Genomic DNA, 57,671 nt, shown 5'->3' on the forward strand with positions numbered 1-57,671 from the left:
GAAGATACATCTTTATCCGAATAACTCCACATGAAAATCCCGAAAAATCAGTTTACATTCAGCCAGGCATTCATATCTTCGGCCACAAAGAGCCAGTATAATAACAATAGTACAGCAATAACCACGCCTATGGCAACTAAATGTTTTCTATTCATAGTCTGTTCCTTTCTTTTTTTGAATGAATATTCGTTTTTACTACACCTATAAGAACAATATTTCAAGAAAAATGTTTTAATCCGGGAAAAAAGTCATATTTATTTTGGCAGTTAAAACAAAGTGCTTATATTTGTCGCGAAAACGAAGACAGGCTGCACCTCAGCATAAAAAATGAACAAGTTCATTTTATTATACATTCGGTTTGCACTGTCTTTGCCGCTGATAAAACAAAAAAAGTCAATGAAAACAATGTTCGTAAATACATATTGGTGGTGGCACCCGTTACAACTCCGACAGTCGTAAGGGAGCAGCGCTCGTATGTATATATGTAATATATAGTAAAAAACAAAAAGAGCCCTGTCGCACCAAGCGACGGGGCTTTTTTCGTTTAAGCAATAATGCGTTTTGATTTCTGAAATAGTAAATAGTAAATCGTCAAATAGTAAATAACATGATGAATTTCTTAGTTGACAAAGAAGGTTATTACGGAGAGTTCGGCGGGGCATACGTTCCCGAAATCCTCCACAAATGTGTAGAAGAGTTGCAGAACACCTACCTCAAGGTGCTGCAAAGTGAGGACTTCAAGCGTGAATACGACCAGTTGCTGCGCGACTATGTGGGACGCCCTTCCCCACTCTACCTGGCGCACCGCTTGTCCGAGAAGTACGGCTGCCGGATTTACCTCAAGCGTGAAGACCTGAACCACACCGGTGCCCACAAAATCAACAACAGCATCGGGCAGGTATTGCTGGCACGCCGCATGGGCAAGCGCCGCATCATCGCCGAAACCGGAGCCGGACAGCACGGCGTTGCCACAGCCACCGTCTGCGCCCTGATGAATATGGAATGCATCGTCTACATGGGTAAGACCGACGTAGAGCGCCAGCGCGTCAATGTGGAGAAGATGAAGATGCTCGGCGCCACCGTCGTTCCCGTCACCAGCGGCAATATGACGTTGAAGGACGCCACCAACGAAGCCATCCGCGACTGGTGCTGCCATCCGTCGGACACCTACTACGTGATAGGTTCCACCGTCGGCCCGCATCCCTACCCCGACATGGTGGCACGCCTGCAGTCTGTCATCAGCAAAGAAATAAGGAAGCAGCTCCTTGAACACGAGGGACGCGAATGCCCCGATTACCTCATCGCCTGCGTAGGTGGAGGAAGCAATGCAGCCGGCACCATCTATCACTACGTCAACGACCCGCACGTGCAAATCGTCCTCGCCGAAGCCGGCGGAAAAGGCATTGAAACGGGAATGACAGCCGCCACCATTGCCCTCGGCAAGATGGGCATCATCCACGGCTCGCGCACCTACGTCATCCAGAACGAGGACGGACAGATAGAAGAGCCCTATTCCATCTCTGCCGGACTGGACTATCCGGGCATCGGCCCCATGCACGCCAACCTTGCCAAGCAGAAACGTGCCATCGTCCTCGCCGTCAACGACGATGAAGCCATCCGCGCCGCCTACGAACTGACCCGGCTCGAAGGCATCATCCCCGCCCTGGAAAGCGCCCACGCACTGGGTGCGCTGGAGAAGATGAGGTTCAAGCCGACGGACGTGGTGGTGCTGACGGTGTCGGGACGGGGGGATAAGGATATAGAAACGTATTTGAGTGATGAGTTATAAGTGATGAGCTATTTGAAAATACGAGATACAATGAAATAAAATACAAGATACAATGAAACAATATGATTATAAAACAGTCAGCCGCACCATGCTCGGTGACTTGCATACGCCGGTGAGCACGTATCTGAAGGTGCGCGACATCTTTCCGCAGAGCGCACTTATGGAGAGTTCCGACTATCATGGTAGCGAGAACAACCGCTCATTCATCGCTCTGTGTCCGCTGGCAAGTGTCAGCATAGACCACGGCACGGCTATCTTCCGCCTGCCCGACGACAGCCGCGAAGAGCATCCCATAACCGAAGAATACCGGGTGGAAAATGCACTGAACGACTTCCTCGGCCGCTTCCGCGTGGAGGACGAATACAGCAATTACTGCGGACTCTACGGATACACCTCCTTCAATGCTGTCCGCTACTTCGAAAATATCCCCGTGAAGGACAGCCGCGAAGCTACCAACGATGCGCCGGACATGCTGTACATATTATATAAGTACCTCATCGTCTTCAACGACTTCAAGAATGAGATGCTGCTCCTCGAGATGCTGGCGCCCGGCGAGACCAGCGAACTGGACCAGGTACAGAAGGCCATCCATAACCGTAACTACACCGCCTACGATTTCCGCGCCATCGGCCCCACCACCTCTCCGCTTACGGACGAGGAGCACAAGGCGAATATCCGCCGCGGCATCGCCCACTGTCTGCGCGGCGACGTTTTCCAGATAGTCCTCTCCCGCCGGTTCGAGCAGCGTTTCACAGGCGATGACTTCAAGCTCTACCGTGCCCTGCGCAGCATCAACCCTTCTCCCTATCTGTTCTATTTCGACTTCGGGGGCTTCCGCATTTTCGGCTCGTCTCCCGAAACCCATTGCCGCATCGAAGGCCGCCATGCCTATATCGACCCCATTGCCGGAACCACGAAGCGCACCGGCGATGCAGAGCAGGACGCCCTCAATGCCCGGTACCTGCACGACGACCCCAAAGAGAACGCCGAACACGTGATGCTTGTGGACCTTGCCCGCAACGACCTCTCCCGCAACTGCCACGATGTAAAGGTGGACTTCTATAAGGAGATGCAGTATTACAGCCATGTTATCCACCTCGTCAGCCGTGTCAGCGGAACGCTCCGCGAAGAGGCCGCCCCCGTCAAGGCCTTCATCGACACCTTCCCTGCCGGTACCCTGAGCGGCGCCCCGAAAGTACGCGCCATGCAGCTCATCAGCCAGCTGGAACCGCACAACCGTGGAGCCTACGGAGGCTGCATCGGTTTCATCGGACTGAACGGCTCGCTGAACCAGGCGATTACGATTCGTACTTTTGTCAGCCGCAATGGTGTCCTCTGGTTCCAGGCAGGCGGCGGCATCGTAGCCAAGAGCAACGACGAGTACGAACTGCAAGAGGTGAACAACAAGCTCGGCGCACTGAAAAAGGCGATTGAGATGGCGGAAAAAATGTGAGTTCATGTACGATTTGACGATTTACGATGTACGATTTGCCATGCGGCGTACATTGCGCAGCCAAATCGTACATCGTAAATCGTCAAATAGTAAATAAAATAGATTGTAAATACAAAAGATGAAAACAGTTATCATAGACAATTACGACTCCTTCACCTACAACCTTGCCCATCTGGTGAAAGAGCTTGGCGCAGAAGTGGATGTGCTGCGCAACGATAAATTCCGGCTCGAAGAATTGGAGCCATACGATAAAATCATCCTCTCACCCGGCCCCGGTGTCCCCGAGGAAGCCGGACTGTTGCTGGATGTCATCCGCACCTATGCCGGACGGAAACCCATACTCGGTGTCTGTCTGGGCGAACAAGCCATCGGACAAGCGTTCGGTGGAAAGCTGGTCAATCTGGAAGAGGTGTTCCATGGGGTACAGACGGAGATAAGGAGGAAGGAGGAAAGACTAGGGACAAGGGATGAAGGATTAGGGGGAAAGGATTATAAAGGTATTTCTCTCGAAGAAGACTATATCTTCTGCGGTTTACCCAATAGGATTCCCGTCGGACGATACCACTCCTGGGTAGTGGATACGAAGGAGCTTCCCGACGAACTTGCCATTACCGCCATCAGCCCCGAAGGACAAATCATGGCGCTGAAACATCGGGAGTATGACATACACGGCATCCAGTTCCATCCTGAATCGGTACTGACACCCGACGGAAAAACAATCGTAAAAAACTGGCTTTTCAAATGAGGCACTTCAGAAAAAGAGTAAATTCAATCGTCAAATCGTAAATAAATAGATGAAAGCAATACTCACCCGTCTCTTCAATCACGAAGAGCTCACGTCGGAGGAGACCAAACAAATCCTCCTCAACATCACCAAGGAAATGTATCCTGAGGCGCAGATAGCAGCCTTGCTCACTGCCTTCCAGATGCGGAGCATCACTGTGGACGAGCTTATCGGTTTCCGCGAAGCACTGATGGAGACACGCCTTCCCATCGACTTCGCCCCCTATCGCCCCATCGACATTGTAGGTACGGGCGGCGACGGAAAGAACACCTTCAACATCTCCACCTGCGCTTGCTTCGTAGTGGCGGGAGCCGGCTACAAGGTTGCCAAGCACGGCAACTACGGAGCCACTTCCGTGAGCGGAGCCAGCAATGTCATCGAGCAACACGGCGTACGCTTCACCAACAACCCCGACACGCTGAAACGCAGCATGGAGGAGTGCAACATCGCCTACCTTCATGCCCAACTTTTCAACCCGGCGATGAAGTTTGTCGGTCCCGTACGCAAGACGCTGGGAGTACGCACCTTGTTCAATCTGCTCGGCCCACTGGTGAATCCATGCTGCCCGGCATACCAGCTGCTCGGTGTGGCAGACCTCTCGCAGATGCGCCTATACACCAACGTATTCTATAAGCTCGGCATTGACTTTGCCGTAGTCAACAGCCTCGACAGCTACGACGAAATCTCCCTGACGGACGAGTTCAAGGTGATGACCCGCAACTACGAGCGCATCTACCGTCCGCAGGCCCTCGGCTTCAAAGATGCCCGTCCCGAAGAACTCTTCGGTGGCGCATGCAAGGAAGATGCCGCCCGCATCTTCGACAATATCCTTACGGGGCATGCCACACCTGCACAAACGCAATGCGTCATTGTCAACGCCGCCTTTGCCATCCAGGTGATGGAGCCGCAGAAAGAGATTGAAGAGTGCATCGCCATCGCACGCGAATCACTGGATAGCGGACGGGCGCTGGCTACACTGAAAAAATTTATCGAGATTAATAAATGAAGCAATGAAAGATATACTGTCCGAAATCATCGCCCATAAGCAAACAGAGATTGAACTGCAGAAGCAAACCGTCTCTCCGAAGCAGTTGCAGGAGCAAGCCGAAGTCATCATCCGGGAGAATGCGGTCCACCGCCGCAGCATGAAGCAGGCCCTTGCCGCTTCTTCTACAGGAATCATCTCCGAGTTCAAACGCTGTTCACCCTCCAAAGGCTGGATAAACGAGGCTGCCCAAGCAGAGGAAATACCCGCCTCCTACGAAGCCGCCGGCGCCGCCGCCCTCTCCATCCTGACGGATGAGAAGTTCTTCGGCGGTACGCTGCGCGACATCCGCACGGTCCGTCCGCTCGTCCGCATCCCCATTCTGCGCAAGGACTTCATCATCGACGAGTACCAGCTTCTGCAAGCCTGCATCGTAGGTGCCGACGCCGTACTGCTCATTGCCGCCTGCCTCAGTCCGGAGCAGTGCAGCACCCTCACCTCCCAAGCCCACGAACTCGGGCTGGAGGTATTGCTCGAAATCCACAGCCCTTCGGAACTCTCCTATATAAATAAGGAGGTCGACATGGTGGGTGTCAACAACCGCAACCTCGGCTCTTTCGTCACCGATGTGGAAAACTCCTTCCGGATAGCCCGGCAACTGCGCGAAGCCACCCACGGACCGGCATCCCCGCTCCTTGTCTCCGAAAGCGGCATCTCCGACCCCGAAACCATCTGCCGCCTGCGTGCCGCCGGCTTCCGCGGTTTCCTCATCGGCGAAACCTTCATGAAAACAGCCAACCCGGGCGAAACCCTGAAAAAGTTCATCCAAGACAGTCTCTTAATTAATAATTGAAAGTTGAAAGTTGATAATTGTAAATACAAAAGTCTCTCATACAGCGTTACATCGCGCAGCCAAATAGTAAATAGTAAATAGTAAATAAAATGTCTCCTCTCATCAAAGTATGCGGAATGACCGAAGCAGAAAACATCCGCAATGTAGAACTGCAAGGTGCAGATATGATTGGTTTTATCTTCTACCCCAAATCTCCCCGTTGTCTGTGCCAGATGCCCGGGTATCTGCCAGCCTGCGCCAAGCGCGTCGGCGTCTTTGTCAACGAAAGTAAGGAAAACATCCTGATGTATACCGACCGTTTCGGCCTTGACTACATCCAGCTGCATGGCAATGAAGCTCCCGAGTACTGCCGTTCCCTGCGCAATGCAGGCCTGCACCTCATCAAGGCTTTCTCTATCTTGCTGCCCAAGGACCTGCTTTCCGTATCTGCCTACAATGGTCTGTGCGACTATTACCTCTTCGACACCAAGACCCCGCAGTACGGCGGTTCCGGCAACCAGTTCGACTGGAACCTCCTGCACCGCTACAACGGTCCCACCCCGTTCCTGCTCAGCGGCGGCATCAACCCCTACAGCGTAAAAGCCCTCCGGGAGTTCCGCCACCCCTATTTCGCAGGTATCGATATCAACAGCCGTTTCGAAACGGCACCGGGAATAAAGGATGTGGAACGCATCTCAAACTTCCTGAAAGAACTCGATGGGTTTACTATTTGACGATTTACGATTTACCATGTACAATGTACAATTTGCCATGCGGCGTACATTGCGCAGCCAAATAGTAAATAGTAAATTGTAAAATTGTAAATCGTAACATGCAGCATATATTGCGCAGCCAAATAGTAAATAGTAAATTGTAAAATTGTAAATAGTATGTTGAACCGCATTAACCAACTTTTCCAGGACAGCCCCAAGAATCTGCTGTCCATTTACTTTTGTGCAGGCTGTCCCAACCTCGACGGTACTGCCGACGTTATCCGTGCCCTCGAAAGAAACGGAGTCAGCATGATTGAAATCGGAATTCCGTTCAGTGACCCCATGGCCGACGGCATTGTCATCCAGAATGCCGCCACCCGCGCCCTGCACAACGGCATGTCCCTCCGTCTGCTTTTCGAACAATTGCGCGACATCCGTCGCGATGTCCGCATCCCGCTTGTCCTTATGGGATACCTCAATCCCATCATGCAGTTCGGCTTCGAAGCCTTCTGCCAGAAGTGCGTGGAATGCGGCATCGACGGCGTCATTATTCCCGACCTCCCCTTCCGCGATTACGAAGAGAGTTACAAAGCCATCGCTTTGAAGTATGATATCCGTGTCATCATGCTCATTACCCCCGAAACCAGCGAAGCCCGCGTCCGCGAAATAGACGCCCACACCGACGGATTCATCTATCTGGTGTCCAGTGCCGCCACCACCGGTGCCCAAAAAGACTTCGACACCCGGAAGCAAGCCTACTTCAAGAAGATAGAGGATATGAACCTGCGCAATCCACGCATGGTAGGCTTCGGCATCAGCAACAAGCAGACATTCGATGCCGCCTGCGCCCACTCATCCGGTGCCATCATCGGCAGCCGCTTCGTCACGTTGCTCAACGAGAAGGAAGGAGATGCGGAAAAAGCTATCAGGCAGTTGAAAGAAGAGGTAAGAAAGTTATGAGTGATATCACTCATAACTTTTTTCGCTATCTTTGTACCCCAAAAAGAACCCAAATACGAAATTTATGAAAGTCGATTGCCCTTCCGTACTATTGATTTACACTGGTGGAACTATCGGAATGATAGAAAATCCCGAGACCGGTGCGCTTGAGAACTTCAACTTCGACCAACTGCTGCAACATGTTCCCGAACTGAAGCGCTTCAACTACCGCATCTCTTCCTATCAGTTCGACCCGCCTATCGACTCTTCCGATATGGAACCTTCCCTCTGGGCAAAGATTGTAAAAATCATCAACTACAACTACGACAATTTCGACGGCTTCGTCATCCTGCACGGTACCGATACGATGGCCTATACAGCCTCCGCACTCAGCTTCATGCTCGAGAACCTTTCCAAGCCGGTCATCCTCACCGGTTCCCAGCTTCCCATCGGCACCCTGCGCACCGACGGGAAAGAGAACCTCATCACCGCCATTGAAATAGCCGCCGCCAAGCATCCGGACGGTACTCCTATCGTCCCCGAAGTGTGCATCTTCTTCGAGAACGAGCTGATGCGGGGCAACCGTACCACCAAAATCAATGCCGAGAATTTCAATGCTTTCCGCTCCTTCAACTATCCCGCACTGGCAAAGGCAGGCATCCATATCCGTTATAACGAGCACCTCATCCACCGTCCCGACCCGTCACGCCCCATGAAGCCGCACTACCTTTTCGACACCAATGTCGTAGTGCTCACCCTCTTTCCCGGCATCCAGGAAAGCATCATCAACTCCGTGCTTCATGTTCCCGGCCTGAAAGCTGTTGTCCTCAAGACCTTCGGTTCCGGCAATGCCCCCCAGAAAGAATGGTTCATCCGCCAGCTGAAAGAAGCCAGCGAACGTGGCATTGTCATCGTCAACATCACCCAATGCCAAAGTGGCGCCGTCGAGATGGGACGTTACGAAACCGGTCTGCAACTTCTCCAGGCAGGTGTCATCAGCGGCTATGACAGTACCCCCGAATGTGCCGTCACCAAACTCATGTTCCTCCTGGGACACGGACTGGACCAAGCCGAAATCCGCCACCGCATGAATTCCGACCTGGCAGGAGAAATCACCAAGATTCAGTAAAGCAGCAACACAGAGGGTATATAGTTATATTGACAATTTTCAAAATAAACTTGTTTTATCTATTCGCACAAAAGCGTTAAAAAGGGTTAATCACCATGCTTTTATCCCCCATTAATAAAGCTTATTAGTTTAAATAAACGTACTTTTGCTTACAATCAAGCAAAACAAATGTAAAATATGGGAGAAAATACCCTATACAAACGCTTTCTGCCGCTTGTTATTCTTACAGTAGGCATACTGCTGCAGGGTTGTAAAGACGATGTTTTTAACCCCGAAAAAGTGAAAGCAGCCTATCAAGACAGGTTTCCGGTCAAGAACATAGACCCGGCTATGGATTGGAAAATGACTCAGCAGGTCCGGGTCAATGTTTCTGTATCCGAAGATACCGGCATCGACTATACCATACGTATTTACGACAAGAACCCCTTAATCAGCCGGTCATCTGCCAAACTGCTGGCAGAAGGCACCGCCAATAATACAACAGTATTTACTACCGTCATGGACTGCCCTTCTGTACTGACGAGCGCTTTTGTGTGCCGCACCGATACACACAGCCGCAACATAGTAAAATATGTATCCATCCAAAACGGTCAGCTCCATGCCGCTTTCGGCAATTCCCTTGCAACTACACGTACCGCATGGACGCGCAGTGTCAGCATCGAGACCTATTCACCGGAAAAGTCTGAGGCGGAAATCACCGCAATGCTATCAAGCGCCGAAGAAATAAGGCCGAATACCGATTTTCAAAACGGAAAAGCCTACAAAATCTCCAAAGACAATATATATAGGAATAAAATCAGCAAGGACGGCATGGGAAGTGACAATCCGGCCATCATCATCATTGAAGGCAGCTGGGAACCCAATGGAAACAACATGACCGTTGAACGAGGCTTCGAATTCTATGTGATTGACGGAGGGGAAATCGTGATACCGGACGAGCACACCTTCACTTTAGTGCAATCCAGCCGGTTTATCGTCTACGCGGGTGGAACCATCAAAGGGAACGACATCGAATTGACCAATGCCTCCGGAGGCAGCTACAACTACAATGCCGGCACCATAGAAATAGATGATTTCCATGTCAGCCAGGGAGGAGTATTCTATAATTGCGGTACCGTACGTGTCGATGAAATGAATTTCGACAGCGGATGCAAATTCATCAACCAGGGCAAAGCCTACATCGGGAAAACCCACAGCAACATCACTATAGACAACGGATGCTATCTATATACGGAAGAATTTGTAGGCACACTGAACATGGGAGACACCTCTTCTGCAGAGATAGAGGATTTCGGGGACCATAGCAACAATTACAACACCAGAATCACAATGGGTGACAACTCCATGATAACCGTACTTGATGAAGCAGAATTGTCACAAGCACAATTTATGGGCTCAAACAATGAATATGCACTGGTAAAAATCAATAAAATTGAAGATATAGGGAATTTTTCCAGCCAGGGAAACATTCATTATGAAGTGAAAGAAATTGACGATGATATCACTGAGGACATCTGGTGGGAAGCCAAATTCCTTGATGCCATCAAGAACACCGAAGGAACCATATCCAAATGGGGAGAATCCCCCATCACCATTCCCGCCGGAGACTGCACGGGCGAAGGCAATACTCCGAACGAGTCCGGCTCAGAGACCCCTACAGACCCAGTCTCCTATACGTACGTATTCGAAGACAACTTCCCGTTGGTAGGCGACTATGACTTCAACGACGTGGTCTTGGACGTGGAGACCTACTATCACCGCGAGAAAAAGACGAACCACATCAAGCGCATACAGCTCGACGTGACCCTTGCTGCGGCAGGAGCAAGCAAGCCGTTGGGCGTAGGGCTCCGGATTACCGGAATCAATAAATCCGATATCCGGGAAATCAAGACCGGAGGCGACGATTCGCGTTTCCAGGAGTCATTCAACAGCTCGTACAACAAATTCAGGTACAATAACGCTACTTATATGGAAGATTCCGATCCGAATGTCATAATCCCCATCGCAGGCGAAGTACACAATGTATTTGGAGTTGAATCGGGTGAGATGGTAAATACCGGCATTGGAGTGACCGCCAAAGAGTATACTTATAAAGTCATTATTGAACTGGCAGACCAAAACCGGACAGAACCCCTATTCTCAAAAGACAATCTGGACTTCTTCATCTGTTATCAATATAAAAGCATGGAACAACGCATGGAAGTCCATCTTTACGAATTTTGGGGATATGGCGCCACTGCCGCCGGAACCATACAGCAAGAGAATCTTGACTTAGCAGGCAACAACACATGGGCAATCTGCGTGCCGTATGGCTTCCGCTATCCCAAGGAAACCATCAATATTTCACGCACTGATATCCCCGAAGCAAGCGCATATCCGGAATTCATCTATTGGGCCCAAGACAGAACCCAGTATACGGAATGGTACGAACACCCGGTAGAAGAAAATGTATATAGATAAATATAGCAAACAATTATCATAAGCAATGAAACAAATATTATTTGTAGATGACAAACCTGCCATAGGCAAGGTACTCTCGGTCTATTTAGGAAAAGAAAATGAGCTGGTCTATTTCGAAGATCCCGTCAGAGCCATAGAATGGCTGAATGAGGGGAACGAGCCCACTCTCATCATTTCGGACATACGCATGCCCAAAATGACCGGAGGTGAATTTCTGGCATATCTGAAAGGTAATTCACTGTTCAAGGACATTCCGGTTGTGATGCTTTCCAGTGAGGAAAGTACCACCGAGCGCATCAACCTGCTCGAAGCAGGAGCCGAGGATTTCATACTGAAACCTTTCAATCCTATGGAACTGAAGGCCCGCATCAAGAAATTTCTCTAAACAACAAAATCAATGGATATGTTATATTATATCTACATAGGCAGCAACCGCGTCACCATCGGCCACTTGAGCAAAATTGCGGGAGGCATGTTCATGGCTGTTTCATCCTGCAACAAAGCGGCGAAAGTCATCGACGGTATCCGCGAACGGTACAACACATCCATTCTTTACGAAGAAAGTACCCCTCAAAAGGACAGCCAGGACATCACTTTCCTGCACAAGCGCTTCCCCCGTGTCTACATCATCCTCATCACCGAAGGGTTGCAGAAGGAACACCGCAAGCTCTATCTGCAGGCAGGTGTCAACAACACCCTTTCCCCTATGGCCAGCGAAGAGAGCCTCCAGCAAATGACGAAATTCCTCCGGTTGCGCAAGGAGCACAAACTGCAGGAATTCAGCCAGTCACACCGTAAGATATTCAACACCTTCCACCTGCCTATGTGGAAACGTATCTTCGATATACTGTTTGCGTGTGCAGTGCTCGTTGTGCTTTCTCCGCTACTCATTGCCACAGCCATAGCCATCCGCATGGAGAGTAAAGGCAAAGTGATTTACAAATCCCAGCGTGTAGGCAGCAACTACCAGATATTCAACTTCTTGAAGTTCCGCTCCATGTACACCAATGCAGACAAGCGCCTGAAAGAACTGAATGCCCTCAACCAATATAAGATAGAGGAAGAGCTTACGGACGAGCAGCCCGATATCCGCTTCGACGACCTGACCGGCACTTCCGAAGAGGAGGCTACCCTGCTGATTTCGGACGATTTTGTCATCTCCGAAGAAGATTTCCTTAAAAAGAAGGCCCAAGAAAAACAGAATACGTTTGTCAAGATAGAGAACGATCCCCGTGTCACCCACGTAGGCCGTTTCATCCGCAAGTACAGCATTGACGAACTGCCGCAGCTGTTCAACGTCCTCAAAGGGGACATGAGCATCGTGGGCAACCGCCCGCTCCCCCTCTACGAAGCCGAGCTGCTGACCAGCGACGCATATATCGAACGCTTCATGGCCCCTGCCGGACTGACAGGACTGTGGCAAGTGGAGAAACGAGGTGGCGCCGGGAAGATGTCGGCCGAAGAACGCAAACAACTGGACATTAAATACGCCAAAGAATTCTCATTCTGGCTGGACATGAAGATACTGTGCAAAACGCTGACGGCATTTGTACAAAAAGAGAATGTATAAAATAAAGATAACAGGAATTATATGGCTTTAGAGACAATAAAAAGATATATCAGTTCCATCATTTACAGTGTAATCCTCTTAGGATTGTTGGGGGTGTCTTTGTCTGTGGCTGCGCAGCAGGAGTTGACACGGGAGGAGCGCATCAAGATATTGGAACAGCTCAAAATGGAGGACAAAAAAATAGAAGTCAACACATTGGGTTTAATCAGTTCGAAGACATCAATAGATATTGAGAATTTAGAGTTGCCTCCTCTATCCGTCTTTCTTGATGCAGTAACAGAGAATGCGTCAGTAAAAAGAGCCCAATCCCAAGTAGAGCAAGTCAAGAACCAATATCGCCTGGAAAAAAGGAATTGGTGGAACTACTTCAGGCTGAACGGTAACTATTCTTACGGACGCTACAACATCATAGGCAATGCCAGTGACGAGTTCACCCCTATGTACCAGACAACGATGTCAAGTGCCCAGCACAACTTCAATGTCGGGGCCAGCGTCGGTGTCAGCCTGGGTGATCTATTCAACCGTCCGTTGAAACTGAAAGATTATCGCTACCAGATAGAACAATTGCAATATGTACAAGAAGATGTCATGGAAGAACGGAGACTAAAGGTCTTGGAAGCCTACAATGCAGTTACCGAACAATTAGCCACCATCAAAGCCAAAGCAGAAACGGCTGCCTTGTATAATGCACAAATGAAAATATCTGAAAACAATTTCATACAAGGAGCCATCGACATCATTGCACTTTCTTTAGAGCGTGCGCGCCGCACCGGTGCCGTGACCACGTATGAGCAGAGTCGTGTAGCTTTACACAATTCAATTGTATTATTGGAAATGTTGACTAATGTAAAAGTTATAACAGACAAGTAAACTAATTATGAATATAGTACAATTTTTGGCAAGCTTCTTTTACCGCATCCGTTATTGGTTATTGTGGGGAAGTCTTCTTGTTACGGCATTGGTCATATACTTTACCCAATTTTTACCATACAGTTATACGGTAAACAGTAGTTTATATGCAGGCGTAACCAATAGTACCAATTTGGATGGAAGCCAGCTTATCAACATCAACAGTACTTTCGACAATATCATTAATATTGGCAAGTCCAAAAACACTTTGGCAAAGGTTTCCGTTCGACTGCTTGCAACCAATCTTGTACACGGTGATGAATGGAAAGACAATATGTACATTCAAGCCAAACATTACAGACAACTTGTCCAAATCCTTCCAAAAGAAGTATTGGCTTTGGTAGACCGTTCCTCTTTGGATAAAACCGTAACTAATTTAATGAATTACAGAAAGGAGAACAGTAGCAATTTTGTCTATTCCATATTCAACCGCCCTTATCCGTTTTATAGCTATAACGCATTAAATTCAATCACCATTAAACGATTGGGTACCAGTGACCTGATAGAATTGGTATATACCTCCTCCGATCCCGGTATTACGCAAAACACCCTCAAGATATTGGAAGATGAACTGTTAAAGGCTTATGAGCAACTCCGGTTCAGTGCCACAAACAGTGCTATCGCCTATTTTGAAGAACAAGTGCGAATAGCCAAAAAAGCACTTACTGCAGAAGAAGATGATTTGACAGACTATAGTGTTCAAAAACAAGTCATCAACTACGACGAACAATCCAAGGCATTGGCTTTGACCAAATATGCGACAGACGACCGTATGGAAGCAGTGCAACGAAATTATGGAAGTGCAGTAGCCTTGCGCCAAATGTTAGAGAATAAAATGGACATACGGGCCAAGATTATACGCACAAATACGAATTTATTACAAGAGTTGGAAAAAGTCAGCACCTTGAACCAAAGCATTCTCGAACAAGAAATTTTTACCACAGAACAAAGTCAGAAGAAAAGTGATAAACTTCAAAGAGAAAAAGATGCTCTGCAAAAGGCAGAAGAAAAAATAAGCCATCTCTCCGATAATTTAAACGAGTATGGTTTCTCCAAGGAGGGTGTAGGCATTCGAGAAATGGTGACAGAATGGCTGACGGCATGCATCAATGAGGCGAAAGCCAAAGCTGAAGTGAAAGTATTGGTTGACCGCCAACGGGACATTATCGGCCAATACCGGGAATTCTCACCCGTAGGCACTCAAATCAAGCGAAAAGAACGTGCCGTAGGCATTGCCGAAGACAATTACCGCCGACAAATAGGAGGCCTTGCTGAAGCACACCTCCGTTTGCAGAATATCAAGATGACAACTGCCAACCTGCAGGTCATAGCATCACCCGAGTATCCGCTGACAGACAATGGCAGAAAAAGAATTATCTACGTCCTTGCGGCATTCTTCGGCAGTTTAATATTCATAAGCGGTTACTTCCTGCTGATTGAATTGTTAGACCGCACTCTCCGAGACCCTGACCGCAGCAAACGTCTGACCGGACTATCTGTCATTGCAGCATTCAACGGTGTAAGCAACTTAAAATTCCGTGGATTCCTCAAGGCTTGCAACCGGCTTGCCGCAGCCTACAGTTGCCGACAATTCAACAACTACTTACATCCGGATCGTCCCACCGTCATAAACCTGCTCAGCATGGAGAAACGTGAAGGGAAATCATTCCTTGCCAAATATTTCATCGATTACTGGGAAACTGAGGGTATGAAAGTGCGCCTTGTAAAATACGACCACGATTTCGACACCCAAAACAAGGGATATGTACAAGCTCAAGAATTGTCTGACTTCTGGGCTTTAAATGAAGCAGAAGAAATACCGGACATTATTTTAGTGGAATATCCTGCTGTCAGTACCGCCACTTTACCTATGTCGGTATTGAAAAAAGCAGATTTCAATTTGCTGATAGCCAACGCTGCCCGATTGTGGGGCAGAGATGACGACACCCGATTGAAACCGTTAAAGGAAGAATTGGAAGGAACTCCTCTATTTATGTATCTCAACAATGCAGACCGCGAAGTGGTTGAAAGCTTTACCGGAGAATTACCTCCTCATACTCCGGTCCACAGTTTCTTCAGCCGGTTGGCACAATTAGGTTTAACATCAAAATCAGCAGCTGTCAAATAAATGCAAACGGATATCAAAGGACATAGCATATCTCCCTTGGCGGTAACATTATTAGTGTTCATCATCGGACTGGGTGCACTCATCTATAGCATATTATTCAGTACTTGGGATATCATTGCATACGTTTGCCTTTCCCCTTTCTTCTTGATAATAGCAATACAAGCATTAAGAAACCCTTTTGCCGGTGTATGTTTCCTATTCACATTCAATTACTTTTTCATTCCCTGGTACAGATACACGCAAGGTAGTGGGTTGAGTGTCTGGTATGATGTTGCAACCGTCACCCTGCTTATAACACTTTTGATATATTCCTATCATCAACAAGGTAAGATTGCATGGAAATACACCAAAAATATTCTGACGTTTGGAGGTTGCATATGGGCCATATATACTGCGGCTGAAATCATAAACCCAACAGCTCTCACGGAAGCTTGGATTTACTCTCGTGGAATCATATACAGCACCCTTGTCATGTCATTAATTGGCGTTTTAACAATGACCTCCTATAAGCGATTGCGCATCATTATGCTTTTTCTGTCCATATTCACATTGACAGCCGTAGCCAAAACTGTTTACCAGAAATATGTAGGTTTTGATGAGACAGAAACAACCATGCTGATTGAAACGGAAATGTACAAGACACACCTTTTATCCGATGTCACCCGATATTTTTCCTTTTTCACAGATGCTGGAAATTTCGGTTCCAACATGGGTTTTGCTGCCATTCTGTTCGGTATCTCGGCTATCTTCGTGAAAGAACGTTTCATAAGACTCTATTATATAATTATTGCCCTTTGTTCCATATATGCCTTGTTCATTTCCGGAACTCGCGGTGCACTGTTTGTCCCCATCGGAGGAAGCATATTGTTTACTTTCCTCAGTAAAAATATCAAGCTCATGGGAGCTACAGTCATATTCGGCTTATTTTTTTATATCTTTTTCGCCCATACCTATATCGGTGAAAGTAACTCTTCAATCAGACGCATGCGCACAGCTTTCAGACCTACAGAAGATGCCTCATACACTGTCCGCAAAGAAAACCAAAAAAGATTGGCTGAATATCTAAAATACAAACCTTTCGGAGAAGGACTCGGTTTGGGAGGGGTAGAAGCCAGAAAATATGGTTCCCGTCTCACAACACTCATTCCCCATGATTCTTTTTATGTCAAGATATGGATGGAAACCGGTATTGTAGGATTAGTGCTTTTTCTTACCATATATGTCAGTACATTGTTAAGAGGTTGCTATCTTATCATGTTTCGGATTAAGAATAACGAGCTACGTGGAATACTCACGGCCATTGCTTGCGGCATTTTCGGACTAATGATAAGCGCCTATGGAAATGCTTTTTTCTTCCAATTCCCTACAGGATTCATGGTTATTTTATTTTTGTCAGTCCTGATTAATGGGGAGCATATCGACCAACTGCTGACCCAACAAAAAATGAAAAAGAAATAGAAAATATTAAATAGAAAACATATATGAACGACATTTTTTCCATATTCAATCCCGACTGGTGGATGGACGAGAACAACAATGCCTTGCAAATGACAGACGCGGTTCTTTTCTTATTGCTGGCCATCCCCGTAGCCTACTTGTTTATCTATGCATTGGCCTCCTTGCGGAAATACAAGAATCCCTATCCACCGTCCCCCAAGCAACATCGTTTCCTGGTCCTCTTTGTTGTGTTGAAAAACGGCAAGGAAGTGATAGAGTCCATCAATCATTTCCTTGATACGCAGATGTATCCGAGAGAAAAATACGACATCGCAGTAGCTGCCACACAACTGTCCGAAGAAGACTTAGTTACGCTGCTCCAGATGCCGGTCAATATTGTCGTGCCCGATAAAGAGCATTGCACAAAGATATATGCCATACAGCAGGTTATGGAGCGTTATTCTCCTCATGAGTACGATGCCATCACCATATTCAATTCAGACAACAAAGTTGTTCCTAACGCATTGGAGCTTTTCAACAACGCCTACTACTCCGGATGCGATGCCATCCAAGCCCACCGCATGACGGAAAACCTGAATACCAACATCGCCGTATTAAACGCCACCAGCGAAGAAATCAACAACCACCTCTTCCGCAAGGCACATACGGCACTGGGATTCTCCTCCGCCCTCATCGGTTCGGGCATGATGTTTGATTTTGAAATGTTCCAGGAAATCGCTCCCAGATTATCAGGAAGCGATTTGGCCAAAGCTACAGAAATGGAACTCTTGAAGGAAAACATATATACCGAATACATGGAAGAAATAGTCTGCTATTGCAAAAAGACAGACGATACATCGGGGTACAGCAAAGAACGCCAACGCTGGTTGGGCTCACAGTATCGCAGCTCCATACTGGCATTGCAACAATTTCCGATAGCCTTCTTACAAGGAAAGTGGGATTTATGCGAAAAATTATTCCAATGGCTACTTCCATCCCGTTTTCTGCTCATCTTATATATCACGATATGTGCCGTGGCAATAACATTCCTGGAGTGGCCGCTTGCTACAAAATGGTATGCACTTTTAGCCGTTTTATTCATCACTTTTTTGATGGCTATGCCCGAAGGGGAAATCAGCCGCAAGTTCCGGAGCGCTTTCTGGTCTCTGCCCATATTGGTAGTCACCTCTTCCATGAGCCACATCACAAGAATCTTTAAACGAAAAAAGAAAAGAAAGGCAGCAAAATGAAAATCGCCATCGAAGCCCAACGCATTTTCCGCAAAGACAAGCATGGCATGGACTTTGTCATCTTGGAAACACTGAAAGAACTGCAAAAGCGGAAAGACGGTAATGAATATTACGTATTCGTTGCCCCGGGAGAGGACCGGTGCCTGGAAGAATCGGAGAATCTCCATATCATTGAGCTTCGCTGCCCTACTTATCCACTGTGGGAGCAGATAGCATTGCCCCGGGCTGTCAGGAAGTTGAAAGCAGACTTGCTGCATTGTACATCGAATACAGCTCCGCTATGGTGTCCCGTCCCATTGGTGCTGACGCTTCATGACATTATTTATCTGGAACCGCGTCAGCATCGCAGTTCTTCCTTCTATCAGGAAATGGGATGGCATTACCGCCGCCTGATTGTTCCCCGCATCCTGAAGAAAGCAAGAAAGATTATTACAGTTTCGCAGTTCGAGTGTACCCGCATACGGGAAGCTTTGCAGCTTCCCAAAGAAGTCATTAAAGCCGTGTACAACGGCTACAGCGCTTACTTTACGATGCAGGAAACACCCGATGAGAGTATTGTGCAGAAATACATACCGCACCCGGACTTTCTTTTCTTTCTTGGAAATACAGACCCCAAAAAGAATGCGGCGCGTACCCTGAAAGCATACGCGTTATATCTGCAAGCATCCCAAACGAAACGCCCCCTTCTCATTGCCGATTTAAAAGAAGAATATATCGACCAGCTTCTTCAGCAAGAAGGAATCACCGGGATAAAAAAACATCTGTATTATCCAGGATATATCGGCAACAAAGATTTAGTAACCCTTTATAATGCAGCATTTGCATTCCTCTATCCTTCCTTGCGTGAAAGTTTCGGAATTCCTATGCTGGAGGCTATGGCTTGCGGTACTCCTGTAGTGACGAGCAACGTTTCGGCAATGCCCGAAGTTGCCGGTAAAGGTGCCATTTTAGTCGACCCTCAAAAACCGCAAAAAATAGCAGATGCCTTGCTACGTCTGGAGAATGATGCAACATTCTATCAGCAACAAGTAAATTACAGTCTGGAACGTGTAAAACTGTTCTCCTGGAAACACACAGCAGAAGAATATGTAAAGATATATCACAGTATTCACCAGTAATCGGCAAACATCATGAGAGACTTCATCATCACCAGCCTGCAAACATGGGACATCGAAATAGGTAGTACCATCAAGAATACTGCATTGGAAATTTCAAAGCAGAACCGGGTGCTCTACATAAACACTCCGATGGACATTTCCATCCGGCTGAGAGGGGACAGACAATCTCCGTCTTACATCCGGCGCATGGCTGTCATCAAGGGAGAGACTTCACCGCTCCGGCAAATCAACGCCAACATGTGGATACTGGACTGTCCTTTCACAGTGCTCTCGGCCAATTTCCTGCCCGCATCGCTTTTCAATATCGTCAACAGAAAAAACAATGCCCGCATAGCCCGATGGATTGTAGAGCAGGCCACCGCACTCGGCTTCAAGAATTACATTCACCTCATTGATACAGACATTTACCGCAGCCGCTATCTGAAGGAGTATATTCATCCGGCTGTCAGCATCTATTATCGGCGCGACTACGTCATAGGCGAAGCTTACTGGCGCAGGCACGGCACCCGTCTTGAGCCGGAATTAGCAGCCTCTGCAGACATTGTTCTGGCAAACTCCACCCGTTTTGCCGCAGAGTTGCAAGCCTACAATCCCCATACCTACCCCATCGAAACCGGAGTAAACCTGACGCTATACGACCCCGCCAAAGAGTACGGAACACCCGATGATGTACAAAATATTCCACATCCTATCATCGGATATATGGGTACGATAAACAGTACCCGCCTTGACGGAGAACTGCTTTATCAGATAATAAGTCAGCGTCCCGATTATAGTTTTGTGTTCACCGGCCCGGAAGATGACATTTTCCGTCGGGACCGTATCCATAGTTTGAAAAATGCCTATTTCACCGGACAAAAAAAAGTGGACGAATTACCGGCCTACATAGCTGCCTACGATGTCTGCATCAATCCGCAAATGGTGAACAAGATTACCAACGGCAACTATCCGTTGAAAATAGACGAATATCTGGCTATGGGTAAACCCACTGTCGCAACCAGTACCCACACCATGCGCAACATATTCACAGGTCACACGCACCTGGCCATCAACCCGGAGGAATGGCTTGCGGCCATAGACCGTGCTGTGACCGAAGCTGACGACAAAGAACTGGCCAAACAGCGCATAGCCTTTGCCGAGACCCACAGTTGGGGGCATAGCGTGAAGAAAATCTATGAAATAATCGACTCATTCCTAAAGAAGAAAACTACATGAACTATCGTAACATAGACGACTTGAACCATTGCATCCTGCAACATCTCAGCATTCTGCCACGGGATTTCGACCTCATTGTCGGTGTACCCCGCAGTGGCATGTTTCCCGCCAACCTGCTGGCACTCTATCTGAACCTGCCCATCACGGACATTGATTCTTTCCGCAACGGGCATATTTATCAGACCGGAGAACGGGGGAAAACTTTCAACATGACCCACATACACAAAGTACTGGTTGTGGACGACAGCATAGCCACGGGAAAAGCTGTGAAGAAATGCCGCGAGCTCCTGAAGGACATAGAACATTTATACAACATCAAATACTGTGCCATTTATGCAGTTCCACTACACACTCATTCTGTTGATTATTTTTTCGAAATAGTCGATTATCCCCGTTTCTTCCAATGGAACATCATGAACCACTCTATTCTGCAAAAAACGTGCATGGACATCGACGGTGTGCTTTGCGCAGACCCCACTCCGGAAGAGAACGATGACGGCGAGAAGTACCGTCATTTCCTGCTGAACGCTCTTCCGCTATTCATTCCCAAAGTCACCATTGGCACACTGGTCACTTCACGCTTGGAGAAATACCGTCCGGAGACGGAAGCCTGGCTCCAGAAGAACCATGTGAAATACAATAAGCTCGTCATGCTGGACCTGCCGGATATGGCTGCACGCCAACGGGCGAATTGCCACGCCTCCTTCAAAGCCAAAGAATACGGTTCATCCACCGACTACATGCTGTTTGTAGAAAGCTCTATGCCGCAGGCTGCGGAAATCAACCGCCTGACCAAGAAACCGGTGCTTTGTACAGAAACTTTCCAGATGATTTATGAATCCAAATCACTATACTATAATCTGAAGTCGGGAGAAACATTCCCGTGGCTACGGCGTTTTATGATAAGGGTGCGCAACAGACTGAGAGCATTATCTCCTTCCAAGAAATAGCATTCGCAGCATTTTGGAACAGTTAAACAGTTTGTCTACTAATACCGGCCCGATTGTTGCAATAAAAGTTGCAGACAGCAATATGGGGACAATCGCATCAATCCCCATCATTTTCAGTATAATCCGCCCACCGGAAGTACCGAAACCATGAAAAAGATAAATACTGTACGCATAGCCGCCTATCCAGACAAAAAAACGGTTGTGCCACTTCAATGCCAGCAGCAGGAACAAGGTGGGAATCAACGTCACGGGATAAAGCAACATGCTCAAAGAGGCGTATTTACCGGGATAGAACCACACTATCTGTATCAAGACAATCCCCCATAGCGCCACGGCAAGCAAGACACGCCTGACAGCCAGACGACTGTAGAGCGACACAGCAAAACGGCAGGCAGCCACGCCGACAAAGAAATAGGGCAACTGTCCCAAAGCGCCCTTGAAACTGAACAGGTCGGGAACCTCATGCAGAATCCATACATCATTTATCCTACTGAAAATCAGCGCCACAATGCAACAAACAGCCCACTTGCCCGGAGTGTCCATCCACTTCCGGCTGTCCATCCACCATTGCACTACAAAAATCAAGAACAACGACGGCAGATACCAATATATGGTATAAGGGAATACATAAATGCGCCACATTTGGCTAAGCTCCCCTTTATTATTAGTGCCCGGCATCAGATACTGTACCAGAAAATACAACGTGCCCACCGCCGCCATCGGCACCAGCAGACGCAAAGCTTTCTTCCGGACAAAACTTCCAAAACCGGAAGATGCAGAGAAAGGCTTCAACGCATAAACCCAGCCGGCAATAGCCGTAAACAACGGCATCTGAATATAATCTATCCATACGTAAAGATAACGCAATGGATGTGGAAAATCAATTTTCATGCCCCCACCAGGTCCGGAACCGATGACATGCCCCACCACTACCAATAAAATAGCGATACCACGCAAAGTTTCAATAGATAAGTTTTTTTCCTGATTCACCATGAAACAAATATAGTGCATTTGTTCGAAAGAACAGAATTAAAGAACGTGAAAAAAGAACGGATTTAAAGAACCGCCTTATGTATCTCTTAAAGGTCTTGCAGAATAATACAAAAGTAATTTCCGTTTACCGAAAGCTGAGATTTGGGATAACACGTGAGCATATTAACTATCTTCCATTATAAATTCAAGCATAGAGTATGAGGAAAACAAGAGATGTACACACAAGAGTAAGTGTCTGTTTTACTAAATATAATTAATTGTTAAAACAACAATGAATTAAAAAAAAAGTTATAGATTTAAATCGTCAAACAATATCAATTTAAATTATGATTGCAAATTTAGATTGCATCAGTTAATAATTTTCTAAAACTTTTTTTATAATGGGGACAAATGTTTTTTTAAAAGCCGGTTTGCGGAATTCAGATAGCAAACGTTTTTTTAAAATTCTTTGGGTGGTTATACTTGCGTTATATCCTTGGTTATTGTCTGCACAGACGTTTGCTAAGGCAAAGAAGGCAGTATATGTAATTGTTGACGGAATTCCTGCCGACCAGATTGAAAGGCTTCATACACCGGCTATATTCGATATTGCTTCAAAAGGCGCTTACAGTCGGGCATATACCGGAGGAGAAATTGGTGGATATTCACAGACGGCGACAATCTCAGCTATTGGCTATACCAATCTGCTGACAGCAACTTGGTTTAATAAGCATAACGTAGGAGGCAATTCCGACCTGAAACCGAATTACAATTACTGGACGATCTTTCGGATTGCCAAAGAGCAACCCAAAAAATATAAAACGGCTATCTATTCCAGTTGGACGAATAACCGGACAGTTTTGATTGGGGAGGGGAAAAAGGAAACAAACTATCTCAAGATTGATTATGTAAAAGACGGTTACGATTTGGACAGCATCCGTTTTCCGAAAAAAGAGAAGGATTTGCATATTTTCGATATAGACGAACAAATTTCGAAAGATGCAGCTGAAGGTATCCGCACAGATGCGCCCGATCTGAGTTGGGTGTATTTATGGTACACTGACGATGCAGGGCATATTGCCGGTAACGGAGCATTTTTCGATGAATATGTGCGTAAAGCAGACGAGCAGGTTGCCCGCATTTGGGAAGCCGTGAAATATAGGGAGGCCAATTTTGATGAAGAATGGATGGTCGTTATTACCACCGATCATGGACGCGGAGAGAATGGACACGACCACGGGGGACAGTCCTGGCGTGAACGTACGACCTGGGTTTCAACGAATGTACCGGTAAACAGTCATTTCACATCCGGCAATTTGGCAATCACCGATATTGCACCTTCCATCTGCCGGTTCATGGACTTTGAGGTTCCACAATCTGTCTTGTGGGAACAAGATGGCATGTCCTTTGTCGGGGATGCTGACATTTACGATTTGCAGACAATGCCTTATGATAATACGGTCGGTTTATCCTGGAAATGTTATTCGGAGAATGTTCCAGTGACCGTTTATGTTGCCGTCACAAATAAATTCAAAGAGGGAGATGAAGACGAATGGATCAAATTGGTGACGCTACCGGCCGGAAAGAGAAGTTACACAGTCGATCTACAAGCTTTGCCAGAATCGAAGTTCTATAAGTTTGTCATCGTTGCTCCTGGTAATCACTTGAATCGTTGGCTAGAAAAATAAGGGCATGCAAAAACCTTTTCTGTCTAAAGGAGCTTACAAGAACCAACAACAAGTCCAATGGGTATTTCAGGAGGTTTCTTATCGTTCCGATACCCAGGTCAGAAATGGATCCGAAGCTGGCTGAGAAGATTGTTGATACAGAGTTGCCCGGAATTACGAACCGGAGAAGGAAATCATAATCCGACTCCGGTTATTTTTTATGTTTCCAAGAGTGGTAATTTCTCCATTCTGGTATTCATTCACGACGAAATGATCACTGACCTCAGACCGAGCACCCCAAGATTTATTCAGTTGTTCAATTGTCCGATTGATTTTTTTGCATTATAAATCAGGTAGCAGGCGAATATTTTTAACGCCAAAGTCCTTACTTTTATCAAAAAATACATATTAAAGATTTTCTTTCATGAAGTAAAAAACTATAGATTCTTTTTTTCCTTATTCATCAAAAACCAGATTTTTCGCTGCCATTCATACACTGCAAATCTCTCATCATCGGAGTCGTCAGTCTTTTCCACATATGTTCTTATACTTGGGGCGGAAGGATATTTGGCCCGGATAATATCATCTATTAGATAGCCGTTCAGCCCCTTGAATTGCTTGAAAAGGAAACTTTTGAACATAAGGTTGATATATATAGGATTATTGCATATATACGTTTTATATGCCTGATATGCTTTAGACTTCATATAGTCTGAAACCCTGCTGCTGAAATTGAGTTTACCAAGCTCTTCTTTTAATGCCTCTTCCAGTTTTTTATACTCAGTAGAGTCCGTTATACTGTACCAATAATGTTCATCGGGTTTAGTTATTAGATCCACCCATGCACTGGCTTCCCAATAATCGGTTACCATTCTTATGGAATCTCTTTGTTCCGGAGACATCGCGTAAAACAAGGAGTCTTTTTCCCAGCCTTCAAAAAGAGCTTCAATAGAATTGATCTTCTCTTGCTTCAGCCGTTCATATATATCCGGTAATTCTTTATCAAGAATGGAAGTTATCTGGAAAGCCCCACTTTCTATTCTACAATTAACACGTGGATTGGTTATGATAGAGTCGTTGAATACAAAAGCGATCTGCCTGCCTATTGCCTTTTCCGTTTCTTTAGCCCATTTGTTCAATTTGTATTTACTGATTTGCCCACTAATCACATTTTTCCCAAAATAGTCCGTTTCCAATCTAAGTGAAATAAAATCTTTTATCGTCACGATAGGTTCTCGGGAGATACTATCTGTTTGTCCGGATAAAATATGATACCAACCATTTTCCCGAAATTTATTTTGGCAAACTGAAAAATATGGAAGGAAAGAAAACAATGCCAATATTCCAAATAATTTTTTACACATAACCTAATGTTTTTTAAATTCTGATTTCAAATACCGTTCTCCTTCGGGTACAATTCTAACAGAGTTCCGGACACATACACTTATTAAGATTCAAAAAATGATGAGAATAACAACGACAGTAATTGTTACAACTATTATTTTTTATGAGTTCCGAGTATTTCATGCTATTCATTGTAGAAATCACTATTAAACCGAAATTCTAAAAGTTTACGCAAATTTAATAATAAAAACAATCAAAAAGCATGATATTTATATATTGTCTAAAAAATGCCCCAAAATCATGCAGTCATGGATTTGGACTTAAAAAAACAATAAGTGGAATGCCAGCTTCAAGAACATCACTATCCTGGTTCCTTCATTAGTGATACAAACTACATTCTTCTCTTATTGTATCAAAGCCATTGCAGAAAAGACATCAGCACACATGCTTTTATCAATTCTAAATATAGGATATAAAATAATATTCAATACCTTTGCAGTATAGGTTAAACTTATTATTCCCGCCAAATACTTTTAGTGTTTAAATCATGAAAAAGAAAATTCTATTCATTCAAACGTTTGGTTTCTTTGCCACTTATCTTTGTCTCGATTTCCTTTTTACAGAAGAAGTTCATATAATTGAAATCTCTTTATCCGCTGTCATGTATTTTGTACTGATGTATTTTCTGAATAGAAATAAGAAGTAAGTTTTTACAATGCGATCCATAGAATAAGGAATCTCCACCTTATTCCAATGGTGCTGTATTATTCCTATAAAACTTCATCCTCTTCTTATTTTTTCATACCTTCGCACCATTTTTTAAGTACAAACGAAAAAACAATGGCAATCATGGAAAAAAATCAATTTAAACGTGACAGATAAATCCTGACCACACGCACGGAATGGCAACACCACTCGCTCCGCGTATTGGTACGTGCTTTGCTGATGGACTATCCGGGAGCAAAAGTAGCGGGACATCACAACCTCAGTCCCGACCATAACAACAACGGAGAAGTGGAACCGATGGAATGGACGAAACAATGCCCGTGTTTTGAGGTGAAAAAAGAGAAGTGGTAACTAAGAAAATGGAGATGGCAAAGCATGACAAAAGCTTTGTCACCTCATTTTTTATTCATACATCTGTTCTAATTAAGCAAAATGCGCATCCAACAAAGTTTAGCCGTATAATATAAATGAGAGAGTAAATCTTTTACTACCTCCAATGATTACTTCTGAGCCCTGAAAATCTTTCGATAAAAATTAAGTTTTGTGAGAATGCTCCGTAACCATGTACGCTTACGCCAACTTCCTTTACTTAAATGAACGGCAATAGTATCATCTGTGACTTGTTTCCAAGCAGCTCCTAATATACGAGAAGGAAGAATGAGCATTCTTTCTTCTAATTGTTGTTCTATTTCATTATTATACTTTAATCCGAATTTTTCAGCAGCCAACGCCAGCACATCTGGTGCTATCTCCTTTGTATACCAACTACCGTCTTCTTGTATAAAATGGCGACCTTCATAGAATTTCATAGCTTCCACTAAATAAGGATGTCCCCTTTCAGCTCCTAATATGGCTGATAACAAACCTAAGCCTGGTACACGTACACCAGGGAAACGATTTGTTCCATCCGGTCCAAGACGTTTACCTGCCATCTCATCTCCCTCTATCATTTCCGGATGATATTCTATAGCAGTAAAAAAGCCATTGGATAATAGTGGATCAAAAGATTTTTTCACCATGACATCGGTATCCATATATATTCCTCCTTCGGTATATAATGCATGTAAACGCACATAATCTGCCACAAAAGCTAAAGCACCTACACTAAAGGCCTCTTTGGTCCATGACAAAGAATTTACATCAAAATCCTTTAAACTCCATAATTTCCATTTATAGTCAGGGAGATTTTTCTTCCATGAATCCATACACACCTGTAAACTATAAGGTATCGGCGTATCATTGAACCAGCAATAATGAATCGTTTTGGGTATCATTTCAAGTCATCTTTAGATTATTTTGCAAAAAGCCTACCACACAAAGATAAAATAAAATTCTAAGAATCAGCATAAGAATAACGAAATAATCGTCCTCTATCCATACACACAGCTTTCCAATATAACGCATCATACACCTTGAAAATTACAAATGAATAAAACGTCCCAACAACGTTCGAATACCCTTTGAAAAGCAATAAAAGAAAATGGTTAAAATCACCAAAAATAACAGTGAAGAAATCAAAGCATAGAAAATCCATTCCAAGTAGCCTTCCATAGGTTCTGATAAAGGTAATAATGAAAGAATGACATCCGCTAATAGCCAAGACAAAGCACACAGACATAAATACAACAAGATATTCTTCCAATAAACACTAACGTTCATTTTAAAACCGTCACGATATAAGAAATAAGGTTTCCAAATGCTTATGACAGTTATGGAACTGGCAACATCCCCCAGTAACACTCCCGGCAACCCCCAATAATACCCGCCAACCAATGCTACCAATATCGTAATTCCAAGTGTAGCAATAGGCGCCCAAGTATCTTGAAAAAGCCCATAACCATAAATAAACTGATCATTCGTGCCACGGAACTGACTAATAAAAAAGTTGGCAAGAATCACTATCAATACAGAATGAGGCAGCACATACTCTGCTCCTAACCATACAATAATAAAAGAATCCATCAAATGATAGAGAGCAAATGTTAAAAAGGAAGCTACCATAAAACGTAAAGAGCTGAGTTCCCAAAATACTTGTTGTATGCGCTTTGAGTCACCTTCGGCAATCAAATTACCCACTCCTGCTCCCGTACTTCCTAAGAAATTATTAACGAGCTGGTTCAATTTCGTCAACAGCAACATGTAATTGCTATAATAGGCTACCAATTTTAAGGAAGTAAACGCGTAAACCAAAAAAGGAAGTAATTGAGACCGCCCCATTCCTGCCAATTGATGTACAAACATTTGGCGTGCCTTGCGTACGATTATCTTATTCTCCGGATATTTTCGACGACCTTCAGCAATACTACACTTCAGCCATGGATATACCCTATTTATCTTCCAGTTAAGTATATATGAATATAAGATGCCAAAAAGTAATTCAATGGCAATCCATAGATAAAAACTACCTATGTAGCAAACAAGCATCATCTGTACCAATATCTTTATAATATTTGCAGTCTGGAAATAGGCCGTTACAACATAATTACGTTGATCGGCTCCTAACAAAGTTTGCCGATAATTAATAAAGTAACTGATGAGGGCAGAAGACAAAAAAGCAAAATAGGCAAAATAGACTACACCTAAATCAATACTGATATTTGCAAATATCAAAGGAAGAAAACAAGCCAATATGAGCCCTACCCCTATAATTATCAATCCGACGTTGCGATAAAGATACCCCAATACAGAAATAATATCTCGTATCTTGTCCTTGTCATCATTAAATAAAGGTTTATAAAGTACAAAACCAATAGATGCCCCAATTCCTAATTCGGCCAAATTCAAGAAACCCAATAAATTTTGTAATGTCCCCATTAGACCCACAAAATCTGCTCCCAACATATCCAAGAATATCTTGCGAGAAAAAAAAGAGATGAATAGGGTAATAAAATAAAAAAGCACATTTACCCGGGCATTCAAATAGCTTTTTTTGAGACGAGACTCTACCATAATTTCAACTTTTCGCAAATATTTTTCATTTTATCCATAAAAACACCCCTAAAGGTACCATACACGATATTCCATTGTTCATTGCATATAAAAATCCACAAGGCTTTGTAATATCCCCGCCTTCCGAAATACTTTCTGCATTGCATCACACGGTAATAGCTGCTCACAAGTCTATCTTCCCGATTTATTTTTCTCAGAAACCGGTTACAGCGACATGCTACCCAAACCCGTGCCAACAAATTGTCGAGCAAAACACTATATTGTAAAGAACCCTCACGTATTGTAGCACAATAAATGGCTACAGAGCATATTGCCACATTCCGAGCGTAATAATCCAAATAATAAGAGAACATTACATCATTTCCAGCCAATGTCTCATCAAATTGGATGGAATGCTTCTGAACTATATTTCTGGAAACCATTTTTGCCCAGGGTACATCATTCCGATATTTTAGTCTCTCCGCATCTATGCTTTCAGTCACATCAAAACCTAAAAAATCAGATTGACGTGAACGCATAGGAACTAAAGTTTCCGAATCTGCACTTGTAGCTCTGAATGTTATCAAATCGTAGTCCGTAGCACAATAACAATCCAGTACCTCTAAAAAACCGGGCAGAAAAAAATCATCAGCATCAGCAAACAGCAGCCACTTGCCTCGAGCATGAAGCAGGCCACAATTACGGGCATATCCAGCTCCCTTCCCTTCTTTGGTGAAAATGATTTCTACATCTTCCCGACTACTTCCCGGAAAGTCCATAAAATCCACGACATCAGAAGAACTGTCATCATCAACCACAATAATTTGGATGTCATCACGGAAAGGAATAGAATCCAAACAGCGCTGCAACAACAACGGAGCATTCTTATGAGGTATAATAATAGTATAAGTATAATCCATACTCCTTACTTTTGACAACAAATCAGTTAATACATATGTTTAGGCCCATAAAACACCGGCCCTATATTCAAACGGAACAAAAGACGAATATAGAAATCATATAATATATAGCAGTTGAATCCTAAAAGAACCTTTCCCAATTTATCTGTCTTAAATACCGGATGATAATATTTCAAAAAAACATCCCTACTTTCTGAAATCATCCTCTTCAGATGCTTTACCCTCATCTCACGCGGGATAGTCCTATCCGGCTGATAATCACTTTTCAAAGCTCTTCGGAATGGAACCAGCATAGAATTAACTGTAACTACCATATCTCCCGCTGGTATTTTCCATACTTTCATCATTTCTGCCAGAAGCTGTTGATATTTCACGAAACAACAGTATTCAGATTCAAATGAATGAATACGGTGGGATAGTGAAAAGGAATGTTTCACGTACACATAATTCTGCATATGGTTCAATACAAGATAATCACAATGCAACAAGTACTGATACATAAACAACAAATCTTCAAGACAATGTATATTCTCATCAAAGCGAATTGAAAATTCTTCTATTATACTCCTTGCATAAATTTTTGACACAGCATATCCCATTTCACAAATATTATTCTCTGCAAAAGATTTACCTATACTGGAGAAAGGCAAATAACGGTCCGGCAAAGATAAAGAAGGCAAAGAGGTACCATCAGTTCTCCTACACAACATCCCTTGAATCACTAATCCTCTTCCTGAATAGGCTGCCTGCAAATTATAAAGCCCCAAGCAATAATCAGGCAGTATCCAGTCATCCGGATCTACAAAAACCACATACTTCCCGGTGGCGTGATCCAGCCCTCGGTTTCGTGCAACACTGACTCCAGAGTTCTCCTGATGAAATACTCTGACACGATAATCCTTAGATGCCCATTCGTCACAAATTTCTCCACAACGATCGGGACTACCATCATCAATCAGCAATAGTTCAAAATCTGCAAATGTCTGCGAAAGAATACTGGAAACACAGCGCGACAAATATTGTTCCACTTTATAAATAGGAACAATAACGGATATAATAGGTTCTTCTTTCATCTTGAATTTCTATCTATATTATCATATTTATAGTCAATGCATCCCGAAACTTTTTTTGAACCGGAGAAAACGTAACAAAGAAATCCAGCAATCAAAGAAACCGCCTCCCATGTGGCAAAGAAGATATTTCGCTATGCAATCTGCTTTATAATCTGGCATGAATCTTTCTTCTATCCATTCCTTTTCCTTGGACAATAAATCGTCCAGACAAGCCACCCGCTGCCTGAATGGGTAGCCATTAGTATGGAGGGATAGCAGTACACGCTGAAAAACCAGACTTACGGAGTGCCTCAAATAGCGGGTAAGTTCATCCGACAGGCAACAAACGTCCTCAAATCTTTCCATTCTGCTTCTATAAGCTGAAAAAATATTGTACTCATCGCTGTATGTATTCATACGGGAAGAAAGCGTTTCTGCAGAATAGGCTATCCTATAATTATAGTCCATGAAATTGCAAAGACGGATATAATCTGAAAGCAATATGTAATCTATCATAAAAATCAAATCTTCCATGCAATGGACATTACAATCAAAACATAATTTATTTTCACGAATCAATTCTGCACTATATAGTTTTGAACAAGAAAATCCAAAACGGTCAAGGCCATACTCCGCGAAACCTTCACCTATATTACTTCCTATGAATATTTCTGGAAGTGTAATCTTTCCTATTAACTTACCATCAATTGAATATTTTAAAGCTCCTCCCATCACCAAACCAATACCCGTATCGGGCAGGCTCTTATATAAATGCAACAAATAATCCGTGGAAACCCAATCATCTGAATCCACAAAAACAATATATGTACCCTTAGCATGCTGCAATCCTATATTACGTGCAGCGCTAACGCCACTGTTCTGTTGATGGAACACCCGTATCCTCGTATCCTTCCCGGCATACTCTTCACAAATCTTCCCGCAACGGTCTGGGCTCCCGTCATCTACCAGCAACAACTCAAAATTCGTAAAGGTCTGTGCAAGAATACTGTCAATGCACTGGGGCAAGTACTCTTCCACCTTATAAACGGGTACTATAACGGATATTTCCGGGACATGATTCATATTCGCTCATTTTGTATGCAACACTGCCTTCATTTTTATAGACAACACCAACAAATAGTAGGCTGACTTTACAAAAGCCTTAAAATACAGATAGCCGGCATACGTAGGAAGCACATAATGGATGTTCTGCAACATCAGCTTCCATTCGGGACGCAGGCCCGTCATCTCCAACAAAGACGCATACTTTTTGTTCCTGAATACCAAATAACTCTGATAATGAAAGGATGTGTCTTTCGTGAAATACAGAATACGGTCAAAATATTTTGCCTTCAGAGTCTCAAAATAGATATATATATGCCGGTTATCCTGCAAACACCGGGAAGACCGGATAAAATCGTAGATATAACCCAGCACCAGCACACGACATTCCAAATTACGCATAGACGGCGCCCGCATGATGGAGTCTGGCTGCATAGAATAATAGTAAGTGGTCTCACCGACGACATACATACTTTGAGCCATACATGCCAACTTAAATGACCATAAATCATCCTCGTGTACAATGCCCTCCTGGAAGTAGAGTTTATGCTGCAAAACGAGGGGACGACTCACCAGTTTGTTCCATGCCATGACATACCATTTTCCCTGCACATAAGTGGAAAGTACAAGAGCATTCCCTTCATAAAACCCGGTGCCTAATGATAAAGGAGGAGCCCAACGTCTGGCACCGGTCACCTCGTAATTGCCTATCACAAAATCCGGTCGCTTCTGCACCGCTGCATCTGCCAAAAGCTCTATTGCATTCGCAGAAATATAGTCGTCGCTATCCAAGAAGTACAGATAATCGCCAACAGACGCTAAAATACCGGTGTTTCTTGCAGCAGAAAGCCCTCTGTTCTCTTCATGTTCCAGACATCTCACCACCGCTCCGCGCGGATGCGAAGCCACCACCCGTCTGACTATCTCCATAGAGTTATCCGGAGTGCAGTCATTCACAAGAATAACTTCCAAATCCGGCCAGGTCTGGTTCAACACAGACAGCAGACACCGTTCTATGTACTTGGCAACATTATAAACCGGAACAATAATGGAAACTTTCATACTTTCAATCATATTTTCAGAATTTCACCTCATGGCCTTCCACAAACTCTTCCCACCACACAACAAGCGTCAACAGATTGAAATATTGCAAAGCCTTGTTCTGCCTATGCCAGAACCAACCGCCCTCCTTCTCTGCAACTTGTTCATAATCTGTAAGAAACTTCTTCACTGCATCACGACGCAGATAGTTGTCCATAATGCCGGAAGCAAGAATGAATTCCTTAAAGAGAGCACGTCGGGCCCTATCACGGAAGAACAGTGGCATAGGTGCAAAACCGCCCTGCTTCTTCTTCAAGGTAATGGCCTCGGGAAGTAAAGGTTTATAATGGTGCTTTAACAGATATTTAGAAACGGAACGACCCCGCGCAATGTCCAGTACACTGCTGCCCCTGCACTTCAACCCTACCGGTAGCTCCTGCAGGAAATGGAAAAGCTCCAGGTCCATAAAAGGATACGTCAGATTGTTACCGAACATGCGTGCCATGCTGGAAGCCTTGAAAAGAATGATACGGTTGATTACAGTCTCCAAATCGGAAAGAATGGCATGCTGCGCATAAAGATGCTCGAAACTGTGGATATCGGGCCGTAGTGATTTTACCGGCTCAAAATCTTCTTCCGGATTTTGCAGAAGGGCACACAAGGCAGAGTCGGAAAAGCCGAAACGCTCCCCTTCCAGAATATGAAGTATCTTATCCAAATGGAAATTGATGCGGGAAAGCTCTCCGCCGGTATCAAAGGTTTCATGCTCCAGCAGACGGCTGATGCCACGCAGCAAGGGACGCAATCCTATGCGGGCGGCTAGATAATGCAACGCCACTTCGCGACCGGAAGTACCGAAATACTGGTCACTGCCGTCACCTCCCAGAATCACGTCGGGCTTGTCATCGCCTATCATGCGCATGGCACAATAGTTTACCATCAGCCCGCCTTCCATAAAAGGCTCACCCAGAAAACGGACAATGTCGGGCAAGGCACTGGTTTCCGTACCGTCAATCTCGTACTCATGATGGCGCGTGCCGAAGGTTTCGGACATCAGACGGGCCATGGGCAGCTCCGTCCAGGCATCTCCTTTAAAGCCCACGGAATAGGAGTCAATCTGGCCGTCGTAAATGCTGCGCAGCGCAGCAAGGTTGGACCCGGAATCATAGCCGCCACTCAGCAGGATGCCTACCTTGCGGCTGTCTCCGATACGCCGACGGATGGCTTGCGCATGCAATTCTCCATAACGGCGGGAATAGGCCTCGACATCCGGATTCCGTTCAGTCGCCACCTTGGGTTCATGCTCAAAAACGCTGTCGCGCTTCAGACAATAAATGTCATCTGCCACCTTCTCATATAAGCCGGGATTTCTTTCCTTCAGCGAATCAAACATGGAATGTACGTTCGCTTGTGTCTCTAACTTTACAGAAGCCCAAACCGGCATCAGATAACCAAGCTCTGTCAACATGTAGAACTTTTCGCCGGCACCTAAAGAATGAACATCGAATAGGGCGAAATTATTCTTCTTCAAAATGCCACGCTGAAGGAATGTACTCAATGAAACCAGATTAGGCTCGAAATTTTCTTCCAGTTGGTCCTCTAAAAATTGCCAGGAAGTGGCAAAATTACCATCAATGTGACAATAGACGGGATAATGCGTGCCATGATGGTCGCGCACCACTCCGCATTCATTTTCTGAATAATATACTATGGTGAACGAACCGTCCAGACGTGAAAAGCCATATGCCGGATCGGATAGAAACGCATCGGCAGCAAGCTTGGCATTGGTATCATCCGGAGTTGCCTGCAAGGTGTCCCGATTATACAAAGTTCCGAAAAAGAAAAGTCTCAGATTATAACTTTCAAAAGAAGATTCCGGCTCTTCTCCCTCTACACAGGCTGTACGCCAATCTTCTAAAGTGATTTTTCCGTATATCATTTGTTTGCTTATAGACTTGTTTATTGTGTATCCCTTTCTATTCCACCACCCCATGCCTGGTATGTATAAAGGTCTTGTTTGCTCCCCTCAGCTTGAAGATGTTTCCTGCCATCAGCAGGAATGTATAGGGTATCTTTTGCAGGGCCATTGCCAGGCGGCTGGTGCAGAACCTTTTGGGAACGGCAACGAGCAGTGCGACAGCGAGCAACACCAAGAGCAGCCACCACTTCAGCCCCCATGTCCAGCGATAAACCGTGAACAACACGGAGAAGAGGAACGTGAAGCCCACCAACAGCAGGCGAGGAATGGAAAGCTGCTGGAAAAGCTTGTCGCAGAAGTCCCAGTTACGCGCAACAAGCGCCTTCCACAGAAACTTGGCGAAAGTCTGGCAGTAGTGCCATTGTGCCGACAGCCAGCGGCGGCGCTGACGGGAGAAATCACCGGTGTTCTGTATCTTCTCATCAAATACAAAGGTTTCGGGCAGATAATAAAAGCGCTTGCCGCGATAGAGCAGGGTCAGCTCCAATTCACGGTCGAAACCGCCTACAGCCTTGATGTCAGCCATCGTATCACGGAACAAGTCATAACGGAACGCCATGCCGGAACCGATAAGGGCGGCCGACAAGCCCAGCTTGGCATGCCCCAAACGGAAAATGGTGTTATTGATTTCCTCACTGATGGCATCGAGCAAGGCCATGTCATTGTTCAGGTTCTTTGCACTCCGGTGGGTCTGCACAATCTCGACTTCCGGATTGGCGAAGAGGTCGTTAATATCACTCAGATAATCGTAAGGGATGACATTGTCCGCATCGAGCACCAAAGCGATGTCATAATTATTACCGATGGCAGTCATGGCGGCATTCAGAGATTTGGACTTGGTACTTTTCTCAAAATGCACTTCAACCAGGCGGACAGGAAGCATAGCGAGGGAAGCGTTGGTTTCGGGCTGCATACGGTCCGAAATGACAACCGTATCAAAACAGTCGGCGGGATAATCCTGCTCCAGGCATGAATGAACACACTCGTGTATCACGGCATCTTCGCGATAGGCAGGAATCAATATGGCAAAACGTTTGTGTTCCTTGGCTGGAGGGGGTAGAGGCAGGTCACGTCGGCGTGACGCCAGACTGTAAACCAATAGATACAGTATGTTTATTGCAAACAATATGTACAAAAGCCAATCAAGTATATTCAATATATGTTCCAAATTCAGGGCTATTTAAGCTTTAGAGCTGCTGCTTGTTTTTAATGGGTATCCGACACAAAGATACAAAAAAGAAGTAGAGTTTGGATAAAATATACAAAAAATGCGAAGAATATAGGAATAAAAAAACGAGCAAGCTCTCACGAACCCCTCGCCCCTATAAGAAAAGCCTTAAAGGCTTTTCTTTTAAACTACATCAATGTTACCTAAAAATCAATCTTTCTCTTTACCTAAAAAAATAAAACTTCAATTACCTATTCTGAAAACTTCAAAATCCAATTTTACCTTTACCTAATTTACCTATTTATTCAAAACATTTAGCTTATGAAAAAAATCTATTTTCAATCCTTTTACCTAATAACTAATATCCTTTATTGAAAACTGTTTTATTATTTATCAAATCCAAATGCAGTTTCCCAACTGCACTGCAAAGGTAAGTGTTTTATCCGCGCGCACAAAATGCCGACACATTTTTCGCGCGTTTTATAACATTGTTTTAGAGTTTAAGGGTATAGTTTACACTTATAAACAATTTGTTGTTCATCGGGAGCATACTTTCCAGTAAAAAACAAGCCACCGAAACGCCGAAACGCTTCGATGACTGTCCCCTTTAAACACCTTTAAACAAAATGAATTTCTTATTTATTTCCTCGCTTCAGCAATATAGCCCAAAGCTTCTTTACATTTTTCCGTAACATAAGTCCAGTCTTCAGCAGCGACCTTATCCTTCGGGAAGAGTTTGGAACCCATACCTACGCAGAACACACCCGCCTTAATCCAAGAGGTCAGGTTTTCCTGGGTCGGCTCCACTCCACCGGTCACCATCAGCTTGGACCAGGGCATCGGAGCCAGCAAACCTTTCACAAGTTTGGCACCAAGCACATCGCCCGGGAATATCTTGCAGAGATCGCAACCTGCTTCTTGCGCGAAACCTACTTCTGAAACGCTGCCGCACCCCGGAGTATAAGCTACCAGACGACGGTTACAAATCTTAGCAATCTCCGGGTTGAACAACGGGCCTACAACGAAACATGCCCCCAACTGCAAATACAGCGCCGCAGTAGCAGGGTCGACGATGGAACCTACACCCATCGCCATCTCCGGGCACTCTTTTGCCGCAAACTTCACAACTTCCGCAAACACCTCGTGGGCAAAGTCACCACGGTTCGTGAACTCGAACGCACGAACACCTCCATCGTAACAAGCCTTTACAACTTTCTTTGCAACTTCTGCATCCTTATGATAAAAGACGGGCACCATTCCGGTAGAACCAATCTTATTCAATACTGCGATTTTATCAAATTTACTCATCTTTTTATTTACTATTTGACTATTTACTATTTAAATGTTCTGCTATTCATTACTATTAAACTATTTACTATTCATTCTTACCTTCATGGTCGTTATTGAACTGACTATTATTTTCAGAAGTTCTTCGTTTTCTTTATACAAATCAGTAAGTAATTCCGATTTTATTAAAGCGGTATCACCAAGAAGCTCTATCCAATACAAAGTTTCATCGAGTTCTTCTTCCACCATCTTCAATTTATTCAAGAAATCCTTATCTGATTTTCCCAAACAAGCAGCTCGATAATTGGCTGCAGGAGATGTTCCGGAACGAACAATCTGATTACCAATCGCTCTACCAGCTGATGTATTAGGCAACTTGTCTACCAATTTGACAACCCTTACCGCAAATACCTTCAACCTATTCTTCAGTTCTTCTGTCGTCATCAACAAGAGTATCAAATAGTAAATCGTAAATAGTCTAATAGTAAATAAATTTATCTCTGTACTCGTCCGCTTGCATCCCCCCCTGCCAGCGCTTCTACCTCTTCTGTAGAAACAAGGTTGAAGTCACCGTTGATAGTATGCTTCAAGGCAGAAGCCGCTACTGCAAATTCGAGGGCGGCACCCTGGTTAGGTTTTGTCAGCAGGCCGTGGATGATACCGCCTGAGAAAGAGTCGCCACCACCTACGCGGTCGATGATAGGATTGATGTCGTAACGCTTTGATTCGTAGAATTCCTCACCGTTGTAAATCATTGCCTTCCAGCCGTTGTGGGTGGCAGAGAAAGACTCGCGCAACGTAGAGATGACATATTTGAAGCCGAATTCCTTCGCCATCGCCTTGAAGATTCCCTTGTAGCCTTCAGCGTCCGTCTTGCCGCCTTCCACGTCTGCATCGGGCTTGAAGCCCAGACAGAGTTCAGCATCCTCTTCATTGCCGATGCAGACATCCACATACTGCATCAAAGGCTTCATGATGGACTGGGCTTTTTCTTTGGTCCAGAGTTTTTTACGGAAATTGAGGTCTACCGACACCATAACGCCGTGACGCTTGGCAGCTTCGCAAGCCAAGCGAGTCAGTTCCGCAGCCTTGTCGGAGATGGCGGGAGTGATACCTGACCAATGGAACCAGTCTGCACCTTCCATGATGGCATCGAAATCAAAGTCTGCCGCATCTGCCTCGGCAATGGCAGAGTGTGCACGGTCATAGATTACCTTACTGGGACGCATGGAAGCACCAGTTTCAAGATAGTAGATACCTACACGATCACCACCACGCGCAATGAAATCTGTCTTTACGCCATACTTGCGCAATGCGTTGACAGCCGACTGGCCTATTTCATGTTTCGGCAACTTGGTTACAAAATAAGCATCATGCCCGTAGTTGGCACAGCTGACAGCTACGTTGGCCTCACCACCGCCATATACCACATCAAAAGAGTCGGACTGCACAAAACGGGTATTTCCCGGAGTAGACAGTCTCAGCATTATTTCACCTAATGTAACTACTTTCTTTCCCATAATCTTTCTATATTTTATTTTAATATGAAATTAATTTATTTCCTTTCAATTTATCATTACGAGGTATAAAAAGAACTTAAACACTTGAAACTGTGAATAGTAAATCAAAACAACATTCGTTCTTCACAACCTTCGTGTGCGGACACAAAGATACAACAATTTTTGAAATACAAAAAATTATCATATATTTGTAGCGGAAATATCAAGATTATTATTGTGCACGAGCACAAGACATATACTCTACTTGGTACATTGTAAATTATAAATATAGATGGAAAGAGTCAGAATAAAAGATATTGCCAAGATGGCAGACGTATCAGTGGGAACCGTCGACCGTGTGATTCACGGACGCAGCGGTGTGTCCGAATCCAGCCGGAAACGGGTGGAAGAAATCCTGAAACAGCTGGATTACCAACCAAATATGTATGCCAGTGCACTGGCTTCGAACAAGAAGTACACATTTGCCTGCCTGCTGCCACTGCACGAGAAAGGCGAATACTGGACAGACGTAGAGACAGGCATACACAACGCCGTAGAGACTTATTCTGACTTTAACGTCGCCGTGCACCTCTCCTACTATGACCCGTATGACTATCATTCATTCGCGGAAGCCTCCAGACAGATTCTGTCACTGGAGCCGGACGGAGTGATGTTTGCCCCCACCGTTCCGCAATACACCAAGCCCTTTACGGATGAGTTGACGCAACATAATATACCTTATATATATATAGACTCCAATATAAAGGAAGAGCCCGCCCTATCCTTCTACGGGCAGAACTCGCACCAAAGCGGATATTTTGCCGCCCGCATGCTGATGCTGCTTGCCGGAGAAGACGCGCAGGAAATCGTCATCTTCCGCAAAATAAACGAAGGCATCGTTGGGTCGAACCAGCAGGAACGCCGCGAAATAGGTTTCCGCGAATACATGCAGAAGCATCATCCCGCCTGCCGCATCTGGGAACTGGACCTGCATGCCAAGCGCGACAGCGAGGACACACTGATGCTAGACGAGTTCTTCCAAGAGCATCCTACCGTAAAGAACGGAATCACCTTCAACTCCAAAGCATACATCATCGGGGAATACCTGCTGAAGAAGCAGAAAAAAAACTTCAACCTGATGGGCTATGACCTGCTGCAACGCAATGTAGACTGTCTGAAACAAGGAAGCATCTTCTTCCTCATAGCACAACAGCCCACCCTGCAAGGATTCGACGGCATCAAGGCCTTGTGCGAATACCTGATTCTGAAGAAGGAAATCACAAGGGAAAACTTCATGCCAATTGACTTGCTAACGAAGGAGAATATAGAGTTTTATTACAATAAATAGTTGCATGTACAATGTACCATCTACAATGTACAATTCGGGCATGCGGAAGGGGACTAATACTAGCGCAGCGCAGCCAAATTGTACATTGTAGATGGTAAATGGGGAATTTAAAAGATGGAGGCAAAGTACCTGAAAATCAACCCTTCTGACAATATTGCAGTGGCTATCACAGCACTTCCGGCTGGTGAAAAACTCACGGTGGACGGAAAGGAAATCACCTTGAATGAGGATGTTCCTGCCGGACACAAATTTGCACTGAAAGACTTTGAGGAAGGCGAAAACGTCATTAAATACGGATACCCCATCGGCCATGCCCGGAAAGCGCAGAAGCAGGGAGACTGGATGAATGAAAACAATATCAAGACCAACTTGTCCGGGTTGCTGGAATACACATACAACCCCATCAATGTAGACCTCAATACTACGGTCCTAAACCTCAATACTGGCGCGCCAAACCTGACCTTTAGAGGGTACAAACGCAAAAACGGAGATGTAGGCGTGCGCAATAGATATGGATTATTCCGACAGTGGGCTGCGTGAACGGAATCATCAACCAACTTGCCGAAGGCCTGCGCCGCGAAACGGGCGGAAAGGGCGTGGATGCTATCATGGCTTATCCCCATAATTACGGCTGCTCCCAGTTGGGTGACGACCACGAGAATACAAAGAAAATCCTCCGCGACATAGTGCTGCATCCCAATGCGGGAGCCGTACTCGTGGTAGGCCTGGGATGTGAGAATAACCAGCCGGATGTATTCTGCGAGTTTCTGGGAGACTATGACCGGGATCGCGTAAAGTTTATGGTGACCCAGAAAGTGGGTGATGAATACGAAGAAGGCATGGAGCTGCTGCGCGAACTTTATGCCAAAGTCATCCAGGACCAGCGCGAGGATATTCCCTTAAGTGAATTGCGCGTAGGCTTGAAGTGTGGCGGTTCGGACGGTTTCTCCGGCATCACCGCCAATCCGCTACTGGGCATGTTCTCCGACTTCCTGGTAGCACAAGGCGGCACCAGCGTACTGACGGAAGTACCGGAAATGTTCGGTGCAGAAACCATTCTGATGAACCGCTGCCGCACCAAAGAGTTGTTTGAGGACACGGTGAAGCTGATTAATGACTTCAAGGAATATTTCCTCTCACACGGTGAACCGGTAGGCGAAAACCCGTCTCCGGGAAATAAGGCAGGTGGCATCTCTACATTGGAGGACAAGGCCTTGGGATGCACCCAGAAATGCGGCACAAGCTACGTGGAAGGGGTACTTCCATATGGCGAACGCCTGAAAGTAAAGGGACTGAACCTGCTGTCTGCTCCGGGAAACGACCTTGTAGCCGCCACTGCCCTTGCCTCTTGCGGATGCCACATGGTGCTGTTCACCACAGGACGCGGAACACCCTTCGGAACCTATGTGCCGACCATGAAGATTTCCACCAACTCCACTTTAGCAAAGAACAAACCGGGCTGGATAGACTTCAACGCCGGAGTTATCGTCGAGAACGAACCGATGAAGCAAACCTGCGAACGCTTCATCGAGTATATCATCAAAGTAGCAAGCGGTGAATTCGTGAACAACGAAAAGAAAGGCTACAAGGAAATAGCCATCTTCAAGACCGGAGTAACTTTGTAAATTGAAAATTAAAGACTGATAGATGGAGGGCGGGACAAAACCATTTTGTGCCGCCCTTTGTTTTTGTTACCTTTGCGGCGGAATTGATTTCACCACAGATTACCCCGATTAACATGGAATTGATTGAAAGGTAGAAATCTGTGGTGAACCATTAATCTCAACCAAACAATACAACTATGTCAGCAACAACCGATACAACCCCTAAAACCCAAAGCGGCTGGTGGGCACTCAGCCCGTTGGCGGTGTTCCTTTGCCTCTATCTGGTGACTTCGCTCCTGGTGAACGACTTCTATAAAGTCCCCATCACGGTAGCCTTCCTCGCCTCGTCCTGCTATGCCATCGCCATCACGCGCGGCCTGAATCTGGAACAGCGCATCTACCAGTTTTCCGTGGGCGCCAGTAACAAGAACATCATGCTGATGGTATGGATATTCATCCTTGCAGGAGCATTCGCCCAAAGCGCCAAGCAGATGGGCGCCATTGATGCGACCGTAAATCTGACCCTGCATATACTGCCGGACAACCTGCTGCTGGCGGGCATCTTCATCGCCGCCTGCTTCATCTCCCTCTCGATAGGAACAAGCGTAGGAACTATCGTCGCACTGACTCCCGTAGCCGTGGGGCTGGCGGAAAAGACGGGCATCGACCTGCCCTACATGGTTGCCATCGTGGTGGGAGGCTCGTTCTTCGGAGACAATCTTTCCTTCATATCCGACACCACCATTGCATCGACCAAGACGCAGGACTGCGTGATGAGGGACAAGTTCCGTGTCAACTTTATGATTGTGGTACCGGCAGCACTTATCATACTGGGCATCTATATCTTTCAAGGACTGTCCGTCTCTGCCCCACCACAAGTACAGACCATCGAGTGGATAAAGGTAATCCCCTACCTCATCGTACTGGGTACGGCCGTAGCAGGCGTCAACGTCATGCTGGTACTGCTGCTGGGCATCCTCTCTACCGGAATTATCGGTATCTATACCGGCACCGCCTTCTTCGACTGGTTCGGAGCCATGGGAACGGGCATCACCGGCATGGGCGAGCTCATCATCATCACCCTGCTGGCCGGAGGCATGCTCGAAACCATCCGCTACAACGGCGGCATCGACTTCATCATCTCCCGGCTGACCCGCCACGTCAGCGGCAAGCGGGGAGCCGAATTCAGCATCGCCGCCCTGGTCAGCATCGCCAATCTCTGCACCGCCAACAACACCATTGCCATCATCACCACCGGCCCCATAGCCAAGGACATCGCCATCCGCTTCCACCTGGACCGCCGGAAAACAGCCAGCATACTGGACACCTTCTCATGCCTTGTGCAAGGTATCATCCCCTACGGAGCACAAATGCTGATAGCCGCCGGACTTGCCGGCATCTCCCCCATCAGCATCATCGGAAACCTATACTACCCCTTCTGCATGGGAGCCTGCGCCATACTCGCCATTCTCCTGAGATACCCCAGGAAATACTCGGGAGAAGGATGAGTGATAAGTGATGAGTGATGAGTGGTGTTGTGTGAACATTTAAAAAAAACACCCTCATGCCAACAAATAACTCATAACTCATAACTCATAACTCAAAATCTTTTCTTACCTTTGCACCCGCTATTACGAGATAGTAGCATAATTCAAATCATTAACTAAAAATATTTTAATTAAATGGCAACAAAAATCAGATTGCAAAGACATGGACGTAAGAGCTACGCTTTTTACTCTATCGTTATTGCAGACGTAAGAGCACCACGTGATGGTAAATTTATTGAGAAGATTGGTACTTACAATCCTAACACCAATCCTGCCACAGTAGATTTGAAGTTCGACCGCGCACTTGACTGGGTGTTGAAGGGTGCACAACCTACTGACACAGTTCGTAACATCCTCTCTCGCGAAGGTGTTTACATGAAGAAGCACTTGCTGGGCGGTGTAGCAAAAGGCGCATTTGGCGAAGCGGAAGCTGACGCTAAGTTCGAAGCTTGGAAGAACAACAAACAAAGCGGTTTGGCTGCTCTGAAGGCTAAGGAAGACGAAGCTAAGAAAGCTGAAGCAAAGGCACGTCTGGAAGCAGAAAAGAAAGTAAACGAAGAAAAAGCAAAAGCATTGGCAGAAAAGAAAGCTGCTGAAGCTGCCGCAAAAGCTGCTGCTGAAGCATCGGCTGAAGAGGCTCCTGCAGAAGAAACCCCTGCTGCTGAAGAAACTGCTGCCGAATAATAGTAAGCACAGCATTATCGCTAAAAATGGGATTAAAACTATAAAAATCCTCTCCGGTTCATATCGGAGGGGATTTTTTATTACTATATTTGCAGCTATAATCATTCATTAAAAAAACAAGCAATGAAAAAGTTTACTTATCTGCTCGCTGTAGCCGCTGTGTTTACGGCTTGTAACAGTGGAAACAACGGTTACACCGTAACCGGAACTGTAGAGGGTGCAGCCGACGGCGACACCGTATATCTGGAAACCGTGGAAGGACGCCAATTCGTCAAATTGGATTCTGCTGTCATCAAAGGTGGAACATTTACCTTCAAGGGCACACAAGATACTGCTGTCAACCGCTACATCTCTTACAAAGCCGAAGGAAAAGACGGCGCAGCCATCGACTTCTTCCTGGAAAACGGCAAGATTATAATCAACTTGTCGCAGGAAAACAACTCTGCCACCGGTACTGCCAACAATGATGCCTACCAGGAAATCAGAGCCCAAATCAACGGTCTGAACAAACAGATGATGAGCATCTACGAATCCATGTCGGACACCACACTGACCGACGAACAGCGTGAAACCAAAGGCAAAGAGATGGAAAATCTGGAAAACAGCATGATATCTGCCATCAAAGCCGGCATCAAAAAGAACATCACCAACCCGGTGGGTGTACTCCTGCTGAAGCAGAACTATTACTACATGGATGTGGCAGACCTCAACCCGCTGATGCCCCAAATCCCCGCAGCTTACGACAACGACGAAGCCATCGTCAAGATAAAGAACAACGTTGAGAAAATGAAAGCCACTGCCGTAGGCCAGAAGTTCACAGACTTCGAGATGCAGACGCCGGAAGGAAAAACGGTAAAACTATCCGACTACGTAGGCAAGGGCAAAGTTGTCCTTGTTGACTTCTGGGCAAGCTGGTGCGGCCCCTGCCGTCGCGAGATGCCCAACCTGGTGGAAGCTTACGCCAAATACAAGAACAAGAACTTCGAGATTGTAGGCGTATCCCTGGACCAGAGTGCTGACGCATGGAAAGAAGCCATCAAGAAGCTGAACATCACTTGGCCGCAAATGTCCGACCTGAAATACTGGAACTGCGAAGGCGCACAGCTTTATGCCGTAAGCAGCATCCCCCACACTGTGTTGATTGACGGTGAAGGAACTATCCTTGCACGCGGATTGCACGGTGACGAACTTCAGGAAAAGATAGCTGAAGCTGTTAAATAATAAAGCCGGACACACCGGAAGCTAAAGAAGAATGCCACACTTCGCAAAGGCAAATGCTATTGATTGCGCCTTGCGAAGTGTGGCATTTCAATTGATAAAATGTGGCATTTCGGTCAATGAAGTGCGGCATTCGGGATGATGAAGTGCGGCATTTTCAAGAGAAGATGCGTGCCGCCATTTCCATACCCAACCGTACGGTTTCCCACTGCTTTTCCTCATCGGCCTCCGAAGGGGAAAGAAGCGCATTCGCATCCGGCAGGCACAAAGTGAAACGTTTCAAGGGGATATAGTTCAACACGCTCTCGGTCTTCGCCTGCAATTCATCCAGTTCGTCTTCCTGGGGATAATGGGACAGCACGAAACCGAATACCGCCTCTTTCTCGTGTATAAACCAGAGCAGACGGTTGCGGTCGCACGCGCCACAGTCGTAATTCAAGAAATAGGCATCGGCCCCATGCAGCTGCACCAACATATCCGTAGGTGCATGGAATGCAACATACATCCCTGCAGGACGCTCGCGCAAAACACGGTTATTCAGCCGAACGGTATCTTCCATTATCACCGAATGCACCCCGTCGAACTGGACGTAGCGACAACCGGCATCATAGAGTTGGGTAAGCAAAAGTTTGTAGCAGGAAGCAATATCATCCGTCAAAAGCCGAATGTCGGAATAAACGGTTTCTATCTGAGTCCGCTCCACGCGTTGAATAATCTGGGTCAAGAGTTCTGCCGGCGAGGGGATATGCTGTTTCTTCATCACCTCCCCACCCGCAATGGAATCAAGAAATGCAAATTCTTCCAGAACCGGATGCCGGAGCAAGCCGAGCCGTTCCGTAACCTCCAAAGGAGAACCTTCGGAGAAAAACTGGCCGTCTTTGGAACGGATACCCTCCCAGCTTTCCAAAAAATCACGACTTCGGAAACCACCGTCGGAAACCACCTTCATGCCTCCCTGTTCCAGCCGTTCCACAAGATTGTGCACTGACGCATCTTCAACCGCCTGCAAAGCCTGCCGGCTCACTTGTCCGTTCTGATATTGCTCGCGGGCATCCTTCAATGCACGAGGTACGCAAAAAGCTCCAGCGATGTCTATTTTAAACGGAGGAAATACATTTGCCATATTCATCCTTTCTTTGATTATTAAAATAATGATACTTCAGCCCCTATGCCACGGGCAATAAAGCAATACAATTGAACGGTAACAAGAGACATTATCAAGGATTGAGAACCTTAAATAAACCAATTCGTTACAAATATAACTAAAGAATCCGAAAATCCACAATCCGCTCCAAAGATTTATCTTCATTTGACACTTGAAAATTCAGAGAATGCTCAAGTATACAACAACAGCCTATAACGAACAACTTTAAAAAGTAATTTTTATTCAAAGTTTTCCATTTACAAATAAAATACCACTAATTATCAAACGATTAACACTTTTTAAATCACAAAAAGTTTCCCAAAAAGTAAAACCTATCAATAACTATAATACCTTTGTTTCCGCATTTAAACTAAATAGATAGTCACATTTAAGTATAAAAGGTTATGATACAGACAGTACTCAAGCGCGACGGACGCGTCGTCGGATTCAACGAAGAAAAAATAGCCACCGCCATCCGGAAAGCCATGTTGCATACAGATAAAGGTGAAGACCTGCAACTGATACACCAGATTACGGACCGCATCTCTTTCAAGGGGGATTCGCAGATGACGGTGGAAGCCATCCAGGATTTGGTGGAAGTGGAGCTGATGAAGAGCAGCCGTAAGGACGTTGCCCAAAAATACATCGCCTACCGCAACCAGCGAAGCATTGCCCGCAAGGCAAAGACGCGCGACATGTTCCTGGAGATTATCAACATCAAGTCCAACGACATCACACGCGAAAATGCCAATATGAATGCTGATACCCCGGCAGGCATGATGATGAAATTTGCCAGCGAAACCACCAAGCCTTTCGTGGACGACTATCTGCTGAGTGAAGAAGTTCTGGATGCCGTCACCCAGAACTATCTGCACATCCATGACAAGGATTATTATCCCACCAAGAGCCTGACATGCGTGCAACATCCGCTGGACCATATTCTGAAATACGGCTTCTCTGCCGGACACGGCGAATCGCGCCCGGCCAAACGCATCGAGACTGCCAGTATCCTGGGATGTATCTCGCTGGAAACAGCCCAGAACGAGATGCACGGCGGACAAGCCATCCCTGCATTCGATTTCTACCTTGCCCCCTACGTGCGCAACAGCTTCATCGAGGAAGTCAAGAACCTGGAAGAACTGAATGGAAAAGACTATTCCCATCTCTATCAGAAGGAACTGGCCGACTATCTGCTACAGCCGTTGGACGGACTGACGGACGAGGACCGCATCGTGCAGCATGCCGTCAACAAGACCGTATCGCGCGTGCACCAGTCCATGGAGGCGTTTATCCATAACATGAACACCATCCACTCACGCGGCGGCAACCAAGTGGTGTTCAGCTCCATCAACTACGGCACAGACACCTCTGCCGAGGGGCGCTGCATCATCCGCGAGCTGCTGAAAAGCACCTATCAGGGGGTAGGAAACGGAGAAACCGCCATCTTCCCCATCCAGATATGGAAAAAGAAACGGGGTGTGAGCTACCTGCCGGAAGACCGCAACTACGACCTCTACCAACTGGCCTGCAAGGTGACGGCACGGCGTTTCTTCCCGAACTTCCTGAACCTGGACGCCACCTTCAACCAAAGCGAGGACTGGAAAGCCGATGACCCGAAACGCTACCAGCACGAAGTTGCTACCATGGGATGCCGTACCCGTGTATTCGAAAACCGTTTCGGACCGAAGACCTCCATCGGACGCGGCAACATCTCTTTCTCTACCATCAATATTGTCCGCATAGGAATCGAGTGTATGAACATAGAAGACAAGGAACAGCGTATCGCCCGGTTCTTTGCCAAGTTGGATGCCATGCTTGAGGTGACCGCACGCCAATTGCACGAACGTATGGAATTCCAAAAGACCGCCTTCGCCAAACAGTTCCCGTTACTGATGTCCGCCTTGTGGATAGGCAGCGAAAAACTGAAACCGAACGACACGATTGCTTCCGTCATCAACCAGGGAACACTGGGAATCGGCTTCATCGGATTGGCAGAATGCCTCGTAGCATTACTCGGAAAACATCACGGCGAATCTGGCGAAGCCCAGGAGCTGGGACTGAAAATCGTGACCTATATGCGCGACCGTGCCAACCAGTTCTCGGAGCAATACCAGCACAACTACAGCGTGCTTGCCACTCCTGCCGAAGGGCTGTCGGGCAAGTTCACCCGCATCGACCGTAAGAAGTTCGGCACGCTGCCGGGCATTACGGACCGTGACTACTACACCAACTCCAACCACGTGCCCGTATACTACAAATGCAGCGCCCGCCACAAAGCGGAAGTGGAGGCTCCTTATCATGAGCTGACCCGCGGCGGACACATCTTCTATGTGGAGATAGACGGTGACGCCACCCACAATCCGGAAGTCATTATGCGTGTAGTGGACATGATGGACCAATACAACATCGGCTACGGTTCGGTAAACCACAACCGTAACCGCTGTCTGGAGTGCGGCCACGAAAACTCCACCCCAAACCTGGAAGAATGCCCGAAGTGCGGCAGCAAGCATATCGACAAGCTGCAACGCATCACCGGCTACCTGGTGGGGACAACCGACCGCTGGAACAATGCCAAGCTGGCAGAGTTGAACGACAGGGTCGTTCATAATTAAAAATTAAAGGGCTGCGCAGTGCAAAGCGGAGCTTCATTTTTAATGGTTGACGTTTAATTTTTAATGATTAATGTTCAGCTTTCTACCTGCGATGTTTAATTTTTAATTTTTAATTCCCTACTCATGCTTTCTATTCTCGACATTTTAGAAGATACCACAGTAGACGGTCCGGGCTTCCGGACTGCCATTTATGCTGCCGGATGCCCCAACGGTTGTCCCGGTTGCCACAATCCGGAGTCGTGGGACATCAACCGCGGGCACTGGATGAGTACGGAAGAGATTCTGGAAAAAGTCCTTGCCGACAACTTTGCAGACGTCACCTTCAGTGGTGGAGACCCGATGTTCCAGCCGGAAGGATTCACCCAACTGGCGCATGCCATCAAGGAGCGGAGCCGGAAAAACATCTGGTGCTATACGGGCTATACTTTCGAAAAGCTACTGCGCAACCCGCGCCAAGCCCAACTGCTGAAGTACATCGACGTACTGGTGGACGGCAAATTCAAGAAAGAACTGAGGGATGAGGAACTCTATTTCCGGGGAAGCCGCAACCAGCGTCTGATTGACGTACAGACATCCCTGCAAAAGGGGGAAACCGTAATTTACCACTATAATCCCCAAAAGGGCATTTAAAAAAGTATCCCGTCATTCTTCGCTTCGCTCCGAATGACGGGATACCTACATCACCATTCTATAAATTTCCCTCTTTCCCTGCGCTTCTGCAGCTCCTCCTGAAGAAAGCGCTGCCTATCCTTGGCGATATACCGGCGGGCAAAAATATTGGGCACCGCTACCCCCAGCGCTATGCAGAGAATAATCAGTGAAGCCGTGATGCCGTTGGAAACAACCGCCGTCACCTCGCCTACCACACCGTGCATATTGATAAGCCCGAAAAGCGAACGATACATCAACACTCCCGGAATCATCGGGATGACGGAAGGAATCGTCAAGACGTGATTGGGAACATGGAACCAATGCACTGCCTTCACGGCTATCAGGCTGACAACCATGCTGCCCATGAACGAACCTATCACCGGTCCGTAACCCAGCTCGAAATTGACAAAGTTACGCGTACAAACGGCGATGATACCGCCCACCGCAACAACCCACAACAAGCGCCGCTGTATATTGAATATCATGGAAAATCCCATGGCAGCTATCGCCGCCGCAATGGCATACACCAGATAACTATCATGAGGCACCATACTCAATTCGCTAAACTTCTTGTCAATCACAACATCCTCCACCGTCAGCAGACGCATGGCTATCACAATGCCGAAGGCCATTGCACAGACCATCAGCACCGTATTCACAGCCCGGACAATGCCCACCTGGATATAATTATCAATCATATCATCCACAAAGTTTATCAACGGCACACCCGGAACAATGAACAGTGCACACGCCAACAACGGATGATAGGGAGTTTCCGAGAGTCCGGCAAAAGAAGACACATAGGCCAAGCAGGTCGAAATCAATGCGGCAATGGCAATACTCATATAGTGATTGATGCCGAACTCCATACAACGGACACGGACGCGAAAACCGGCAAAAGCGCAGATGGAGGTAAACAGAAACGCCATCCAGTCACCACCGAACAGCTTGCAGAAACCTCCGCAGGCAAAGCCAGCACCGATGGCAACAACGTATGGCACATAATTCCGCTTCTTGTTTTTGATTCTTTCTAGTTCCTCCTCATACTGGTCGAGGGAGTAGTCATTCTCAATGGCCCGCCAGGACAGTTTGCTGATTTCGGAAATGGCTGTCATGTTGATGCCATGCTTCTCGCACTTCTGGAATTTGGAGAACGAATGCAGGCCGTCGCTCACATTCACCACCAGCATGGTATAACTTACGTCGATGTGGAGTTTTTCTTCCGGCAGCCCCAGATAGGCGGCAACACGGTTCAGGTTACGAACAACACGGTTTGTATCAGCCGCACTCTCCACCAGCAGCTGTCCGGTACGAAGCAATAAATCGAGTTTCCTGCGCAGCAGGGCAATCTCTTGTTCAGTCAAAGTCTTATCCATGAATCTTTTTACCTATTTTTTTGGAGGCACAAAGATAGGCAAAATGTAGAAAACGATTTCATTCTTTCGGCAGAAAACTCTACCTTTGCAGCCGTTTTTTTAATGGACACAAATGGAAATATTCTGGAATACTATCGCACAATACAACGAGGCCACCTGGTGGACACAGCTCCTCATCACCGCAGCAGGTATCCTGCTCACCACGCAGCTCTACCGGAAACCGACCTTATGGGCAAAACGCTCCATGAAAATCTACATGGTATTTCTGAACGGGTGGATATCCGTCGTGTACTACATGATGTATTGCGGAGCGCGCGGACACCACTATATACTCGCCATCTTCTGGGGAGTGATTGCACTATTGTGGCTATGGGATTTGTTTACCGACTACACTCCGTTCGAGCGCAACCCGAAATACAAAGTACTGGTGGGGGTACTCTATGCAATGCCTTTCCTCTACCCGCTCCTTTCGTGGGCACGCGGAATGGAATTTCCCATGATGACCACCACCGTGATGCCCTGCTCGGTAGCAGTTTTCACCATCGGGCTACTGCTGGCTTTCTCGCGCAGGGTCAACCTGCTCGTCATTCTGTTCCTTTGCCACTGGGCGCTCATCGCCTTTTCCAAAGTCTACATCTACAAGATTCCCGAAGACCTCCTGCTGGCAAGCGCCACCGTACCTGCCATCTATCTGTTCTTCAAGAACTACTTTGAACAGAACTTACACAAGGAAACCAAGCTGGGCGCACGGCTCATGAACTGTTTCCTTATCCTCATCTGCATAGTGGTCGGGGTACTGCTCAGCATGACGCTGCTTCATGGAATGAAAGGATAAAGAAATAGAGCGCTTCCGCGCACCAAAATCATTTCTTCTTTCCTTGATTGGCCACAGCCTCCATTAATTTCTTTATCTCCTCAGGGTTACCCAAGAAATAGTCTTCCGTCAAGTTTAGCTCATTATCAAACTCAAAAACATAGGGCACCGCCGTAGGCAGGTTCAGATGCACGATTTCATCGTCCGAAATATGCTTCAGATGCTTAATAATACCCCGCAGGCTATTGCCATGAGCCACTACCAGCAATTCGTCGGCCATTTTCAGATTCGGGAAGATGATACACTTCCAGTAAGGCATGATACGCTCAATCGTATCTTTCAACGACTCCGTACGGGGCAGTTCGGCATCGGGCACTTCTTGATAACGGTCCTCAAAACGCGGATTACGTGGGTCATCCTCGGCCAATGCATGCGGAGCCACATCAAAGCTCCGGCGCCATACCAACACCTGCTCGTCACCGTACTTGGCAGCCGTCTCTGCCTTGTTCAGCCCTTGCAACTGGCCGTAGTGTTTCTCATTCAACCTCCACGATTTCTCCACCGGAATCCAGTCCTGGTCGAGGCGGTCCAGCACACAATCCAGTGTCTTCACGGCACGCTTCAGATAGGAAGTATACGCCTTCTTGAAGCGGAATCCCTTTTCTGCCAGCAGCTCACCCGCTCTTACAGCTTCAGCAACGCCTTTCTCTGTCAAATCAACATCCGTCCACCCCGTGAAGCGGTTTTCCTTATTCCATGCACTCTCGCCGTGGCGAAGCAAAACAATCTTTTTCATATAGTCTCCTTTCAGTTTTACCTATAGAACACCCGGCTACCTCCTCTTGTTCATGCAATAGCGGACCACATATACCAAAAGTATCAGAAACGCCACCCACACCATGCTGATGACCGGCAGGTAGCGGTTATACAAATATTCCCCTTCCTTCGGGACACGGTTGAAAGTACAGATTATGCAATTACAGCACGCATCGAGTGCATCATGCGAGAATACCGAAAAAACAATGATAGCCACCCCCGCAAGAAGCATCATCAAAGTCCCCCACACCAGCCACTTACCAGCCACGGAAGGATGGAATTGCGAATGAGTGGAATGTACGAATCTAACCATAAACACTTGTCTATTATTACCGGTACAAATGTCCTTCATTTTTAACAATCCGGCAATACCTACTTTTCATCAAAAAGAGAGTCTGCCATCCCAATTAGTAGGTAGCCACGACCTCTATAAACCACGCCACAAGCTAACCCGAAATGGGGAGCGGCACAACACTAAAAGCCCTACATGTAGGTATTTCACGTTCTCCGGCAAAGCCTTTACTTTGCAGCAAACAATTTAATCACTTTATTTACAATGAAAAAGACTGGTGTTTTTTATGGTTCCAGTACCGGAACCTGCGAAGAGTTGGCTAACCAGATAGCCAAAAAGTTGGGAGTTTCCTCCACCGACGTACATAGTGTTGACAAGATGACCGCCGATAAAATCAAGGAATATGAAGTGCTGGTTCTAGGTACCTCCACTTGGGGAGACGGCGAACTGCAGGACGACTGGTATGACGGCGTAAAAGTACTGAAGAGCACCGACCTTTCCATGAAGCTCGTAGCCCTATTCGGTTGCGGCGACTCCGAATCCTACTGCGACACATTCTGCGACGGCATCGGAGTACTCTACGAGGACTTGAAGGATAGTGGGTGTACCTTCTTGGGCAACAAAGTCAGCACGGACGGGTATTCCTTCTCCTCTTCCATCGCCGTGGTAGACGATGCATTCGTAGGACTTCCCCTCGACGAAGTGAACGAGAGTGACAAAACCGCCGAACGCATTGACGCCTGGACAGCCGAAATAAAAAGCAAGCTCTAGAAAAGAAACAGACCATCCGTTTAAAGTAAACGGATGGTCTGCCTGCATCATGCAGATGATATCTTTCATCTGAACAGACAATGTGTTCTGCCATATCGCAAACACATTATCTGTTTTTTATGCTCTTATACGAACCAGCGAACGTAGCAGAAGTCTTGACGGTGAGGCAGGTCTGCATTCTTCGGGAACATACGGTAAGAAACCTTGAAGCTACCCGCATTTTCCATCTTGTGCTTAGCTTGGAAAGTATAAAGGTTACCTTCTTTCTTCACTACATTGAACGGTTCTACGGAGTAAACGTGCTGTTTGCCATCCTGAGCCGTATAAGTAGTCACCAGTTCCAGACCGATAGCATCGTTCAAGCCCTTCTCGTCGATAACGTAAGTAATGGTGTATTCCTTACCGCTCTCGATGGAGCCTTTCACCAGGTCTTCAGTCTTTTCGCAAGACACCACTTCAATGCTGTCCCATTTTTCGGCAACTTCTTCCTTCCAGGCAGCTATTTCCTTAGCCTTGGCATAACCGTCGGCAGCCAGCATCTTGAAACGTTTGGCTTCCTTGATGTAGAACTTATCGTAATAGTCATCCAACTGGCGCTTCATTGTATAGTGGGGAGCAATCTGTGCGATGGAGTTCTTGATAGTCTTCACCCAACCTTCCGAATATCCCTTCTTGTTACGTGCATAGAACAACGGCAGAATTTCCTGCTCAAGAATGCTGTAGATAGTAGCGGCATCGAGTTGGTCCTGATGTTCCTGATTCTGGTAAGTACGCTTTTCGGTCAATGCCCAACCGGCACCTTCGCGATAGCCCTCCAGCCACCAGCCGTCGAGTACGGAGAAGTTTACAACACCGTTCATCAACGCCTTCTCGCCGGAAGTACCGGATGCTTCGAGCGGACGTGTCGGAGTGTTCAGCCAGATATCCACACCTGAAACGAGGCGACGTGCCAACTGCATATCATAATTTTCCAGGAAGATAATCTTACCCAGGAACTCCGGACGGCGGGAAATCTCGATGATTCTCTTAATCAAGCCCTGACCTGCACCATCGTGCGGGTGAGCCTTGCCAGTGAAAAGGAACTGTACCGGATAGTCAGGGTTATTCACGATCTTGGACAGACGATCGAGGTCGGTGAACAGTAAGTGTGCACGCTTGTAGGTGGCGAAACGGCGTCCGAAACCTATCAGCAGGGCATTCGGATTGATTTTGTCCAGCAGGGAAACGATGCGTGAGGGATCACCTTGATTCTTCAACCAAGTTTCACGGTATTGCTTGCGGACATAGTCAATCAGTTTGTTCTTCATCACCATGCGCGTCTTCCAGATTTCTTCGTCGGACACGTTATAGATAGCCTCCCAAATCTTGGGGTTGGACTGGTCGTAGAGGAAGTTTTCATCAAAATGCGCAGCATAGAGATGTTTCCACTCCGTAGCGCTCCAAGTGGGGAAGTGTACACCGTTGGTAACGTAGCCCACATGACTTTCTTCGGGGAAGTAGCCCTTCCAGATGGAAGCGAACATCTCCTGGGAAACCTTCCCGTGCAACCAGCTCACACCGTTCACCTCTTGAGAAGTGTTGCAAGCGAATACAGACATACAGAAACGCTCGCCCTTGTCGCCCGGATTGTTACGTCCGAGGTCCATCAGGTCATCCCAGCTGATACCCATTCTTGAAGGATAGCCGCCCATGTACTTGCCGAAAAGACCTTCGTCGAAGTAGTCGTGACCGGCAGGAACCGGAGTATGTACAGTATAGAGAGAAGAAGCACGTACCAACTCGATAGCCTGGTCGTAAGTCAGACCTTCGGCCACGTAGTCACAGATGCGCTGTACGTTGATCAAAGCAGCATGTCCTTCGTTGCAGTGATAAATATCTTTCTTGATGCCCAGCTTCTTCAGCGTCAGAATACCGCCGATACCCAACAAAATCTCCTGCTTCAGACGGTTTTCCCAGTCACCGCCATACAGTTGGTGAGTGATGGAACGGTCGAACTCACTGTTCATTTCATTGTCTGTATCAAGCAGATAGAGGGAGATGCGTCCTACATTTACTCTCCACACATAAGCATGCACGTAGTAATCCAGATAAGGAACATCCACCACCACTTGTTGTCCATTCTCGTCCAATACACGATCGATGGGTAACTGTCCGAAGTTTTGCGCCTCGTAGTTGGCGATCTGCTGACCGTCCATAGACAAGGTTTGGGTAAAGTAACCATAGCGATACAAGAAACCGACTGCACACAAGTCAACGTTACTGTCGGAAGCCTCTTTCAAATAGTCACCGGCAAGTACGCCCAGACCACCGGAATATATCTTAAGTACGTGGTTCAAACCATACTCCATGCTGAAATAGGCAACAGACGGGCGCTTGCTGTCAGGCGTCACATCCATGTATGTACGGAATTTTGAATATACATCTTCCATTCTGCGCAGAATAACCTTATCGTTGGCAAGCGCTTCAAGTTTGGCATAACTCATACGCTCCAGCAGAAGTACGGGGTTCTGTCCCACTTCTTTCCAAAGGGCAGGTTCAAGATCTCTGAAGAGTTCGGTGGCTTCATAATTCCATGACCACCAAATGTTACGTGCCAGTTCAGACAGTTTCTCCAGTTCGGCAGGAATGTGCGATTTCACATTCACGTCTTTCCAGTTAGGAGTGTTTACATTACTAACTTTAATCTTCATTGTATGATAACTAATTGATTAATAATTCTTTTATCTTAATTGACGCTTCATGGCGTTGCACAGCGCAATATCATAAGCCTCATAGTAATACTTTATAAAATGCTTCCATAAGGCCTGCTCTGCCACCTGACCTGCACGTTTACGGATTTCCTTGATTTCGGCTTCTGTCTTGGTCGAGAACAAGGCTACGGTATCCTTTATGCCGTCTGCCACTTCGGAATAATTGTAATCCGAACGGTGCAGCACCTCCACTCCGTCGTCAATGCCATGCTGATTCTTCAGACTGTTCACCCAAAGTCCAAAACCGGCAAGGTCGGTGGTGATAGTGGGCACGCGGAAAGCCACGCTTTCCAGCGGGGTATATCCCCATGGTTCGTAATAAGACGGATAAACACTAAGATCTTCGCCTAAAATCAAGTCATAATAATGCTTGTTGAGAATACCGTCGTGGCCATCCTGATAGCAGGGTACAAAAATCACTTTCACCTTATCTTCGGGACGATTGCCCATACCGAGGTATTTCAGCATATCCAGCACCTGGTCGTGCGTCATATTGTGCAGCCAGTGAGTGATGAAAGGGCACTGTAACGGCTCGGTAAACTTATCCTTGCTCTTAAGGCGTTTCTGCAAATCCTCGCGGGGGTCTCCCACCCAACTAGGCACGTTGACAAACGCCAATACTTTCTTTTTCAAATCCTTATCCCGGTTCAGCCTATTCAATGATTCCAGGAACACATCAATGCCCTTATTCTTGAACTCATAGCGTCCGCTGGTACCGATAATCAGCGTATCATCACCC

46 protein-coding genes and 2 pseudogenes (1 of these 48 only partly in view) are annotated in these 57,671 nt (G+C 46.2%); 29 read left to right on the top strand and 19 right to left on the bottom strand.

All coding sequences use genetic code 11. The annotated features are described in order from the left end of the window. Window positions 1-610: 610 nt before the first annotated feature. From trpB to H1A11_RS08040, 18 genes are all read left to right on the top strand, one after another. Window positions 611-1,789, top strand: coding sequence for a tryptophan synthase subunit beta (gene trpB / locus H1A11_RS07955; RefSeq protein WP_181758085.1), 1,179 nt, complete (start codon window positions 611-613; stop codon window positions 1,787-1,789). A 52-nt stretch (window positions 1,790-1,841) separates the two neighbouring features. Next, window positions 1,842-3,242 carry an anthranilate synthase component I family protein gene (locus tag H1A11_RS07960; protein ID WP_181757997.1) on the top strand — a complete coding sequence of 467 codons (1,401 nt, stop codon included), beginning with the start codon at window positions 1,842-1,844 and terminating at the stop codon, window positions 3,240-3,242. Between the two features lie 118 nt (window positions 3,243-3,360). Next, a complete protein-coding gene (locus H1A11_RS07965; RefSeq protein WP_057254158.1) occupies window positions 3,361-3,987 on the top strand; it encodes an aminodeoxychorismate/anthranilate synthase component II in 627 nt (208 codons plus the stop codon). Between the two features lie 49 nt (window positions 3,988-4,036). After that, the gene (trpD, locus tag H1A11_RS07970; protein WP_005837316.1) at window positions 4,037-5,032 is read left to right on the top strand and encodes an anthranilate phosphoribosyltransferase; all 996 of its coding nucleotides are present in this window, start codon (window positions 4,037-4,039) and stop codon (window positions 5,030-5,032) included. Between the two features lie 4 nt (window positions 5,033-5,036). Next, entirely contained in the window at window positions 5,037-5,864 is an 828-nt protein-coding gene (trpC, locus tag H1A11_RS07975) for an indole-3-glycerol phosphate synthase TrpC (RefSeq protein ID WP_181757998.1), read from the top strand. An 89-nt stretch (window positions 5,865-5,953) separates the two neighbouring features. Then, complete coding sequence (locus H1A11_RS07980; protein WP_131225274.1) at window positions 5,954-6,577, top strand: phosphoribosylanthranilate isomerase; 624 nt, start codon at window positions 5,954-5,956, stop codon at window positions 6,575-6,577. A 156-nt stretch (window positions 6,578-6,733) separates the two neighbouring features. Continuing rightward, window positions 6,734-7,516, top strand: coding sequence for a tryptophan synthase subunit alpha (gene trpA / locus H1A11_RS07985; RefSeq protein ID WP_181757999.1), 783 nt, complete (start codon window positions 6,734-6,736; stop codon window positions 7,514-7,516). A 64-nt stretch (window positions 7,517-7,580) separates the two neighbouring features. After that, the gene (gene ansA / locus H1A11_RS07990; protein ID WP_087333088.1) at window positions 7,581-8,624 is read left to right on the top strand and encodes an asparaginase; all 1,044 of its coding nucleotides are present in this window, start codon (window positions 7,581-7,583) and stop codon (window positions 8,622-8,624) included. Window positions 8,625-8,801: 177 nt separating this feature from the next. Beyond that, on the top strand, window positions 8,802-11,084 hold the full coding sequence (locus tag H1A11_RS07995; RefSeq protein ID WP_181758000.1) for an LruC domain-containing protein: 2,283 nt from the start codon (window positions 8,802-8,804) through the stop codon (window positions 11,082-11,084). A 25-nt stretch (window positions 11,085-11,109) separates the two neighbouring features. Beyond that, a complete protein-coding gene (locus tag H1A11_RS08000; protein ID WP_181758001.1) occupies window positions 11,110-11,469 on the top strand; it encodes a PleD family two-component system response regulator in 360 nt (119 codons plus the stop codon). Between the two features lie 18 nt (window positions 11,470-11,487). Then, a complete protein-coding gene (locus tag H1A11_RS19660; protein ID WP_181758086.1) occupies window positions 11,488-12,654 on the top strand; it encodes a sugar transferase in 1,167 nt (388 codons plus the stop codon). A gap of 21 nt (window positions 12,655-12,675) precedes the next feature. After that, window positions 12,676-13,524 (top strand): TolC family protein, encoded by an 849-nt coding sequence (locus H1A11_RS08010; protein ID WP_119961505.1) that lies wholly within the window; start codon window positions 12,676-12,678, stop codon window positions 13,522-13,524. 7 nt (window positions 13,525-13,531) lie between these two features. Further along, a complete protein-coding gene (locus H1A11_RS08015; RefSeq protein WP_119961504.1) occupies window positions 13,532-15,691 on the top strand; it encodes a hypothetical protein in 2,160 nt (719 codons plus the stop codon). After that, a complete protein-coding gene (locus tag H1A11_RS08020) occupies window positions 15,692-17,149 on the top strand; it encodes an O-antigen ligase (protein WP_117601350.1) in 1,458 nt (485 codons plus the stop codon). A gap of 23 nt (window positions 17,150-17,172) precedes the next feature. Next, window positions 17,173-18,378, top strand: coding sequence for a glycosyltransferase family 2 protein (locus tag H1A11_RS08025; RefSeq protein WP_117601351.1), 1,206 nt, complete (start codon window positions 17,173-17,175; stop codon window positions 18,376-18,378). Continuing rightward, complete coding sequence (locus H1A11_RS08030; RefSeq protein WP_181758002.1) at window positions 18,375-19,496, top strand: glycosyltransferase family 1 protein; 1,122 nt, start codon at window positions 18,375-18,377, stop codon at window positions 19,494-19,496. The genes H1A11_RS08025 and H1A11_RS08030 overlap by 4 nt, the downstream gene beginning before the upstream one ends. Window positions 19,497-19,508: 12 nt before the next feature. Continuing rightward, the gene (locus tag H1A11_RS08035; protein WP_131225280.1) at window positions 19,509-20,711 is read left to right on the top strand and encodes a glycosyltransferase; all 1,203 of its coding nucleotides are present in this window, start codon (window positions 19,509-19,511) and stop codon (window positions 20,709-20,711) included. After that, window positions 20,708-21,661 carry a phosphoribosyltransferase gene (locus tag H1A11_RS08040; protein ID WP_181758003.1) on the top strand — a complete coding sequence of 318 codons (954 nt, stop codon included), beginning with the start codon at window positions 20,708-20,710 and terminating at the stop codon, window positions 21,659-21,661. The genes H1A11_RS08035 and H1A11_RS08040 overlap by 4 nt, the downstream gene beginning before the upstream one ends. On the opposite strand, the gene H1A11_RS08045 is transcribed toward H1A11_RS08040, so the two are convergent. Next, complete coding sequence (locus H1A11_RS08045) at window positions 21,641-22,654, bottom strand: acyltransferase family protein (RefSeq protein WP_171030453.1); 1,014 nt, start codon at window positions 22,652-22,654, stop codon at window positions 21,641-21,643. The two genes, H1A11_RS08040 and H1A11_RS08045, sit on opposite strands and share 21 nt — an antisense overlap. A gap of 380 nt (window positions 22,655-23,034) precedes the next feature. On the opposite strand from H1A11_RS08045, the gene H1A11_RS08050 reads away from it, so the two are divergent. Next, on the top strand, window positions 23,035-24,321 hold the full coding sequence (locus H1A11_RS08050; protein WP_226791187.1) for a hypothetical protein: 1,287 nt from the start codon (window positions 23,035-23,037) through the stop codon (window positions 24,319-24,321). 416 nt (window positions 24,322-24,737) lie between these two features. Here H1A11_RS08050 and H1A11_RS08055 read toward each other — a convergent pair whose 3' ends face one another. Beyond that, the gene (locus H1A11_RS08055) at window positions 24,738-25,664 is read right to left on the bottom strand and encodes a hypothetical protein (protein WP_117601355.1); all 927 of its coding nucleotides are present in this window, start codon (window positions 25,662-25,664) and stop codon (window positions 24,738-24,740) included. Window positions 25,665-26,535: 871 nt separating this feature from the next. Between H1A11_RS08055 and H1A11_RS08060 the strand changes: the two are divergent. After that, window positions 26,536-26,721, top strand: a pseudogene (locus H1A11_RS08060) (N-acetylmuramoyl-L-alanine amidase); the annotation flags it as partial. A 149-nt stretch (window positions 26,722-26,870) separates the two neighbouring features. Here the strand turns inward: H1A11_RS08060 and H1A11_RS08065 are convergent. The 11 genes from H1A11_RS08065 to H1A11_RS08115 form a co-directional block, all read right to left on the bottom strand. Beyond that, a complete protein-coding gene (locus H1A11_RS08065) occupies window positions 26,871-27,644 on the bottom strand; it encodes a glycosyltransferase family 32 protein (protein WP_117601357.1) in 774 nt (257 codons plus the stop codon). Between the two features lie 145 nt (window positions 27,645-27,789). After that, window positions 27,790-29,319 carry a lipopolysaccharide biosynthesis protein gene (locus H1A11_RS08070; protein ID WP_117964517.1) on the bottom strand — a complete coding sequence of 510 codons (1,530 nt, stop codon included), beginning with the start codon at window positions 29,317-29,319 and terminating at the stop codon, window positions 27,790-27,792. Further along, on the bottom strand, window positions 29,313-30,218 hold the full coding sequence (locus tag H1A11_RS08075) for a glycosyltransferase (protein ID WP_117964516.1): 906 nt from the start codon (window positions 30,216-30,218) through the stop codon (window positions 29,313-29,315). Before H1A11_RS08075 ends, H1A11_RS08070 begins: the two co-directional genes overlap by 7 nt. 26 nt (window positions 30,219-30,244) lie before the next feature. Next, on the bottom strand, window positions 30,245-31,291 hold the full coding sequence (locus H1A11_RS08080) for a glycosyltransferase family 2 protein (protein ID WP_117601360.1): 1,047 nt from the start codon (window positions 31,289-31,291) through the stop codon (window positions 30,245-30,247). 33 nt (window positions 31,292-31,324) lie between these two features. Then, window positions 31,325-32,353, bottom strand: a complete 1,029-nt coding sequence (locus H1A11_RS08085; protein ID WP_370528729.1) for a glycosyltransferase family 2 protein — start codon at window positions 32,351-32,353, stop codon at window positions 31,325-31,327. Between the two features lie 6 nt (window positions 32,354-32,359). After that, window positions 32,360-33,394, bottom strand: a complete 1,035-nt coding sequence (locus H1A11_RS08090) for a glycosyltransferase family 2 protein (protein ID WP_229078258.1) — start codon at window positions 33,392-33,394, stop codon at window positions 32,360-32,362. Between the two features lie 16 nt (window positions 33,395-33,410). Then, window positions 33,411-35,312, bottom strand: coding sequence for an asparagine synthase C-terminal domain-containing protein (locus tag H1A11_RS08095; protein ID WP_117964515.1), 1,902 nt, complete (start codon window positions 35,310-35,312; stop codon window positions 33,411-33,413). Between the two features lie 37 nt (window positions 35,313-35,349). Continuing rightward, window positions 35,350-36,519: a glycosyltransferase family 2 protein gene (locus H1A11_RS08100; RefSeq protein WP_119961502.1), complete on the bottom strand. Its 1,170-nt coding sequence runs from the start codon at window positions 36,517-36,519 to the stop codon at window positions 35,350-35,352. 639 nt (window positions 36,520-37,158) lie between these two features. Continuing rightward, the gene (locus tag H1A11_RS08105) at window positions 37,159-37,827 is read right to left on the bottom strand and encodes a bifunctional 4-hydroxy-2-oxoglutarate aldolase/2-dehydro-3-deoxy-phosphogluconate aldolase (protein ID WP_022401191.1); all 669 of its coding nucleotides are present in this window, start codon (window positions 37,825-37,827) and stop codon (window positions 37,159-37,161) included. Window positions 37,828-37,887: 60 nt separating this feature from the next. Continuing rightward, window positions 37,888-38,250, bottom strand: a complete 363-nt coding sequence (locus H1A11_RS08110; protein ID WP_025832259.1) for a four helix bundle protein — start codon at window positions 38,248-38,250, stop codon at window positions 37,888-37,890. A gap of 50 nt (window positions 38,251-38,300) precedes the next feature. Further along, on the bottom strand, window positions 38,301-39,326 hold the full coding sequence (locus H1A11_RS08115; RefSeq protein ID WP_117601366.1) for a sugar kinase: 1,026 nt from the start codon (window positions 39,324-39,326) through the stop codon (window positions 38,301-38,303). 271 nt (window positions 39,327-39,597) lie between these two features. Between H1A11_RS08115 and H1A11_RS08120 the strand changes: the two genes are divergently transcribed. The 5 genes and pseudogenes from H1A11_RS08120 to H1A11_RS08140 all read left to right on the top strand — a co-directional run bounded on the left by H1A11_RS08120 (window position 39,598) and on the right by H1A11_RS08140 (window position 45,709). Further along, window positions 39,598-40,653: a LacI family DNA-binding transcriptional regulator gene (locus H1A11_RS08120; RefSeq protein WP_117601367.1), complete on the top strand. Its 1,056-nt coding sequence runs from the start codon at window positions 39,598-39,600 to the stop codon at window positions 40,651-40,653. Between the two features lie 114 nt (window positions 40,654-40,767). Next, window positions 40,768-42,278 (top strand): annotated as a pseudogene (locus H1A11_RS08125) (UxaA family hydrolase). Window positions 42,279-42,454: 176 nt separating this feature from the next. Then, window positions 42,455-43,765 carry a Na+/H+ antiporter NhaC family protein gene (locus H1A11_RS08130; protein ID WP_117601369.1) on the top strand — a complete coding sequence of 437 codons (1,311 nt, stop codon included), beginning with the start codon at window positions 42,455-42,457 and terminating at the stop codon, window positions 43,763-43,765. 174 nt (window positions 43,766-43,939) lie between these two features. After that, window positions 43,940-44,488 carry a 30S ribosomal protein S16 gene (locus tag H1A11_RS08135; RefSeq protein WP_117601370.1) on the top strand — a complete coding sequence of 183 codons (549 nt, stop codon included), beginning with the start codon at window positions 43,940-43,942 and terminating at the stop codon, window positions 44,486-44,488. 123 nt (window positions 44,489-44,611) lie between these two features. Next, window positions 44,612-45,709, top strand: coding sequence for a TlpA disulfide reductase family protein (locus H1A11_RS08140; RefSeq protein WP_117601371.1), 1,098 nt, complete (start codon window positions 44,612-44,614; stop codon window positions 45,707-45,709). Window positions 45,710-45,863: 154 nt separating this feature from the next. On the opposite strand, the gene H1A11_RS08145 is transcribed toward H1A11_RS08140, so the two are convergent. Then, entirely contained in the window at window positions 45,864-46,835 is a 972-nt protein-coding gene (locus H1A11_RS08145) for a cobalamin biosynthesis protein (protein WP_181758005.1), read from the bottom strand. 419 nt (window positions 46,836-47,254) lie between these two features. On the opposite strand from H1A11_RS08145, the gene H1A11_RS08150 reads away from it, so the two are divergent. Both H1A11_RS08150 and nrdG read left to right on the top strand, forming a co-directional pair. Next, window positions 47,255-49,462: an anaerobic ribonucleoside triphosphate reductase gene (locus tag H1A11_RS08150; RefSeq protein WP_117964507.1), complete on the top strand. Its 2,208-nt coding sequence runs from the start codon at window positions 47,255-47,257 to the stop codon at window positions 49,460-49,462. Window positions 49,463-49,585: 123 nt separating this feature from the next. Continuing rightward, the gene (nrdG, locus tag H1A11_RS08155) at window positions 49,586-50,092 is read left to right on the top strand and encodes an anaerobic ribonucleoside-triphosphate reductase activating protein (RefSeq protein ID WP_117601373.1); all 507 of its coding nucleotides are present in this window, start codon (window positions 49,586-49,588) and stop codon (window positions 50,090-50,092) included. 50 nt (window positions 50,093-50,142) lie between these two features. Here nrdG and H1A11_RS08160 read toward each other — a convergent pair whose 3' ends face one another. Further along, entirely contained in the window at window positions 50,143-51,489 is a 1,347-nt protein-coding gene (locus tag H1A11_RS08160) for a threonine/serine exporter ThrE family protein (RefSeq protein WP_117601374.1), read from the bottom strand. 112 nt (window positions 51,490-51,601) lie between these two features. On the opposite strand from H1A11_RS08160, the gene H1A11_RS08165 reads away from it, so the two are divergent. Beyond that, window positions 51,602-52,324: a DUF6064 family protein gene (locus H1A11_RS08165; protein WP_117601375.1), complete on the top strand. Its 723-nt coding sequence runs from the start codon at window positions 51,602-51,604 to the stop codon at window positions 52,322-52,324. Window positions 52,325-52,352: 28 nt separating this feature from the next. On the opposite strand, the gene gpmA is transcribed toward H1A11_RS08165, so the two are convergent. Together gpmA and H1A11_RS08175 are read right to left on the bottom strand one after the other, a co-directional pair. Beyond that, complete coding sequence (gene gpmA / locus H1A11_RS08170) at window positions 52,353-53,099, bottom strand: 2,3-diphosphoglycerate-dependent phosphoglycerate mutase (RefSeq protein ID WP_119961501.1); 747 nt, start codon at window positions 53,097-53,099, stop codon at window positions 52,353-52,355. A 36-nt stretch (window positions 53,100-53,135) separates the two neighbouring features. Further along, window positions 53,136-53,432: a hypothetical protein gene (locus H1A11_RS08175; protein ID WP_005837364.1), complete on the bottom strand. Its 297-nt coding sequence runs from the start codon at window positions 53,430-53,432 to the stop codon at window positions 53,136-53,138. 243 nt (window positions 53,433-53,675) lie between these two features. Here H1A11_RS08175 and fldA point away from each other — a divergent pair, with 243 nt between their 5' ends. Beyond that, window positions 53,676-54,182: a flavodoxin FldA gene (gene fldA, locus H1A11_RS08180; RefSeq protein ID WP_119961500.1), complete on the top strand. Its 507-nt coding sequence runs from the start codon at window positions 53,676-53,678 to the stop codon at window positions 54,180-54,182. A 125-nt stretch (window positions 54,183-54,307) separates the two neighbouring features. Here fldA and H1A11_RS08185 read toward each other — a convergent pair whose 3' ends face one another. Further along, on the bottom strand, window positions 54,308-56,872 hold the full coding sequence (locus tag H1A11_RS08185) for a glycosyltransferase family 1 protein (protein ID WP_117601378.1): 2,565 nt from the start codon (window positions 56,870-56,872) through the stop codon (window positions 54,308-54,310). A 30-nt stretch (window positions 56,873-56,902) separates the two neighbouring features. After that, window positions 56,903-57,671 carry the 3' end of a glycogen/starch synthase gene (locus H1A11_RS08190; protein WP_117601379.1) on the bottom strand. The gene runs 893 nt beyond the window's last position, so the window shows 769 of its 1,662 coding nt (coding positions 894-1,662); its start codon lies beyond the right edge, outside the window; it ends in the stop codon at window positions 56,903-56,905.

This window comes from Bacteroides sp. CACC 737, from assembly GCF_013874375.1.
GTDB lineage: Bacteria > Bacteroidota > Bacteroidia > Bacteroidales > Bacteroidaceae > Bacteroides > Bacteroides uniformis.

What these genes read in the sequence shown, in the direction of transcription:
- trpB (WP_181758085.1), top strand. Translation starts at nt 611, where the DNA reads ATGAATTTCTTAGTTGACAAAGAAGGTTATTACGGAGAGTTCGGCGGG.
- H1A11_RS07960 (WP_181757997.1), top strand. Translation starts at nt 1,842, where the DNA reads ATGAAACAATATGATTATAAAACAGTCAGCCGCACCATGCTCGGTGAC.
- H1A11_RS07965 (WP_057254158.1), top strand. Translation starts at nt 3,361, where the DNA reads ATGAAAACAGTTATCATAGACAATTACGACTCCTTCACCTACAACCTT.
- trpD (WP_005837316.1), top strand. Translation starts at nt 4,037, where the DNA reads ATGAAAGCAATACTCACCCGTCTCTTCAATCACGAAGAGCTCACGTCG.
- trpC (WP_181757998.1), top strand. Translation starts at nt 5,037, where the DNA reads ATGAAAGATATACTGTCCGAAATCATCGCCCATAAGCAAACAGAGATT.
- H1A11_RS07980 (WP_131225274.1), top strand. Translation starts at nt 5,954, where the DNA reads ATGTCTCCTCTCATCAAAGTATGCGGAATGACCGAAGCAGAAAACATC.
- trpA (WP_181757999.1), top strand. Translation starts at nt 6,734, where the DNA reads ATGTTGAACCGCATTAACCAACTTTTCCAGGACAGCCCCAAGAATCTG.
- ansA (WP_087333088.1), top strand. Translation starts at nt 7,581, where the DNA reads ATGAAAGTCGATTGCCCTTCCGTACTATTGATTTACACTGGTGGAACT.
- H1A11_RS07995 (WP_181758000.1), top strand. Translation starts at nt 8,802, where the DNA reads ATGGGAGAAAATACCCTATACAAACGCTTTCTGCCGCTTGTTATTCTT.
- H1A11_RS08000 (WP_181758001.1), top strand. Translation starts at nt 11,110, where the DNA reads ATGAAACAAATATTATTTGTAGATGACAAACCTGCCATAGGCAAGGTA.
- H1A11_RS19660 (WP_181758086.1), top strand. Translation starts at nt 11,488, where the DNA reads ATGTTATATTATATCTACATAGGCAGCAACCGCGTCACCATCGGCCAC.
- H1A11_RS08010 (WP_119961505.1), top strand. Translation starts at nt 12,676, where the DNA reads ATGGCTTTAGAGACAATAAAAAGATATATCAGTTCCATCATTTACAGT.
- H1A11_RS08015 (WP_119961504.1), top strand. Translation starts at nt 13,532, where the DNA reads ATGAATATAGTACAATTTTTGGCAAGCTTCTTTTACCGCATCCGTTAT.
- H1A11_RS08020 (WP_117601350.1), top strand. Translation starts at nt 15,692, where the DNA reads ATGCAAACGGATATCAAAGGACATAGCATATCTCCCTTGGCGGTAACA.
- H1A11_RS08025 (WP_117601351.1), top strand. Translation starts at nt 17,173, where the DNA reads ATGAACGACATTTTTTCCATATTCAATCCCGACTGGTGGATGGACGAG.
- H1A11_RS08030 (WP_181758002.1), top strand. Translation starts at nt 18,375, where the DNA reads ATGAAAATCGCCATCGAAGCCCAACGCATTTTCCGCAAAGACAAGCAT.
- H1A11_RS08035 (WP_131225280.1), top strand. Translation starts at nt 19,509, where the DNA reads ATGAGAGACTTCATCATCACCAGCCTGCAAACATGGGACATCGAAATA.
- H1A11_RS08040 (WP_181758003.1), top strand. Translation starts at nt 20,708, where the DNA reads ATGAACTATCGTAACATAGACGACTTGAACCATTGCATCCTGCAACAT.
- H1A11_RS08045 (WP_171030453.1), bottom strand. Translation starts at nt 22,654, where the DNA reads ATGGTGAATCAGGAAAAAAACTTATCTATTGAAACTTTGCGTGGTATC.
- H1A11_RS08050 (WP_226791187.1), top strand. Translation starts at nt 23,035, where the DNA reads ATGGGGACAAATGTTTTTTTAAAAGCCGGTTTGCGGAATTCAGATAGC.
- H1A11_RS08055 (WP_117601355.1), bottom strand. Translation starts at nt 25,664, where the DNA reads ATGTGTAAAAAATTATTTGGAATATTGGCATTGTTTTCTTTCCTTCCA.
- H1A11_RS08065 (WP_117601357.1), bottom strand. Translation starts at nt 27,644, where the DNA reads ATGATACCCAAAACGATTCATTATTGCTGGTTCAATGATACGCCGATA.
- H1A11_RS08070 (WP_117964517.1), bottom strand. Translation starts at nt 29,319, where the DNA reads ATGGTAGAGTCTCGTCTCAAAAAAAGCTATTTGAATGCCCGGGTAAAT.
- H1A11_RS08075 (WP_117964516.1), bottom strand. Translation starts at nt 30,218, where the DNA reads ATGGATTATACTTATACTATTATTATACCTCATAAGAATGCTCCGTTG.
- H1A11_RS08080 (WP_117601360.1), bottom strand. Translation starts at nt 31,291, where the DNA reads ATGAAAGAAGAACCTATTATATCCGTTATTGTTCCTATTTATAAAGTG.
- H1A11_RS08085 (WP_370528729.1), bottom strand. Translation starts at nt 32,353, where the DNA reads ATGAATCATGTCCCGGAAATATCCGTTATAGTACCCGTTTATAAGGTG.
- H1A11_RS08090 (WP_229078258.1), bottom strand. Translation starts at nt 33,394, where the DNA reads ATGAAAGTTTCCATTATTGTTCCGGTTTATAATGTTGCCAAGTACATA.
- H1A11_RS08095 (WP_117964515.1), bottom strand. Translation starts at nt 35,312, where the DNA reads ATGATATACGGAAAAATCACTTTAGAAGATTGGCGTACAGCCTGTGTA.
- H1A11_RS08105 (WP_022401191.1), bottom strand. Translation starts at nt 37,827, where the DNA reads ATGAGTAAATTTGATAAAATCGCAGTATTGAATAAGATTGGTTCTACC.
- H1A11_RS08110 (WP_025832259.1), bottom strand. Translation starts at nt 38,250, where the DNA reads ATGACGACAGAAGAACTGAAGAATAGGTTGAAGGTATTTGCGGTAAGG.
- H1A11_RS08115 (WP_117601366.1), bottom strand. Translation starts at nt 39,326, where the DNA reads ATGGGAAAGAAAGTAGTTACATTAGGTGAAATAATGCTGAGACTGTCT.
- H1A11_RS08120 (WP_117601367.1), top strand. Translation starts at nt 39,598, where the DNA reads ATGGAAAGAGTCAGAATAAAAGATATTGCCAAGATGGCAGACGTATCA.
- H1A11_RS08130 (WP_117601369.1), top strand. Translation starts at nt 42,455, where the DNA reads ATGTCAGCAACAACCGATACAACCCCTAAAACCCAAAGCGGCTGGTGG.
- H1A11_RS08135 (WP_117601370.1), top strand. Translation starts at nt 43,940, where the DNA reads ATGGCAACAAAAATCAGATTGCAAAGACATGGACGTAAGAGCTACGCT.
- H1A11_RS08140 (WP_117601371.1), top strand. Translation starts at nt 44,612, where the DNA reads ATGAAAAAGTTTACTTATCTGCTCGCTGTAGCCGCTGTGTTTACGGCT.
- H1A11_RS08145 (WP_181758005.1), bottom strand. Translation starts at nt 46,835, where the DNA reads ATGAATATGGCAAATGTATTTCCTCCGTTTAAAATAGACATCGCTGGA.
- H1A11_RS08150 (WP_117964507.1), top strand. Translation starts at nt 47,255, where the DNA reads ATGATACAGACAGTACTCAAGCGCGACGGACGCGTCGTCGGATTCAAC.
- nrdG (WP_117601373.1), top strand. Translation starts at nt 49,586, where the DNA reads ATGCTTTCTATTCTCGACATTTTAGAAGATACCACAGTAGACGGTCCG.
- H1A11_RS08160 (WP_117601374.1), bottom strand. Translation starts at nt 51,489, where the DNA reads ATGGATAAGACTTTGACTGAACAAGAGATTGCCCTGCTGCGCAGGAAA.
- H1A11_RS08165 (WP_117601375.1), top strand. Translation starts at nt 51,602, where the DNA reads ATGGAAATATTCTGGAATACTATCGCACAATACAACGAGGCCACCTGG.
- gpmA (WP_119961501.1), bottom strand. Translation starts at nt 53,099, where the DNA reads ATGAAAAAGATTGTTTTGCTTCGCCACGGCGAGAGTGCATGGAATAAG.
- H1A11_RS08175 (WP_005837364.1), bottom strand. Translation starts at nt 53,432, where the DNA reads ATGGTTAGATTCGTACATTCCACTCATTCGCAATTCCATCCTTCCGTG.
- fldA (WP_119961500.1), top strand. Translation starts at nt 53,676, where the DNA reads ATGAAAAAGACTGGTGTTTTTTATGGTTCCAGTACCGGAACCTGCGAA.
- H1A11_RS08185 (WP_117601378.1), bottom strand. Translation starts at nt 56,872, where the DNA reads ATGAAGATTAAAGTTAGTAATGTAAACACTCCTAACTGGAAAGACGTG.